The organism is Ectothiorhodospiraceae bacterium BW-2 (assembly GCA_008375315.1).
In the GTDB taxonomy this organism is placed as follows: domain Bacteria; phylum Pseudomonadota; class Gammaproteobacteria; order Thiohalomonadales; family Thiohalomonadaceae; genus BW-2.
Genome location: CP032507.1, coordinates 1,934,043 through 1,991,215 on the forward strand (window position 1 = coordinate 1,934,043; position 57,173 = coordinate 1,991,215).

At 54.1% G+C, this 57,173-nt stretch carries 60 protein-coding genes (2 of these 60 cut by a window edge); 35 read left to right on the forward strand and 25 right to left on the reverse strand.

What is annotated here, in order from left to right; all coding sequences use genetic code 11:
- Together hemW and D5085_09170 are read right to left on the reverse strand one after the other, a co-directional pair.
- A protein-coding gene (hemW, locus tag D5085_09165; protein QEP43273.1) for a radical SAM family heme chaperone HemW crosses the window boundary here: on the reverse strand, positions 1-653 show its 5' portion. 487 nt of this gene lie to the left of the window's left edge; only the first 653 of its 1,140 coding nucleotides appear in the window; its start codon is at positions 651-653; the stop codon falls past the left edge of the window.
- Between the two features lie 374 nt (positions 654-1,027).
- Positions 1,028-1,222, reverse strand: coding sequence for a hypothetical protein (locus D5085_09170; protein QEP43274.1), 195 nt, complete (start codon positions 1,220-1,222; stop codon positions 1,028-1,030).
- Between the two features lie 10 nt (positions 1,223-1,232).
- Between D5085_09170 and D5085_09175 the strand changes: the two genes are divergently transcribed.
- Both D5085_09175 and D5085_09180 read left to right on the forward strand, forming a co-directional pair.
- Positions 1,233-3,500 (forward strand): primosomal protein N', encoded by a 2,268-nt coding sequence (locus tag D5085_09175; protein QEP43275.1) that lies wholly within the window; start codon positions 1,233-1,235, stop codon positions 3,498-3,500.
- A gap of 95 nt (positions 3,501-3,595) precedes the next feature.
- Positions 3,596-4,426 (forward strand): metallophosphoesterase, encoded by an 831-nt coding sequence (locus D5085_09180; GenBank protein QEP43276.1) that lies wholly within the window; start codon positions 3,596-3,598, stop codon positions 4,424-4,426.
- 7 nt (positions 4,427-4,433) lie between these two features.
- Here the strand turns inward: D5085_09180 and D5085_09185 are convergent, their stop codons facing one another.
- On the reverse strand, positions 4,434-5,063 hold the full coding sequence (locus D5085_09185; protein ID QEP43277.1) for a response regulator: 630 nt from the start codon (positions 5,061-5,063) through the stop codon (positions 4,434-4,436).
- A gap of 162 nt (positions 5,064-5,225) precedes the next feature.
- On the opposite strand from D5085_09185, the gene D5085_09190 reads away from it, so the two are divergent.
- Positions 5,226-6,641, forward strand: coding sequence for a cysteine--tRNA ligase (locus D5085_09190; GenBank protein ID QEP43278.1), 1,416 nt, complete (start codon positions 5,226-5,228; stop codon positions 6,639-6,641).
- Between the two features lie 13 nt (positions 6,642-6,654).
- Here D5085_09190 and D5085_09195 read toward each other — a convergent pair whose 3' ends face one another.
- Together D5085_09195 and D5085_09200 are read right to left on the reverse strand one after the other, a co-directional pair.
- Positions 6,655-7,602, reverse strand: a complete 948-nt coding sequence (locus D5085_09195; protein QEP43279.1) for a protein-glutamate O-methyltransferase CheR — start codon at positions 7,600-7,602, stop codon at positions 6,655-6,657.
- On the reverse strand, positions 7,599-8,522 hold the full coding sequence (locus tag D5085_09200) for a chemotaxis signal transduction protein CheV (protein ID QEP43280.1): 924 nt from the start codon (positions 8,520-8,522) through the stop codon (positions 7,599-7,601). The genes D5085_09195 and D5085_09200 overlap by 4 nt, the downstream gene beginning before the upstream one ends.
- 173 nt (positions 8,523-8,695) lie before the next feature.
- Between D5085_09200 and flgA the strand changes: the two genes are divergently transcribed.
- The 4 genes from flgA (at position 8,696) to D5085_09220 (ending at position 11,150) form a co-directional block, all read left to right on the forward strand.
- Complete coding sequence (gene flgA, locus D5085_09205) at positions 8,696-9,424, forward strand: flagella basal body P-ring formation protein FlgA (GenBank protein QEP43281.1); 729 nt, start codon at positions 8,696-8,698, stop codon at positions 9,422-9,424.
- 81 nt (positions 9,425-9,505) lie between these two features.
- On the forward strand, positions 9,506-9,817 hold the full coding sequence (gene flgM / locus D5085_09210) for a flagellar biosynthesis anti-sigma factor FlgM (GenBank protein QEP43282.1): 312 nt from the start codon (positions 9,506-9,508) through the stop codon (positions 9,815-9,817).
- Positions 9,818-9,845: 28 nt separating this feature from the next.
- Positions 9,846-10,322, forward strand: a complete 477-nt coding sequence (locus D5085_09215; protein QEP43283.1) for a hypothetical protein — start codon at positions 9,846-9,848, stop codon at positions 10,320-10,322.
- Between the two features lie 12 nt (positions 10,323-10,334).
- Positions 10,335-11,150 carry a hypothetical protein gene (locus D5085_09220; protein ID QEP43284.1) on the forward strand — a complete coding sequence of 272 codons (816 nt, stop codon included), beginning with the start codon at positions 10,335-10,337 and terminating at the stop codon, positions 11,148-11,150.
- On the opposite strand, the gene D5085_09225 is transcribed toward D5085_09220, so the two are convergent.
- The 12 genes from D5085_09225 to D5085_09280 all read right to left on the reverse strand — a co-directional run bounded on the left by D5085_09225 (position 11,134) and on the right by D5085_09280 (position 21,072).
- Positions 11,134-11,826, reverse strand: a complete 693-nt coding sequence (locus tag D5085_09225; GenBank protein ID QEP43285.1) for an electron transport complex subunit E — start codon at positions 11,824-11,826, stop codon at positions 11,134-11,136. The genes D5085_09220 and D5085_09225 overlap by 17 nt on opposite strands.
- An 8-nt stretch (positions 11,827-11,834) precedes the next feature.
- Positions 11,835-12,446 carry an electron transport complex subunit RsxG gene (rsxG, locus tag D5085_09230; protein QEP45114.1) on the reverse strand — a complete coding sequence of 204 codons (612 nt, stop codon included), beginning with the start codon at positions 12,444-12,446 and terminating at the stop codon, positions 11,835-11,837.
- A 29-nt stretch (positions 12,447-12,475) separates the two neighbouring features.
- Entirely contained in the window at positions 12,476-13,498 is a 1,023-nt protein-coding gene (locus tag D5085_09235) for an RnfABCDGE type electron transport complex subunit D (protein QEP43286.1), read from the reverse strand.
- 4 nt (positions 13,499-13,502) lie between these two features.
- Positions 13,503-15,044 (reverse strand): electron transport complex subunit RsxC, encoded by a 1,542-nt coding sequence (gene rsxC / locus D5085_09240; GenBank protein ID QEP43287.1) that lies wholly within the window; start codon positions 15,042-15,044, stop codon positions 13,503-13,505.
- Positions 15,041-15,613: an electron transport complex subunit RsxB gene (gene rsxB, locus D5085_09245; GenBank protein QEP43288.1), complete on the reverse strand. Its 573-nt coding sequence runs from the start codon at positions 15,611-15,613 to the stop codon at positions 15,041-15,043. The genes rsxC and rsxB overlap by 4 nt, the downstream gene beginning before the upstream one ends.
- Positions 15,613-16,194, reverse strand: coding sequence for an electron transport complex subunit RsxA (gene rsxA, locus D5085_09250; GenBank protein ID QEP43289.1), 582 nt, complete (start codon positions 16,192-16,194; stop codon positions 15,613-15,615). Before rsxA ends, rsxB begins: the two co-directional genes overlap by 1 nt.
- A 133-nt stretch (positions 16,195-16,327) precedes the next feature.
- A complete protein-coding gene (gene flgF / locus D5085_09255) occupies positions 16,328-17,074 on the reverse strand; it encodes a flagellar basal-body rod protein FlgF (GenBank protein ID QEP43290.1) in 747 nt (248 codons plus the stop codon).
- A 61-nt stretch (positions 17,075-17,135) separates the two neighbouring features.
- A complete protein-coding gene (locus D5085_09260; GenBank protein ID QEP43291.1) occupies positions 17,136-18,647 on the reverse strand; it encodes a flagellar hook protein FlgE in 1,512 nt (503 codons plus the stop codon).
- A gap of 61 nt (positions 18,648-18,708) precedes the next feature.
- Entirely contained in the window at positions 18,709-19,404 is a 696-nt protein-coding gene (locus tag D5085_09265; protein ID QEP43292.1) for a flagellar hook assembly protein FlgD, read from the reverse strand.
- Positions 19,405-19,419: 15 nt separating this feature from the next.
- Positions 19,420-19,839 (reverse strand): flagellar basal body rod protein FlgC, encoded by a 420-nt coding sequence (gene flgC / locus D5085_09270; GenBank protein QEP43293.1) that lies wholly within the window; start codon positions 19,837-19,839, stop codon positions 19,420-19,422.
- A gap of 2 nt (positions 19,840-19,841) precedes the next feature.
- Positions 19,842-20,228 carry a flagellar basal body rod protein FlgB gene (gene flgB / locus D5085_09275; protein QEP45115.1) on the reverse strand — a complete coding sequence of 129 codons (387 nt, stop codon included), beginning with the start codon at positions 20,226-20,228 and terminating at the stop codon, positions 19,842-19,844.
- Between the two features lie 253 nt (positions 20,229-20,481).
- On the reverse strand, positions 20,482-21,072 hold the full coding sequence (locus tag D5085_09280; protein ID QEP43294.1) for a sulfoxide reductase heme-binding subunit YedZ: 591 nt from the start codon (positions 21,070-21,072) through the stop codon (positions 20,482-20,484).
- A gap of 74 nt (positions 21,073-21,146) precedes the next feature.
- On the opposite strand from D5085_09280, the gene D5085_09285 reads away from it, so the two are divergent.
- The 3 genes from D5085_09285 to D5085_09295 are packed head-to-tail and all read left to right on the forward strand — an operon-like array spanning position 21,147 to position 25,080.
- Entirely contained in the window at positions 21,147-22,598 is a 1,452-nt protein-coding gene (locus D5085_09285) for a hypothetical protein (GenBank protein QEP43295.1), read from the forward strand.
- A complete protein-coding gene (locus D5085_09290) occupies positions 22,582-24,456 on the forward strand; it encodes an ATP-binding cassette domain-containing protein (GenBank protein QEP43296.1) in 1,875 nt (624 codons plus the stop codon). The genes D5085_09285 and D5085_09290 overlap by 17 nt, the downstream gene beginning before the upstream one ends.
- A gap of 36 nt (positions 24,457-24,492) precedes the next feature.
- Positions 24,493-25,080, forward strand: a complete 588-nt coding sequence (locus tag D5085_09295; protein QEP43297.1) for a Uma2 family endonuclease — start codon at positions 24,493-24,495, stop codon at positions 25,078-25,080.
- On the opposite strand, the gene D5085_09300 is transcribed toward D5085_09295, so the two are convergent.
- Entirely contained in the window at positions 25,068-26,207 is a 1,140-nt protein-coding gene (locus D5085_09300) for a hybrid sensor histidine kinase/response regulator (protein ID QEP43298.1), read from the reverse strand. The two genes, D5085_09295 and D5085_09300, sit on opposite strands and share 13 nt — an antisense overlap.
- Positions 26,208-26,427: 220 nt before the next feature.
- On the opposite strand from D5085_09300, the gene D5085_09305 reads away from it, so the two are divergent.
- Complete coding sequence (locus tag D5085_09305) at positions 26,428-28,269, forward strand: hypothetical protein (protein ID QEP43299.1); 1,842 nt, start codon at positions 26,428-26,430, stop codon at positions 28,267-28,269.
- Here the strand turns inward: D5085_09305 and D5085_09310 are convergent.
- The 3 genes from D5085_09310 to D5085_09320 are packed head-to-tail and all read right to left on the reverse strand — an operon-like array spanning position 28,260 to position 32,140.
- A complete protein-coding gene (locus D5085_09310; GenBank protein ID QEP43300.1) occupies positions 28,260-28,586 on the reverse strand; it encodes a hypothetical protein in 327 nt (108 codons plus the stop codon). The genes D5085_09305 and D5085_09310 overlap by 10 nt on opposite strands.
- Positions 28,587-28,613: 27 nt before the next feature.
- Entirely contained in the window at positions 28,614-31,472 is a 2,859-nt protein-coding gene (locus D5085_09315; GenBank protein ID QEP43301.1) for a bifunctional [glutamate--ammonia ligase]-adenylyl-L-tyrosine phosphorylase/[glutamate--ammonia-ligase] adenylyltransferase, read from the reverse strand.
- Positions 31,457-32,140 (reverse strand): TIGR04211 family SH3 domain-containing protein, encoded by a 684-nt coding sequence (locus D5085_09320; protein ID QEP43302.1) that lies wholly within the window; start codon positions 32,138-32,140, stop codon positions 31,457-31,459. The genes D5085_09315 and D5085_09320 overlap by 16 nt, the downstream gene beginning before the upstream one ends.
- Positions 32,141-32,284: 144 nt before the next feature.
- Here D5085_09320 and D5085_09325 point away from each other — a divergent pair, with 144 nt between their 5' ends.
- Complete coding sequence (locus D5085_09325) at positions 32,285-32,914, forward strand: thiamine phosphate synthase (GenBank protein QEP43303.1); 630 nt, start codon at positions 32,285-32,287, stop codon at positions 32,912-32,914.
- Positions 32,915-32,946: 32 nt separating this feature from the next.
- Complete coding sequence (hemL, locus tag D5085_09330) at positions 32,947-34,236, forward strand: glutamate-1-semialdehyde-2,1-aminomutase (GenBank protein QEP43304.1); 1,290 nt, start codon at positions 32,947-32,949, stop codon at positions 34,234-34,236.
- On the opposite strand, the gene D5085_09335 is transcribed toward hemL, so the two are convergent.
- Together D5085_09335 and secB are read right to left on the reverse strand one after the other, a co-directional pair.
- The gene (locus tag D5085_09335; GenBank protein QEP43305.1) at positions 34,225-35,238 is read right to left on the reverse strand and encodes an NAD(P)-dependent glycerol-3-phosphate dehydrogenase; all 1,014 of its coding nucleotides are present in this window, start codon (positions 35,236-35,238) and stop codon (positions 34,225-34,227) included. The two genes, hemL and D5085_09335, sit on opposite strands and share 12 nt — an antisense overlap.
- A gap of 3 nt (positions 35,239-35,241) precedes the next feature.
- Entirely contained in the window at positions 35,242-35,739 is a 498-nt protein-coding gene (gene secB / locus D5085_09340; protein ID QEP43306.1) for a protein-export chaperone SecB, read from the reverse strand.
- A 184-nt stretch (positions 35,740-35,923) separates the two neighbouring features.
- On the opposite strand from secB, the gene D5085_09345 reads away from it, so the two are divergent.
- Entirely contained in the window at positions 35,924-37,003 is a 1,080-nt protein-coding gene (locus tag D5085_09345; protein QEP43307.1) for a thioredoxin, read from the forward strand.
- A gap of 43 nt (positions 37,004-37,046) precedes the next feature.
- Here D5085_09345 and D5085_09350 read toward each other — a convergent pair whose 3' ends face one another.
- On the reverse strand, positions 37,047-38,762 hold the full coding sequence (locus D5085_09350; protein QEP43308.1) for a potassium transporter KefC: 1,716 nt from the start codon (positions 38,760-38,762) through the stop codon (positions 37,047-37,049).
- 254 nt (positions 38,763-39,016) lie between these two features.
- Between D5085_09350 and D5085_09355 the strand changes: the two genes are divergently transcribed.
- Both D5085_09355 and D5085_09360 read left to right on the forward strand, forming a co-directional pair.
- Complete coding sequence (locus D5085_09355; GenBank protein ID QEP43309.1) at positions 39,017-39,601, forward strand: thioredoxin family protein; 585 nt, start codon at positions 39,017-39,019, stop codon at positions 39,599-39,601.
- 146 nt (positions 39,602-39,747) lie between these two features.
- Entirely contained in the window at positions 39,748-41,796 is a 2,049-nt protein-coding gene (locus D5085_09360) for a methyl-accepting chemotaxis protein (GenBank protein QEP43310.1), read from the forward strand.
- Here the strand turns inward: D5085_09360 and D5085_09365 are convergent.
- Entirely contained in the window at positions 41,793-42,770 is a 978-nt protein-coding gene (locus tag D5085_09365; protein ID QEP45116.1) for an RsmB/NOP family class I SAM-dependent RNA methyltransferase, read from the reverse strand. The genes D5085_09360 and D5085_09365 overlap by 4 nt on opposite strands.
- 20 nt (positions 42,771-42,790) lie before the next feature.
- Between D5085_09365 and D5085_09370 the strand changes: the two genes are divergently transcribed.
- The 19 genes from D5085_09370 to D5085_09460 all read left to right on the forward strand — a co-directional run.
- Positions 42,791-43,258: a CYTH domain-containing protein gene (locus D5085_09370; protein ID QEP43311.1), complete on the forward strand. Its 468-nt coding sequence runs from the start codon at positions 42,791-42,793 to the stop codon at positions 43,256-43,258.
- 11 nt (positions 43,259-43,269) lie between these two features.
- A complete protein-coding gene (locus tag D5085_09375; protein ID QEP43312.1) occupies positions 43,270-43,767 on the forward strand; it encodes a L,D-transpeptidase in 498 nt (165 codons plus the stop codon).
- On the forward strand, positions 43,758-44,777 hold the full coding sequence (locus D5085_09380; GenBank protein QEP43313.1) for a beta-N-acetylhexosaminidase: 1,020 nt from the start codon (positions 43,758-43,760) through the stop codon (positions 44,775-44,777). The genes D5085_09375 and D5085_09380 overlap by 10 nt, the downstream gene beginning before the upstream one ends.
- A 17-nt stretch (positions 44,778-44,794) precedes the next feature.
- The gene (locus D5085_09385) at positions 44,795-45,346 is read left to right on the forward strand and encodes a hypoxanthine-guanine phosphoribosyltransferase (GenBank protein ID QEP43314.1); all 552 of its coding nucleotides are present in this window, start codon (positions 44,795-44,797) and stop codon (positions 45,344-45,346) included.
- Positions 45,347-45,351: 5 nt separating this feature from the next.
- Complete coding sequence (locus tag D5085_09390) at positions 45,352-46,092, forward strand: S-methyl-5'-thioinosine phosphorylase (protein QEP45117.1); 741 nt, start codon at positions 45,352-45,354, stop codon at positions 46,090-46,092.
- A 114-nt stretch (positions 46,093-46,206) separates the two neighbouring features.
- Positions 46,207-46,578 carry a hypothetical protein gene (locus D5085_09395; GenBank protein ID QEP43315.1) on the forward strand — a complete coding sequence of 124 codons (372 nt, stop codon included), beginning with the start codon at positions 46,207-46,209 and terminating at the stop codon, positions 46,576-46,578.
- Between the two features lie 14 nt (positions 46,579-46,592).
- Positions 46,593-47,435 carry a F0F1 ATP synthase subunit A gene (locus D5085_09400; GenBank protein QEP43316.1) on the forward strand — a complete coding sequence of 281 codons (843 nt, stop codon included), beginning with the start codon at positions 46,593-46,595 and terminating at the stop codon, positions 47,433-47,435.
- A 48-nt stretch (positions 47,436-47,483) separates the two neighbouring features.
- The gene (locus D5085_09405; GenBank protein ID QEP43317.1) at positions 47,484-47,717 is read left to right on the forward strand and encodes a F0F1 ATP synthase subunit C; all 234 of its coding nucleotides are present in this window, start codon (positions 47,484-47,486) and stop codon (positions 47,715-47,717) included.
- A gap of 60 nt (positions 47,718-47,777) precedes the next feature.
- Positions 47,778-48,248 (forward strand): F0F1 ATP synthase subunit B, encoded by a 471-nt coding sequence (locus D5085_09410; protein QEP43318.1) that lies wholly within the window; start codon positions 47,778-47,780, stop codon positions 48,246-48,248.
- Between the two features lie 11 nt (positions 48,249-48,259).
- Entirely contained in the window at positions 48,260-48,796 is a 537-nt protein-coding gene (locus D5085_09415; GenBank protein ID QEP43319.1) for a F0F1 ATP synthase subunit delta, read from the forward strand.
- Positions 48,797-48,817: 21 nt separating this feature from the next.
- Positions 48,818-50,359: a F0F1 ATP synthase subunit alpha gene (locus D5085_09420; GenBank protein ID QEP43320.1), complete on the forward strand. Its 1,542-nt coding sequence runs from the start codon at positions 48,818-48,820 to the stop codon at positions 50,357-50,359.
- 15 nt (positions 50,360-50,374) lie between these two features.
- Complete coding sequence (locus D5085_09425) at positions 50,375-51,244, forward strand: F0F1 ATP synthase subunit gamma (protein QEP43321.1); 870 nt, start codon at positions 50,375-50,377, stop codon at positions 51,242-51,244.
- 46 nt (positions 51,245-51,290) lie between these two features.
- On the forward strand, positions 51,291-52,667 hold the full coding sequence (gene atpD / locus D5085_09430) for a F0F1 ATP synthase subunit beta (protein QEP43322.1): 1,377 nt from the start codon (positions 51,291-51,293) through the stop codon (positions 52,665-52,667).
- Positions 52,668-52,706: 39 nt separating this feature from the next.
- Positions 52,707-53,147, forward strand: coding sequence for a F0F1 ATP synthase subunit epsilon (locus tag D5085_09435; protein QEP43323.1), 441 nt, complete (start codon positions 52,707-52,709; stop codon positions 53,145-53,147).
- 91 nt (positions 53,148-53,238) lie between these two features.
- On the forward strand, positions 53,239-53,718 hold the full coding sequence (locus D5085_09440) for an FxsA family protein (protein QEP43324.1): 480 nt from the start codon (positions 53,239-53,241) through the stop codon (positions 53,716-53,718).
- A 145-nt stretch (positions 53,719-53,863) separates the two neighbouring features.
- The gene (locus tag D5085_09445; protein ID QEP43325.1) at positions 53,864-54,151 is read left to right on the forward strand and encodes a co-chaperone GroES; all 288 of its coding nucleotides are present in this window, start codon (positions 53,864-53,866) and stop codon (positions 54,149-54,151) included.
- 72 nt (positions 54,152-54,223) lie between these two features.
- Positions 54,224-55,864: a chaperonin GroEL gene (gene groL / locus D5085_09450; protein QEP43326.1), complete on the forward strand. Its 1,641-nt coding sequence runs from the start codon at positions 54,224-54,226 to the stop codon at positions 55,862-55,864.
- Between the two features lie 255 nt (positions 55,865-56,119).
- Positions 56,120-56,896, forward strand: a complete 777-nt coding sequence (locus tag D5085_09455; GenBank protein ID QEP43327.1) for a hypothetical protein — start codon at positions 56,120-56,122, stop codon at positions 56,894-56,896.
- Positions 56,897-56,931: 35 nt separating this feature from the next.
- Positions 56,932-57,173, forward strand: partial view of a caspase family protein gene (locus tag D5085_09460; protein ID QEP43328.1) — the 5' end (the start) only. It continues 1,753 nt past the right edge of the window; 242 of the gene's 1,995 nt are visible here — the first part of the coding sequence; the start codon lies at positions 56,932-56,934; its stop codon lies off the right edge, out of view.

The following is a 57,173-nucleotide window of genomic DNA, read 5'->3' on the forward strand; positions in this document are numbered from 1 at the left end:
CACTGCTCATCGGGTAGTGGAGGGGGGGTGTGGTAGAAGGGGGTATGCGGCTCCAGCGTGAGTTGATACCATGAGAGGTGCTCCACTTCGCAGGCGATAGCCTGACGCAGATCGGCAAGCGCCTCAGCCGGGCTCTGGTGGGGGAGACCGAACATAAGATCGAGATTAATGCGTTTAAAACCGGCGCGTTTGGCTAGCGCGATGGCCTGATGCGCCTCGGCGGCGCTATGGAGGCGACCTAGCGCCTGTAACTGACGATCATGAAAGCTCTGTACCCCGAGAGAGAGTCGATTAATTCCCAACGCGTAGTAGGCTTGAAAGTAGCGTTGATCGGCGCTGTTTGGGTTCGCCTCCAGTGTCGCCTCGTTGCCAAGGTTCCAACGACCACTCCGTTGTAGCGCCTCCATGATCGGGCGCAGCAGCTTGGGGGGGATAAGTGAGGGGGTGCCACCGCCGATAAATAGCGTCTTAAGCGGGCGCGACTCGCTCAGTGCTAGCTCATCTTTTAGGTCTTGCAGCAATGATGCAAGGTAGCGCGACGGCTCCTCCCCGCGAGTATGGGAGTTAAAATCGCAGTAGGGGCACTTCTGTCGGCACCACGGGTAGTGGAGATAGAGCGACAGCGGTGGCGGAGTGAGGGTCGAGATGTTCATAAGAAAATTTTATCATTTATCGATCACTTTGGGAAAAAAAAGGCCATTTTTAGCTTGACAGCGCGATAGTTATTCACAGGATTAGGAGGGGGAACGGTTGAACAGAGACTTCCCTTCGATAGTTAATAGGAAAGGTGAATTATATTGTTTAACTTATTGTATTTAATTATAAATAACCGCAGTAGTTGTGCTGTTGGAGGCAAAAATAAGAGCTTGACAATCGCTGAAATTACCGTTCTATGGTACAGTGATCCACAAACTTATCCACAGCCTTTGCAGCGCTTGACGAATTAACAAGGGGTTAGCGCCATATTATGGTGAATAGATAACCAAAATAGGGTTGTTTACCAGGTTATTCACAACTGTCAACAGAGTTATGCACAATTTAGGCAAATTTTTATTCCAGATAAGGTTAACTGACTGAAATAGTAACAATTTACCGCTTTCTTTTTTAAGTTGTTGTTTTTTAAGTTAAAAAAAATTATGGCCTCTTTTTTTTGAGCGGTAATATAAATGAAATCAGTAGCTTTTACACGATCGGTCTGTAAATAATGCACAAACTTATCCACAGAAAGGCCGATGTTTTCAAAAGGGGGTACCTTAAGGGGCTTTATAAAGAGGATTAATGAGAGTGTGAGTGATATTAACGACCAGATAACAGTTAGGGTGGCGCTAGAGCTGCCGCTACGGCGTCTGTTTGACTACCGCTTGACTACCGTATTGAGGCCCCCTTTGAGCGCTCGGGTGAGAGTCCCTTTCGGTCGCAGGGAGCTCATTGGCTGGATATGGCAGCTTGAGCCAGAGGATGCGCTGCCGATTAGTCAGCAGCGCAGCGTCATTGCTCTGCTCGATCAGCAGCCACTCTTGCCCTCAAGACTCTATCAGTTACTACAGTGGGGAGCGAACTACTACCACCACCCTCTAGGCGAGGTGATCGCAACGGCGTTACCGCAGAAGATTCGTGCTGGGGGAGCGCTACAACCACAGTCGTTGATGCGGTGGCAGGCTAGTGTCGATTCGGCACAGCCCTATCTTAAACTGTTGCAGCAAGCACCGCTGCAACAGAAGATTTTGACCGCGGCGGTGGCGGCTCCCGAGGGGTTGAGTCGAGAGGAGCTTAAACAGCTCGGGTCGAGCTGGCAGCGAGCGGTAGAGCGGCTACGACAGCTAAAGCTGTTACAGTGTCGTAAGGTGGGTGATCTATCGGGCCACGAGCCGACACTGCAACCACGCGCTCCGAGCTACTCGCTAACAGCCGAGCAGCAGCAGGCGGTAGCGGCGATTAGCGCTCATTGGGATCAATTTCGCTGCTGGCTGCTACAGGGGATCACCGGTAGTGGCAAAACCGAAGTCTATCTACAGTTAATTGAACAGCGCCTACAGGCGGGACGGCAGGTGCTGGTGCTGGTGCCGGAGATCGGGCTCACCCCGCAGCTACTACAGCGCTTTAGCTCCCGCTTAGGGTGTCGCGTGACTAGCTACCATTCGGCCTTGAGTGAGGGGCAGCGCTACACCGCTTGGCGTGCTATCTATCATCAGCAGGCACGGCTGATTGTCGGCACCCGTTCGGCGCTGTTTGCCCCTTTTCAGCAGCTAGGATTGATTATTATCGATGAGGAGCACGACAGCTCCTTTAAGCAGCAAGACCACTGGCGCTATTCGGCGCGAGATGTCGCGATTAAGCGGGCGCAGTTAGAGAGCATACCGATTGTACTCGGCAGCGCGACCCCCTCTATGGAGAGCTGGTACCACGCCGAGGCGGGGCGCTATCAGCGGCTGCGGTTGAGTCAGCGAGCCGGCGCGGGTGAGCTGCCGTCGATTCACCTTATCGATTTGCGCACTGTTCGAGTGCAGCAGGGGTTGAGTGAACCGCTACAGCAGCGTATGGCAGAGCATCTGCAGCGCGGACAGCAGGTGCTGCTCTATCTGAATCGCCGCGGCTATGCGCCGGTGCTGTTCTGCTACCAGTGTCGCTGGAGTGCGATGTGTCACCAGTGCGATAGCCGCATGACGCTCTACCGCCACCATTCGCGCCTGCGCTGCCACCACTGCGGTAGTGAACGAGCAGTTCTCAGCACCTGTCCGGAGTGTCAGCAGCCGCTTCACGCGATAGGGGAGGGGACTGAGCGGCTACATGAGGTGGTTAGCCAACAGTTTGCCGAGGTAGAGATCGTAAGAGTAGATCGCGATACTCTACCAACCGCAGCGCAGCTACAGCAGCAGATGGAGCGGCTACAGCACGGGCAGCGACAGATTATTATCGGCACCCAGCTCATTACTAAAGGGCACCACTTCCCAAACCTAACCCTAGTTGGGGTGATTCATGGCGATCAGGGGCTGTTTAGTCTCGACTTTCGAGCAGCGGAGCGAATGGCGCAGCAGCTACTCCAGGTCGCCGGACGGGCGGGGCGGGAGTGCGAAGCGGGGGAGGTCTATATTCAGACCCACGATCCTAGCCATCCGCTATTTAGACCCTTACGACGACACGACTACGAAGCCTTTTTGCAACAGGAGTTACCGCTTCGGCAGCAGGCAGAGCTCCCTCCCTATACCCACATAGCGCTGATTCGGGCAGAGGCGAAGGAGGCGTCGCAGGCTAGCGCTTTTTTAGAGACGCTGTTAGCCCAGCTAGTGGGTGCCGCCTATCCCGATTTAGACTGTTTTGGCCCAGTCGCAGCACCGCTAAGTCGTCGTCGTGGTTACAGTCGCTGGCAGTTACTGCTACAGAGCCGCCGTCGGGAGACCCTGCACACCCCGCTACTGCAACAGCTACCACTTTGGGAGAGATTACCGCAGGCGCGGCGGGTGCGCTGGTCGATCGATATTGATCCGCTGGATCTCTATTAAAGGATAGAGCGCCCTTTTTATTGGAGATTGCGCTATCGAGCCCATACCATGGCCAAGGGGAGTGGTTATGCAATACTAGGTAGGCAGAGATTAAGATGAAATTGGCGGTCTTTTCCGATGTTCACGGCAATATTGCCGCTTTAGAGGCGGTGATGGCGGATATTATCAACTGGAGAGCCGAGGTGGTGGTTATGAACGGTGATCTGATTAATCGGGGGCCTAATAGCGTCGAGGTCTATCAGCTACTGCGGCGTACGCTTCCTGACTGCTATCTACTACAGGGTAACCACGAGTCGTTTACCCGTTTCTGTCACCATCATCGCCCGAAAAGTGAGATAGACTACGGGGTGAAGCAGTTTACCTACTGGACGGCAACTAAAATGGCACCCTATATAGATGAGATTGCTAGCTGGGGCGAGAGTCTCGACTTAAGCGATCTCGATGGCGGGATGGTCCATATCACCCATGGCTCGCGAATCGGCAATCGGGAGGGGATTACTCCAGAGATGAGCGATGAGGAGCTTGCAAAGAGGGTAGGAGGGGGATCGCAGCTCTTTATCGCCTCGCACACCCATAAACCGCTACAGCGTCGGCTAGATGGCTCTTTGGTGGTCAATACCGGTTCGGTCGGATCGTCGTTTGATCGCGACTATCGTCCATCGTATGGCCGGTTTCTCTTCCGTCAGGGACGGTGGCAGAGCGAGATTCGGCGAGTAGCGTACGATCGTTCGCGAATCTACCGTGACTATGAGAGTAGCGGTTTTTTGGAGGAGGCGGGGCCGTTAGCACAGGTGATGTTGATGGAGCAGAAGTTGTGTCGCGGCTTAATGGGGCCTTGGATGCGACACTATCATGCCGCCGTGATCGAGGGGGAGATGACGCTAGAGGCCTCAGTTAAGGCCCATCTACAGCTGTTTATGGGGTAAATTGGCGTTATACATTGGAGTGGGTGCGGTTATGGTTCACCTCTTTTTGCCACTGTAGCTCGGCGGCTATCCCCCGTAGTTGCTCAAAATTGACCGGTTTTCTTAAAATATGGGTGTCGGGTAGGGTTTGTCGTAGTTGACTAATCTCCCCCTCTTCGGCGCCTGAGACCACAATCACCTTCATATTGTCAAACTCAGGTAGTTTCGCGAGCGTTTGTAGCATCTCAAAGCCATCCATACCGGGCATCATTAGATCGGTAATCATCAGATCAAAAGAGGTCTGACCGAGTCGAACTAGCCCCTCAAAGCCATTCGATGCCGTACTGACGAGAGGGGCAAAGGGCCAGTTAGAGAGCACATCTTGATAGATTTTGAGTAGGATGACATCATCCTCTACCACTAAAATTTGTAGCTGGTTCTCCCTCTGGCTAAGATGACGCTCTTGGGGTTGCTGTAATAGGGTTAGATCAGCATCGGCTAAGAGTCGTTCTACGGAGTGGCGACTGATGCGTCTGTGTCCACCTTGGGTCTTCCATGCCTCAAGCAGCCCACTTTCGCACCATAACTGGGCGGTTCGAACCGAGATCCCCAATAGTTGGGCCGCTTCACGAGTGGTACAATAGCTTCTTTTTACCATAGAACATTCCTTGGTGGGGGTCTGCTGCCTAATTTTCACGCTAAATCATACCCCAATTGTAACTGATAATGGAGAAAAATGATAAATTTAGTTATTTCCTGATAGCTACGCTTCAGGTAGTATGGCCGTTTTTTCCATTAGGCCTACCACGGAGAGTTATCTATGCCGTTTAACCATCAGCTAAGAATAGTCAATAGTCTTAGTCGTCAAAAGGAGCTGTTTGTGCCTCTCGACCCGACTCAAGTCAGGCTCTATGTGTGCGGCATGACGGTGTATGATCTGTGCCACATCGGCCATGCTAGGGTGCTGGTGGTGTTTGATACCATTTTTCGCTATCTACAGCTCATTTATGGCCGCGATGCGGTGCGCTATGTGCGTAATGTGACCGATATTGACGATAAAATTATTCAACGGGCTAAAGAGAACAGCGAGCCATTTGAGCAGTTGACCCAGCGCTATATTGAAGCGATGCACCAAGATAGCCTGCGACTTAGCGTATTACCCCCCACAGAAGAGCCGTTGGCAACGGCGCATATCGCGCCAATTATTGAGATGGTTGCGCAACTGATCGAGAAGGGGCTGGCATATTGTGTCGAGGGGGGCGATGTCTATTACGATGTGAGCCGATTTGCCGCCTACGGCGCACTGTCGGGGAAGAGTCTTGACGATCTTCGCGCCGGTGAGCGGGTGGCGGTCGATGGCGCGAAAGAGGATCCTCTCGACTTTGTGCTCTGGAAACGGGCGAAAGCGGGAGAGCCGAGCTGGGACTCCCCTTGGGGGGCAGGGCGGCCGGGGTGGCATATTGAGTGTTCGGCGATGTCAACCCACGCGCTAGGCGATCACTTTGATATTCATGGCGGGGGGCTCGATTTACAGTTTCCGCACCATGAAAATGAGATCGCTCAATCGTGCGGTAGTCGCGACACCCCCTTTGTTAACTACTGGATTCATAACGGTTTTGTCCGTGTGGATGATGAGAAGATGTCTAAGTCGCTAGGGAACTTCTTTACGATCCGTGAGGTGCTGCAACGCTATCAGGCCGAGGTGGTGCGCTACTTTATTCTAACTAGCCACTACCGTAGCCCGTTGAACTACTCCGATAGCCACCTAGATAATGCCCAGGCAGCGCTAACAACGCTCTATAACGCCCTACGAGGTGTTACGCTAGCGGCGGTAACGCCACAACAGTGCCATACGGCAGCGGCTGAGCGCTTTATGACGGTGATGGATGACGATTTTAATACCCCCGAGGCGCTGGCCATTCTGTTTGAGCTAGCACACCGTGTCAATCGGCTTAAAGCCACCGATCCTGAGGCAGCGGTGGCGGTCGCCTCTGAGCTAAAGGCGCTGGCTGGGCTATTGGGGTTATTGCAACAGCATCCGGATCACTTTTTACAAGGGGGGGGGGATCAGGAGGGGGAGGCAGAGTCGATAGAGCGGCTCATTGAACAGCGACAGCAGGCGCGACAGGCGCGGCAGTGGGGGGAGGCGGACAGAATCCGTGACGAGCTTAAGGCGATGGGGGTTGTACTGGAGGATAGTGCTGCGGGAACCCTCTGGCGACGGGAGAGCAATTAACAGTTAAGCTGCACTACTTTTTGGGGGCGCGGTTTGAGTAGAGAGGTGTCGCCACGCTAGATCGAAGAGGGGGAGGAGGCGGCGGTCTGCTCACTCCCCCGCCTTGCTGACTTGGTGTGGCACTCTGTTCGGCTAGACGGTAGGCAACCCCCTGCGCAAAACGGATCATCTCAAATTTATGGCTATAGGAGCTGGGGGACTCTGAGCCCCCTAAAATGAGGTAACCGCCGGGGTTGAGCACGGCGGCTAACCGATTCAAAATGTCGCCTTTTAGCTCCGAAGAGAAGTAGATCAATACATTGCGACAGAAGATAATGTCAAACCTGCCTAGACTGGCAAAGTTGTTAGCTAGATTCATCTCCCGAAAGGAGACCCGATTTTTAATCTCCGGTTTGACCTCCCAGCCACCACTGCTGTGGTGGAGAAAGAAGCGCTGTAGCCGCTGTTCGCTAATCCCCCGATTGAGTGCAAGCTGGTCGTAGATCCCTTTTTGGGCGGTCGCTAACATTTTAGTAGAGATATCGGTGCCGATTATTTGGATATTGGCCGGTAGTGAGTGGGGACGGGTGGCTAGGTATTCGGCAATAGTCATGCTGATAGAGTAGGACTCCTGCCCTGATGAACTAGCGGCAGACCAGATCCTAAGTGAGGTCGGTTTGCGCTGGCTGATCTCTGGTAGAATCTGCTCTTTCAGTAGCTCAAAGGGGTAGCGATCCCGAAACCAGAGCGTCTCATTGGTGGTCATAGCATCGATAACTTGGGCGCGTAGTTTCGGATTACGGTTAAACTGTAGTTGATCGAGCAGTTGGGCAAAATCTTCAATGCCGTATTCACGCATTAGCCTGCCGAGTCGGCTGGTGACCAGATAGTGCTTGTTATCACCTAGCACAATCCCGCTGGCCTGCTGTAAAAATTGGCGGAATCTATCGTAGAGCTCCGCAGGGAGGCGGGGCTGGGTCATTCTCGGTTTAACACTTCCAGCACAGCATTGGCCAGTTCGGTGGGGTTAAATTTGGAGATAAAGTGATCGGCACCGACCTTTTTGACCAGCGCCTCATTGAAGACGCCACTTAAAGAGGTGTGGAGAATAATATGCAGCGCCGACATATCGGAGCGCTCTTTGACTTGGCGGGTAAAGGTGTAGCCGTCCATCTCTGGCATCTCGACATCGCAAATGACCAGTTGAAAGTGTTGATAGACACTCTCGCCGCTATCGACAATCCCTTTAAGCAGATCAAAGCCCTCACGGCCATTTTTGACCATAGTCGATTCGACTCCGACCTGATCGAGAGTATGTTTAATCTGATTTCTAGCAACACTAGAGTCGTCAACAATAAGCACCTTATGGGCAAACTTTCTCTCCGACTCCTGCCCCTGCTCTATCGTCGCCGCTGCGACTAACTCCTCGACACCGATAATCTCAGATAACACCTTTTCGACATCAATAATCTCAATCAGACGCTTATCGACCTCGGTCACCGCCGTCATGTAGGTGTTGCCCGCCCCTTTAGGAGGGGGTTTAATACTATCCCAATTGAGGTTAACAATGCGTTCGACACCGGCGACCAGAAACCCTTGGGTGTTACGGTTATACTCGGTGATAATGACAAACGAAGAGCTGATATCAAGGCCGGTCGGGTGACCGATCGCCATACTTAGATCGATCACGGTGATGGTCTTGCCGCGCATATTGGCCATGCCGCGAACAGCGTAGTGAGAGTGAGGCACCGTAGTTAGTCTGGGGCACTGAATCACCTCTTTGATCTTAAAGACATTAATCCCGAAATATTGTCTGCCGCCTAGATGGAACAGCAGGAGCTCCATGCGGTTGTGTCCCGCCAGTTGCGTTCGACGATCTACATCGTCCAGTATGCCGGCCATAGTACTCCTCCGGAAAAACAGATTGTAGCTGGTGCTGGGGTTGAAAACGGGTGTAACTATACCCTCAATAGCGGGTCAAGGTATAGCACCGGCGACACTTTTATGGCAAAAATCGTGATGCCGTCGCTGGTTCAGGGCTGGATTTGTGGCGCTAATCGGTTTAGACTGACGCTATGGTGCTTAGCTTAGTACAAATCGGCCTGCTGGGGCTACTGTTGCTCTCTCCTCTTTGGAGCAGTTTTGCTGCGGCTAGTGGTGAGGGAGGCTATCAAGATCACGAAGAGATATTGCAGGGCGTGGAGCAGTACCTATTGAGCGAGGTGGTCGATGAGACGCTAGAGGATCTGCAAGTTAGCGTTGCCGCGCTCGATCAACGCCTAAAGTTATCGCAGTGTGAGTCACCGCTCAATTTTCGTCAGACCCACTCCGGTCGGCGCTACGGACGGGTGTCGGTGCAGGTGCGGTGTGAGGATGGCTTAAAGCCGTGGTCGCTCTATGTGCAGGCGACCATTGCCGCCTATGTTGATGTTGTGGTCGCTGCCAGAGCCCTGCCGCGTGGCCATGTGATTGGACGTGACGATCTGACGCTGCGCCGTACCGAGCTAGATCGCCTCGCCTCAGCGGCGCTGCGCCAGCCGGAGTCGGCGCTCGGTAAGGAGTTAACCCGACAGCTAGCGGTCGATATGCCGTTAACGCTGTCGATGTTAAAGCAGCCGCTGCTGGTCAATCGGGGTGAGCAGGTGGTGATTGTCGCTCAGAGCGGGACACTGTCGGTTAAAATGGCCGGTGTCGCCCTAACCGCTGGAGCCGAGGGCGATACGATACGGGTAAAAAATAGCTCCTCCGGTAAGGAGATAGAGGCGGTGGTGATTGGTGTGGCAACGGTTGAAGTCAGGATGTGACCGAGTAACGATTATGGTGCAGCAGATTAAAGTCTGTCTCAGTGGGGCCGATATGATGAGCATGAACATGAGGAGAGTACCATGCCAATTAATCAAGTAACAGGTTTTCCGGGAACCCAGCTGCAGCGCAGCGATAGCAGTGGTGCGGCCAGGGTGGCTCGTGGTCAGGAGGGCGCTGTACAGAGTGGTGTTGTTGGGGCGGATAAGGTCAGCCTAACCGATACCTCTTTGCGGTTGCGCTCACTGGAGACGGCTCTAGCCGATGTGCCGGTAGTCAATGAGCAGCGGGTTGAATCGATTAAGCAGGCGATTGCCGATGGCAGTTACCAGATCGATGCACGCCAAATCGCCGATAAGCTAGTTCAGTTTGAGCGAGAGATGTACGGTCAGTGAACGCCAGTTTAGAGTGTTATCGAGGAAAATGAGTATGAATCATACCGAGCCGCTACGGCAGCTATGTGCTAACGAGTCGGTTGCTCTTGATTCGCTGTATCAGGTGCTGCAACATGAGCAGCAGGCGGTCGCGGCACGCGATACTGAGCAGATGGATAGCGTGCTAGGGCAGAAGCTCGATCTGTTAGAGCAGCTCCAGCAGCTAGATCAACAGCGACAGCATCTGCTCCAGCGTGCAGGGCTTGAGGATAGTCGCGATAACTTTCGTCAGCTATTGCAGCAGCATGGGCTCGAACTCTCCCTCTGGGAGTCACTTGAACAGCGCTTACGGCAGTGTCATCAATTGCATCAGGTGAATAGTCGGCTGTTAGATCGAAACTATCAGCAGGTGCGAAAGATATTGCAATTAATGGTGGGTGGAGAGCAGGGAGGTCGGGTTGATCTCTACGATCGCCAAGGAACCACTGCGCAAAATCTCACCACCTACACCTCCATTAGAGTTTAACTGTCCACTGTTTTGGCCTCCTCCTCATCGCCATTGCCCCCTAATCGCGATAGCACAGCCGCCCGCAAGCCTGAATTTGAGCAGATAGACTCTTTTCACTATATTCGCATGTTACTCGATAGGCTGCGCGAGGAGCGGCTGTTAGTGACTCTTCGCCTCGGTGAGCAGCGTCAGACGGCCATCTCTACCCTACTTGATCTTGATGTTGAACAGCGTACTTTTGAGATCGATCTCCCCTTTAACTGTCAAACTGGGCACTTAATTAAGCCAGAATCGCCGCTAGAGATTGCGTTGATGGCCCGTCTAAAGGGGACTTCCATTAGCTTTAAAACGACACTACAGGGGCTGATTGAACAGTCGGAGCAGAGCTTTGCCCGCTGTCGCTGCGATATGCCGGCGATGGTGCGCTATTCGCAGCAACGCAATAGCTTTCGTATCGATACCCACGATCTCAACCTGCAGGCTCGACTCTATACCCAAAGCGGGAAAAGTTTTCGGGCACAGCTTATCGATATCTCCAAAGGGGGGATGCGGGCTAGTGTTAATAACCGTATCGCTACCAAGCTGCGTCAGGGTCTGAGCCTCGTTTGTGATCTCAACTTTGAAAATGTGGGTGAACAGGAGCGAGTTCGGGTGACTATTTGTACTATTTTACCGGCCACAGAGGGGGAGCAGGTCTCGGTAGTCGGGTTTAAGTTTGTCGATATGGATGCTAGACAGCAGATGCAGCTCGCCCACCGTATTGCTAGTGTAGAGCGGCTACTGCTGCGGGCACAGAACCACCCAGAGGAGGTGGACGCAGCACATGAAATTAACCCCTCTCGGTAAGAGGGCTGCTGCTAGCGCTAGCTGTACGATTCGATTGAGCCAAGGCCGCATCAATACCATTTTTAGCTGCAATCAGCAGTCCTAGACCGATAAAGGCCCCTGGGGGGAGGATCGCTAGCAGCAGCCCCTGATCAAACTCAAATAGCTGCTGCGTCATCCAGCTAGCCCCCTCACCAAACATTAGCTCTGCATCGGCAAATAGGGTGCCAAAGCCGGCCACCTCTCGCAGCGCTCCAAGCAGTACTAGCGGAAGGGTAAAGCCTATTCCCATCATAAGCCCATCGATTATTGAGGGGCCAAGCGGATTGCGCGAAGCAAACGCCTCGGCTCGTCCCAAAATAGAGCAGTTGGTGACAATGAGTGGAATAAATATCCCCAACACCAGATAGAGTTGGTGGAACCAAGCGTTCATTGCCAGCTCAATGGCGGTGACGAAGGAGGCGATAATAATCACAAAGACCGGAATGCGAATTTCGGCTCGAACCCAGTTACGAACCAGCGAGATAGTAGCGTTGGAGGTGAGCAGCACCAGTGTCGTCGCTAACCCCAGACCTAAGCCATTAATCGCAGTGGAGCTAACAGCCAATAGGGGACAGAGTCCCAAAATCTGCACAAAGGCGACATTATTATCCCACAATCCGTCACGAATAATTTTGCTGTATTGGCTATCGCTCATGATGGCTCTCACTCTGATGAAGTTATTGGTCGAAATAGCGCCTGCCGCTGCTGCTGATAGAAGAGCAGACTGTTTTTAATCGCGTTAACGACCGCACGGGGGGTAATGGTGGCACCGGTAAATTGATCAAACACGCCACCCTCTTTTTTCACCTGCCACAGCGCTTGTGGCGGGTTAGTCAAATTGAGCTGGTTAAAGCCTAAGATCCAATCGGAGCGAGTCGCTTCGATCTTATCGCCAAGCCCCGGCGTCTCTTTGTGGTAGATCACCCGCACCCCAAGCAGATTGCCCTCAATATCGATACCGATGAGCAGGCCGATATCGCCGCTATAGCCATCTGGGGCGACACTCTCAATGACTACTGCGACGGCGCGGCCACTATAGCGGGCACGATAGATCTGTTTCGGCGCCTGATTGCCCAGTAGCGGATCGACCACCTCGATCTTATCTTCAACAATGGCGTTGTCATAGCGCTCGGGGGGGATGATCTGGGTTAGGTTATTGAGGATCGTCTGATACTCATTCTCGGCAATGAGGGGCGCTGTGCTCTCATGTATCGAGCTGACTAGTGAGGTGCCAAGGATAGCAAATAGCCCCAAAATAGTCGCATTAATGAGCATTGTCTGTAACATCGCTTCGCTCTCAGTGACTATTGTCGGCTCGGCTGCCCAAAGACCGGCGGGCGGGTATAGTAGTCGATAGTGGGCGCGGCCATATTCATTAGCAGTACTGCAAACGCCACCCCATCGGGATAACCGCCCCAGGTGCGGATGATAAAGGTAAAGAGTCCCACGCCAGCACCAAAAATTAGCCGACCCCGCTCACTCGTCGCCCCTGAGACTGGATCGGTAGCGATAAAGAAGGCACCTAGCATCGCCCCTCCCCCCAGTAGATGGAAGAGCGGCGAGGCAAAGCGATCACTATCAATAAGATAGAACAGCGATGAGAGCAGAAAGAGGGTGGCTAACATCGCTACCGGCACCTGCCAGCGAATGGTGCCGCGCCAGAGTAGATAGAGTCCTCCTAATAGAATCAGCAGGTTAATCTGTTCGTTAGCGACACCGCCAAAGACTCGAAAGAGCTGGTTGCTATCGAGATTATCGATCGATTGACCAATTGTTAAGCCGCTATGGTAGTTATCGAGTGGGGTGGCGTAGGTGAGGGTATCCATCGGCGCGGCATTAAAGACAATCACGGCGGCCTCAATAAAAGCGATATCGTGCCCAATGTGTGACAGCGGTGCCTGCCACTGGGTTAGCTGTTGCGGAAAGGAGATCAGTAGCGCCACATAGGCGACCATGGCCGGATTAAATGGATTAAACCCTAGGCCACCATAGAGCTGTTTCGCAAGTCCGATAGCGATAATCGCCCCAATGAGGCAGATCCACCAAGGCGAGAGTGGTGGGATAGTTAAAGCGAGTAGAATCGCTGTCACCGCAGCGCTGCCATCGCTAATGGCGGGTAGAATGGGGCGGCGGCGCAGATAGAGCATCGCCGCCTCCACTCCGAGAGAGAAGAGGGTTAACAGCACAATATTAAATAATATCCCCCAATCAAATAGCCACACATGGAGCAAAATGGCCGGAATGAGCGCCCAAATCACCTGCAACATCACCTTTTGGGTGCGGGCAGGGCCGTGCTGATGGGGAGAGCTGATAGGAAGTAGAGACATAGGGTTAGCTATCGGTGTGAGCGGCAGCACTCTTTTTGGCTTTAGCGCGTGCTAATGCCGCCTCAATGAGCGCTTTTTTGTCGCTAGTCTCGCCATCCCCTTTGGAGCTAATGGCGCTTTTTTGTTGTTGATGGCGCACGGCACGCTCCTCTTTTTCGCGCTGTAGCCGGAATTGACGGAATTCGTGCCGTTCGCGGGCGATATCGGCCGCTTTTTTGAGGCGCTCCTGCTCCCAAATCTCGGTTTTGGCGTAGCGGTAGTAGTGGACTAATGGAATTGTCGAGGGGCAGACCCAAGCGCAGCAGCCACACTCAATGCAGTCAAACAGGGCATAATCCTGCACTTTCTCTAGCTCTTTGGCGCGGGCGTGCCAGTAGAGTTGCTGCGGTAACAGGTTGGCCGGACAGACTGTGGCACACTCGCCGCAGCGAATACAGGGCTGATGGTCTGTCGTCGTCGGTTGAGGGGGTCTTACCAGAATGGCATTGGCGGTTTTGGTAATTGGGGTGGCACCGTGGTTGAGTCTTATCCCCATCATCGGCCCGCCCATTATCGTCTCGCCGTGATCCTCCGTTGTGCCGCTAGCGGCCTGAATAAGGCTCTGGACTGAGGCTCCTAGGGGAACGATAAAGTTTTGGGGGTGGCGAATGAGCTCACCGCTCACGGTTACATAGCGGTTAATGAGCGGTCTGCCTTCACGAATAGCGTCATGGACGGCGGTGGCGGTGGCGACATTTTGACACACTACATTGACATCGAGTGGAATGCCGCCCGAAGGAACCTCCTTGCCGGTGAGGGTCTTAATTAACTGCTTTTCGCCTCCGGCGGGGTAGAGGGTCGGTATGGCAACGATCTCAATATCGATCTTGCCGCTTAACTGTAGTGCAGCGGTGAGCGCTTTCATGGCTTCAGGTTTATTATCCTCTATCCCAATCACACAGCGCACTGCGTGTAGTGCATGGCGCATAATGCGGGCGCCGGAGATAATCGCATCGGCTCGTTCTCGCATTAGGCGATCATCGCAGGTAATAAAGGGCTCGCACTCGGCACCGTTAATAATCAGCGTGCCGGTCGCCTGCTTACTAGGGGTGTTTAACTTGATGTGGGTGGGGAAGCCGGCTCCCCCCATACCAACGATACCGGCGCTGTGAATCTTTTGGCGCAGATCAGCGGGGGCCAATTTGAGGTAGCTCTCTACCGGCTGTCGTTCGATCCACTGCTCTGCCCCATCAGGAGTTAGCTCAATCGCCACTTGCGGCTGACCGGAGGGGTGGTTGGTGATCCGAGGGGCGATAGCGAGGATTGTGCCTGAGGTAGGGGCGTGTATCGGGGCGCTGACATAGCCGCTGCTCTCGGCTAGTAGCTGCCCTTTGAGTACCCGCTCTCCCTCTTGTACCACGGGTCGCGCTGGTTGACCGATATGTTGCTGTAGCGGCAGCGTGAGTCGGGTAGGTAGGGGTAGCGGGGTTGCGGGTGTCTGATTCGAGAGCCGTTTAAAGCCCTCTAATTTGATTCCGCCGTGAAACTGCCATAGGGGTTGGCTCATTGGCTAGCTCCTGTGGTGAGTGAGAGGGGCGTGCCGCTTTGGGCCGGTAGGGGCCAGCGCCACCGCTTCAGATCTTGGCTCACTGGAACCATATCGATACACTCAACCGGACAGGGGGGGAGGCAGAGTTCACAGCCGGTGCACTCATCGGCAATCACCGTATGCATCTGTTTGGAGGTACCGACAATAGCATCGACCGGGCAGGCTTTAATACACAGTGTGCAGCCGATACAGATCTGTTCGTCAATGAAGGCGACCCGCCGCTCCTTCGCCTCACCCGCTTCGGGATCGAGCGGTTTCGGATCGACACCGAGTAGATCAGAGAGGGCGATAATGGTGGTCTCTCCGCCGGGAGGGCAGCGGTTAATATCGGCTTCGCCGGCGGCAATCGCCTCAGCGTAGGGGCGGCAACCGGCGTAACTGCACTGACCACACTGGGTTTGAGGCAAGATGGCGTCGATGCGCTCAACGACCGGATCGCTCTCGACTCTAAAGCGAACCGCCGCATAGCCTAAGATCAGCCCAAATAGTAGCGCTAACAGTGCTAGTGTGATAACTGCGGTGGTCATTAGCCCTTAACCAGTCCTGAGAATCCCATAAAGGCCAGTGACATAAAGCCGGCCGTCATCAGGGCAATGGCGGCACCGCGAAAAGGCCGTGGCACATCGGCAACGGCAATACGCTCGCGCATGGCGGCAAAGAGTACCAATACTAGGGTAAAGCCGAGCGCCGCGCCAAAGCCGTAGAGCGCCGATTCGACCAGTCCATGCTGCTGCTGGGTATTTAAGAGGGCGACGCCGAGGACGGCACAGTTAGAGGTAATGAGCGGCAGAAAGATACCGAGCACCTGATAGAGTAACGGGCTGGTTTTATGCACCACCATTTCGGTAAACTGCACCACGACGGCAATGACTAAGATAAAGGCGATGGTGCGCAGATACTCTAGCTCCAGTGGGGCTAAAATATAGTCGTTCACTAGATAGCTACAGAGGGAGGAGAGGGTGAGGACAAAAGTGGTCGCCAGCCCCATGCCCATCGCGGTCTCTAGTTTGCGCGAGACGCCCATAAAGGGGCAGAGGCCAAGAAACTTCACCAATACGAAGTTATTGACCAATATGGTGCTTACCAGAATGAGTGCAAGTTCGCTCACCAACGCTCTCCGGTAAGCTGACAAGCGGCGCGGCTAAATGGATTAGGGGGAGGCATCTACCTTACAATATTTAGGGCTGTGGTTGCTACGGGGGCGGCATTATACCCCCTTAGTTAGAGAAAATCTGCTCTTTTTAAGACATCATGCTCATCAGTTTGGAGAGGGCGCTGTCGTTCTCTTCGGCCTTTTTCATTACCTTCACTTGTAGCTCATACTGACGCTGCAGTTCGATCATTTCAACCATTGAGGCGACCGGATTAACATTACTCCCCTCCAGTTTGCCTAGCTCTAGGCGGATGGTGGCGTCGGCCTCGGCCTCATCGCCCTCTTTAAGGCGCATAAAGCCATCTTCCCCTTTGGTCATGTTGCTATGTTCGGGTTTGACCAGTTTAATGCGATCTAGTATCGCTACAGTATTGGGATCTTCACCGAGGGGGACGATAGAGATCGTGCCATCGGTACCTATCTCCATCTTCTGTACCGGAGGCAAGGTAATCGGGGCACCGCCGTTACCGAGCACTGGGTGGCCATTACCGGTGACTAGTACGCCGGTGCTGGAGATATTGAGGTTGCCCATGCGGGTATAGGCTTCGTTGCCATCAGGGGCCTGTACCGCAATCCACCCTTGGCCATTGATCGCGACATCGAGATCGCGGCCGGTAGCGTTAATCATGCCGGGGGTAAAATCGACCCCGGGGCTTTCGGTCATGGCATAGACCCGTGAGGGGTGTCCTTCACCAAAGACCGGCATGGAGCGAAACTGCTCCAGATCGGCTTTAAAGGCGGGGGTGGAGACATTGGCCAGATTATTGGTATTTATCTCTTGGGCGATCATGGTCTGTTTGGCGCCCGACATGGCTAAAAATAGCATTCTGTCCATCTTATCGCTCCCTAACAGTCAATTTTATGGCTCCCATGCGCTGGCATGGGAGCCGCTACGGTTATCTCAGGTTAATAATGGTCTGAGTAATGGCACTATTGGTCTCTATCGCCTTAGCGTTCGCTTGGAAACTGCGCTGGGCGGTAATCAGTTTGACTAGCTGTTGGGTGAGATCGACATTAGAGCCTTCCAACGCGCCGGCGCGGAAGGAGCCGAAGCTGCCGGTACCGGCTTCACCCACCAGCGGAGGGCCGCTGTCGATCGACTCTGCCCAAGCGGTGTCACCTAACTGCTTTAACCCCTGCTCATTAGGAAAGAGAGCTAGGGCGATTTTGCCTAACGAACTCTGTTGGCCGTTACTATAGTTGGCGCGAATGATGCCTTCGTCGCTAATATCGAGTCCTGATAAGCGACCGGCCGTATAGCCATCTTGAGCCAGTGTGGTGACATTAAAATTAGCCGCAAACTGGGTGGGGGAGTTGTTGTACATATCAAGGCCAATATTTTGAGTGGCACCCTCCCCTAAGTTGGCACCATTTGCGGGGATAGGTGCCGCTACAGTCTGTTCCGTTTGAAGGTTATTATCATAAGAGACATAGGTAGCGATGTTAGCCGGATCGTCAGGAATAATATGAAATTTTGGGGTTGGGTTAAGTATGGTTGTGTCGGCTGTATTGCTACTATTGGCGTTAGCGGTCGCTTCCTGGTCTATCTCACCGTTATTATCAAAAATTAACCGCATAAAGCGGCTGCCGTTCACAGAGTCATCTTGGTTAACCATCTGCATCGGCAATGAGATATTATTGCCATTGGCGTCGGTTGTGTTAAGTACCGGATAGACTTGCCACTGGTTTTGAGGAATCGTACTGCCGACGGTGCCGTTCGCTACTGGATTCCCCCCTGCATCATAGGAGGTGCCATCTTTGACAAAGTAGTAGGTCATCGTATGAACCCCACCCTGTGAGTCATAGATATTAATCGAGGTGGAGGTATTAAATGAGTTGCTGTTGCCGGGAAAAAAGGGGTTGGCAACTGAGTCAATCGGAGTGGCTGTACTGGGCAGGTTAGCACCGAGTTCTATCTCTTTAGTGGAGGTCGGTGTCCCCGCTGTTGACGGAACTTTTAGAGCGATCGTTGATGAGAGTGAAGTCGATTGCACTGACCCATCAGACTCATTTACCGGAAAAGTTTGCAGATACTCGCCGCTGCTATTGGTGACATAGCCCTCAGAATTAACCTGAAACGCACCAGCGCGGGTATAGGAGGGCGTGCCATCGGTTGAGCTGATACCGGGACGGGTCACAAACATCCCTCGCCCACTAATAGCAATATCCATGGTGTTATCGGTAAAGTCGAGATTCCCCTGATTATGCATCTGCTGCACGCCAGCTAAAAGAACCCCACTACCAATCGCGGTAGAGCTACTACCAAACGCAGAGGTCGCATAGACATCAGCAAACTGCACCCGCGACTCTTTAAAACCGGTGGTACTGGCGTTAGCCACATTGTTACTAACAACGGCTAACTCAGATGAAGCGACACTGAGGCCGCTTAACGCTGTATTAAATGACATGATTCTCTCTCCTGTTGTTTGAGCATCAAAAATAGATAGTTAATAAAAATAAAAACAAAAATTACTGTCGTACCTGACGAATATCGGCAAACGAGACCTCACCAATGCCACTGACATCAAAGGCCATTTTGCTGCCACCTGCGCCGAGGGAGAGGCTTTTTACGGTTCCCTCAATAAAGGTCTCAAAGCCGGTATTGGTTCCGCCAGCTAACCCTTCGGCCTTCATTTGATAGACTCCGGGAGGCATGGTCTCACCCTCATCATTAGTACCATCCCAACTAAAATCGACCATCCCCTCGCCCTGTATCCCTAAATCGAGCCTCTTAACCGGCTGACCACTCGCATCGCTAATCGAAACGGTCAATTTACCGACCGATTGGGGTAGCTCCACCGAGCCGTTCAGTGGGCCATTGGCGGTCAATTCGCCCTGATTACCCTGCACTAGGGCGTGTTTACCCACCATAGAGGCGGCCATGAGCGACTGATTAGAGTAGAGCGATTCGGCTAAACCGGAGAAGGAGCTATTGAGATCACCTATCCCTTTTACCGAGCTGAACTGGGCCATCTGCCCCAAAAACTCCCCATTCTCCATCGGCGCCATCGGATCTTGATTTTTGAGCTGGGTGGTCATCAGGGTGAGAAAATCCTCCTGCATTAAATCGGCTGATGACTCATCGGTTTGACTCTGCTCTGTCTGTCGCTCGGTACGCAGACCGAGTGACTGGTAGAGTTTGGTGGTATCTTCAACGGCATTCATGACATATTACCTCTGTTATTGCTGACCGAGACGAAGTATTGCCTGTGCGAGTCGCTTGGCAGTATTCATGACTTCGATATTGGTTTGGTAGGAGCGAGAGGCGGAGATCATATTCGCCATCTCCTCTACGGTATTGACATTGGGCATAAAGATATACCCCTTCTCATTGGCTTGGGGGTGGTTGGGGGCGTATTTGCGCTGTAGCGGCGCATCGCTCTCTACAATCCCCTCTACGCTCACTTTGACTGAGGCCTGTTTGCCCTCTTGAGCCTCATCTAACATCGCTTTAAAGACTGGCTGACGGGCACGGTAGGTCTCATCGATACTGCTGCTGACGCTGTTAGCATTGGCCAGATTACTGGCGGTCGTGTTCATACGAATCGTCTGCGCCTCTAGGGCGCTGCCCGATACATCAAATACGCGAAACATTGACATAATTATTGCCCCTTCAGTGCCTGTTTCAGTTTACGAATTTTACCATTTAGAAAATCGATGGTCGCCTGATAGCGTAAGTTGTTTTCGGCGAGCTTCGCTTTCTCCTCATGCGCGGTGACGGTATTGCCATCGATGGATGGCTGGCTAGGTACCCGATACTGCGGGGTTATCGCGATACCGCCGAGCGAGTGGCTGCCGATATGGCCCGAGCGGCTGGTCGCTAGCCCTAATGTGTTAGCGTTGGGTTGTTGCTGGTGGTAGCTGCGCAGGATGTCACGAAAATCGACATCCCGTGCTTTATAATTGGGGGTATCCGCATTGGCTAGGTTGGAGGCGAGTAGCTCCATACGGTAGCTACGCACTCTAAGTGCCTGCTCATGCAGCCCCATGGTCTGTTCCAAACTTGGCATAACGCTCAACTCCTCTCGTTCTGTTCAATTCAGCTTGCTTCGGGTTATGCTTTTATTGTGCCTATTTTTTTTAAATCTTTATAAATCATTTGTTTATTGTTTGGTTTTATCATGGCTGTGGCTCCGGCAGGTGAGAGAGTCAAACTTTTGACGCGGCGATTGAACTGGCTGACCCCCTAAGTGAAACCGAAAATGGGCGTTGTGGCTGTGATCTAGGTCAAAAAATGGTAGTTTAGCTGCGTAGTGCATACAGGAGCCGCTCCCCTAACAGTAGCGCCAGTAGCAGCGCATAGAGCATCGGGTAGAGCATATCGGCGCGGGTGAGGAGTAGATAGTGAGCGACACCTAGTAGGGCGGCGAGGTAGATAAGCCGATGCAGCCCCTGCCAGTAGTGACCGAGACGCTTAATGGCGCTACGATGAGAGGTGAGCGCCAAGGGCAGCAGTAGCAGTAGCGAGATCATGCCTAGGGTGATATAGGGGCGTTTAACGATATCTTCGACGATGGCCTGCCAGTCAAAAAATTGCTCTAAAATAGTATAGGCCAGCAGATGCAGTAGCAGATAGAAGAAGGCGTAGAGCCCCACCCGGCGCCGATAGCGGGCTAACCCCCGCCAGCCGAGACGGCGACGGCAGGGGGTGATGGCCAGTGTGATTAGCAGTAGATTGAGCCCCCAGGTGCCGAGGTAGTGCAGGGTGTACTCAATCGGATTGACGCCGAGGTTGTGGCTGAGTGCGAGCCCTAATAGATAGAGCAGGGGGGCGATCCCCCCTAGCCAGAGGAGGGAGCTGATGATGAGGGGCTGGGCTAATCGGTTAATCATCTACAGTTAGAGGTGGGGTGTGGATGGGGGAGCGGGTTATACTATCAGGTAATGGAGCAGAGTGAGGATCAATAATGGTACGAATGATCGCAATGGTAGCCCTAATCTTGGCGGGTGTCGCTCAGGCGGCTGTGGCCCTGCCTGAACTAGGCGACTCCGCTTCGGCACTCTTAGGGCAGCCGCAGCAGCGGGCGCTAGGTCGCGCACTCTATCTGCGACTGCAACAGAGTAACCGTCTGCTAGAGGACCCACAAGTTGAGCTCTATATGCAGCGCCTTGGCGAGCGTCTTTTGGCGGCAAAGGGGGGGAGAGCGGCGTTTGATTACCGCTTTTTTGTGGTCGATAGTGACCAAATTAACGCGTTTGCCATTTTGGGGGGCTTTATCGGTTTTCATAGTCGCCTGATTTTGGCGAGTGATAACGAGAGTGAGTTGGCCTCGGTGATGGCGCACGAGCTGACCCATATTAGTCAAAACCATCTGCTACGGGCGGCAGAGCGAAGTCAGCGCGATCAGCTACCGATTACGGCGGCGATTTTAGCGGCGATTCTGCTCGGTGAGAGCCATCCGGAGGGGGCGCAGGCGGTGATCACTTCGGCGCTAGCGAGTGGAGAGCAGAATCAGCTTAGCTATAGTCGGCTGCATGAGCACGAGGCCGATAGGATAGGGATTGAGATGCTGCAGCAGGCAGGCTTTGATCCTGGCGCGATGGCGAGCTTTTTTGGCAAGCTGCAGAACGCTAGCCGCTTCTATGCTGCGGCCCCAGAGTTTCTCTCTACCCACCCGATTACCGAACAGCGTATCGGCGATGCCCTCAATCGAGCGGCGCTCTATCCTGCCGTCGAGGTGGCGGATAGTCGCGCCTATGCCGCTACTCGCGCTAGAGTGAGTGTCTTAACCCATAAGGCGCTGCCGCAACGACTGCGTGAACTGGAGGCGCTGGCGCAGCCTACCCTGTGGCAGCGTTACGAGCAGGCGTTGGCCTACCTACAGCTACAGCAGCCCCAGTTGGCACGGCAGCTACTCTACTCGATGCTCGACGCAGCCGCTGAGGTGCCGGAGTGGATGCTGCTGTTAGCGGAGGCGGAAGCGGCGATGGGGGAGAGTCTCTTAGCTCGACAACGCTACAGCGAGCTGCTACAGCTCTACCCTGAGTCGTGGTCGATACGCTATAGCGCCGCCCGTTTTGAGCTGCAACAGCAGCAGCTGCAGCAGGCGCGGGAGTTATTGCAACCGCTGCTGCATCAGCGTCTGTTGCCGCAGCGACTCTATCGGCTGCTAGCCCGTATCGAGGCGGCCGATGGTCGCCCCGGGCAGATGTATCTAGCTCGTGCCCAAGCGGCCCTAGCGGCGGAGGAGCGGCAGCTAGCGCTGAGAGAGTTAATCCATGCGAAAGAGGCTGCCGGGGAGAATTTTTATCTACAGAGCCGAATTGAGGCCTATCTGCAGCAGCTAGAGTTGTCGCAGAGGGGTGAGCCAACGGGGAGCGCGGCGAGGGGGGGCGATCGCAGTGATACGACTGACTGATGTGAGCCTCTATCGGGGCGATAAATTACTCTTTGAGGCGGCGACAGTGACGATTCATCCGCAGCAAAAGGTCGGCATTAGCGGTCATAACGGCTGTGGTAAATCCTCTCTACTCGCCCTGCTACGACGGGAGCTACTACCACAGAGCGGTGAGGTTGAACTCCCCCCGTCCTGGCAGGTGGCAACCGTTAAGCAGGAGACGCCGGCGCTGGACTATCGCGCACTCGACTATGTGTTGCAGGGGGATAGAGAGCTATCGCAACTACAGCGTCAGTTGCAACAGGCCGAGCAGCAGAATCGGGGCGAGGCGATAGCGGCGCTCCATGCGCAACTAGAGGCGATTGGGGGCTATAGCGCCACCACTCGTGCCGAGAAGCTGTTAGCTGGGCTCGGCTTCTCGCCGGCGATGATGCAGCAGCCGGTTGCAACGCTGTCGGGGGGGTGGCGAGTGCGGCTCAATCTAGCTCAAGCGCTGTTTCAGCCGTTTGATCTGCTACTGCTCGATGAGCCGACCAACCATCTCGATCTCGATGCCACCCTCTGGTTACAGCAGTGGTTGCAGCGGTTAGATAGAACGGTGGTGCTCATTTCGCATGATCGCGATGTTCTTGATGGCGTGGTGGGGCAGATTATCCACTTCGAGCAGCAGACGCTACGCCTCTATCGGGGTAACTATAGCGATTTTGAGCAGCAGCGAGCGGAACAGCAGCGGCTACAGCAGCTCGCCTACAGTCGGCAACAGCAGCAGCGCCAGCGTCTGCAGCGCTATATTGATCGCTTTCGTGCCAGTGCGACGCGGGCGACGCAGGCGCAGAGTCGCATAAAGCAGCTCCAGCGGATGGAGCAGCTACTGCCGGCTTACGCCGATTCGCCGTTTCAGTTCAGCTTTGCCGATCCCGATAAGCTCCCCTCACCGCTGCTACAGTTACGAGAGGCTAAGATCGGCTATGTTGCCGCCGAGCCGCTAGTGAGTGTGGCGCAGCTAGTGATCAATCCGGGGGATAGGCTGGCGCTACTTGGAAAAAATGGCTGTGGTAAATCGACCCTACTCCAAGCGCTAGCCGGCGGTAAAACGCTGCTGCAAGGGGAGTATCAAACCGCTGCCGATTGCGCTATTGGTTATTTTGCCCAGCATCAGCTACAGCAGCTCGATGTGGCAGCGACCCCTCTGCGCCATCTACAGCGGTTAGCGCCGCGGGTCGATGAGCTGCGGCTACGCAACTTTTTGGGCGGTTTCGGTTTTAGTGGCGAGATGGCGCTAACCGAGGTGGAGCGCTTTTCGGGGGGGGAGCGCAGTCGGCTAGTCTTGGCGATGCTGGTGTGGCAGCGCCCAAATCTGCTGCTGCTCGATGAGCCGACCAACCATCTCGATCTCGATATGCGCCAAGCGCTGAGCTGGGCGCTACAGCAGTTTGAGGGGGCGATGGTGGTGGTCTCGCATGATCGCCACCTGTTGCGCAGTGTGGTCGATGTGTACTACTCGATTGAGGGGGGGAGAGTGTGCCAATTTGACGGCACCTTGGCCGAGTATGAGCGGCAACTGTGGCAAAAAACCGGCAAAGAGGCGAGCAGTGACGGTGAGAGTCGGCGCCAGCAGCGCCAGCAGGCGGCGCAAAAACGGCAGCAGCGCCAGCCATTGACTAAAGCGCTGTTGCAGACCGAAAAAGAGTTAGCTAAGTGGCAGCGGCAGTTAACGCAGCTACACCACGCCTTGAGCGATGCGACCCTCTATGAGGGGGAGAGCCGAACTCGGTTACTGCCGCTACTGGCCGAGGAGGGGGAGATAAAGCAGCAGCTCGAACAGCTAGAGTTGCGCTGGTTAGAGCAGAGTGAGGCGCTGGAGCAGTTGGATGAGTGAGGGCTATCGGTTCGAAATAGAGAGGAGGTAGAGACAATGGGCTATGCACTAAAGCAGACCTACATTGAGTTTGAGACGTATTTGCAGGGCGAAGTGGAGAGTCAGTGGCGTCACGAATATGTCGCCGGACATATCTATGCCATGGCGGGGGCGAGTGAGACCCACAATACCTTGGTTGCGGAACTCTTTACGGCGATTCATGGCGCGATGCCGCAGCGCTGTCGGGCTTGGGCTGCCGACATGAAACTGCGTATCGATCTGGCCGACGAGCACTACAGCTACTACCCCGACATTATGGCCGCCTGTAGTGACAATCGCACCGATCCCTATACCCGTACCGATCCGGTGCTGCTAGTCGAGGTGCTATCGCCTTCCACCGAACGGATCGATTTGAGTGAGAAGCGCGAACACTACTGCACCATTGCCACGCTACAAGAGTATCTTATTGTCCACAGCGATCGACCGCAGCTACAGCTCTATCGCCGCAGTAACGGCTGGCGCGAAGAGGTGCTCTATCGGGAACAGACCCTGACTCTCCTCTCAGTCGGATTATCTATGTCGGTGGAGGCGATCTATCGGCGGGTGCGCCAGGAGGTGGGGCTGGAGCTCCCCTACAGCTTGTGATGGGCCGCTGGCAGGGTGATATGGATATGGGTAAGGTCGCGGCTATCATCAACCTCTAGGGCGATGGTGCCTGCCATCGCCCGTACTGAGAGGGCAGCCGAATAGGTACCGAGCCCGGTGCCGCTGCGTTTACCGTGGGTGACCATCTTTTCGAAAAATTTAGCCCGAATCGGTGACGGTACGGCACCGGAGTTGCTGAGGGTGATGGCGTGGCTGGGGTGGGCTGGGGTGGCAGGTTTTAGATCGATGGTGAGGGTGGAGTTATCGGGCGCGGCCTCAAAGGCGTTGCGAATGAGATTGCTAAAGAGATTGTGTAGTAGGAGCTCATCGCCTTTGATATCAAAGCGGAATTGATCCTGTTCAAGCACTTGACCGTTGTGGCAGATGAGCGCCCTAATTTTGCGGTAGCGAATGAGAGTCTTTGACTCTTGCAGCACCTTATCTAGCAGCGGTAGCAGCGGAATCGATTTCGCCTCTAGGTGGTAGGTGCCCTGTTCGATTTTCAAAATATCGAGTGAAATATCGATAAGTTGCAGCATCTGTTGGGCAGAGCTCTCCATCGCTTGCAGAAAAAGTTGGGATTTCTCAGATAGCTGTGGCTCATGGCGGGTGATTAGGCGCGGATAGTGGAGCAGGATATTGAGGGGGCCTTTGAGATCGTGACGGTTAATGCTCTCTACTATCTCTCGCATGAGAATATTTTGCTCTAAGGTGGTGTTGAGCTGCTGTAGTTTGGTGATGAGGCGAGCCTTTTCGAGATGGGTGGCGATGCGAGCTTTTAAGATATCGCCACTAAATGGCTTGGTTATAAAGTCAACTGCCCCTAGCTGCAGGCCGCACGCCTCATCATTGATCGAGCTTAGCGCGGTGAGAAAGATGATCGGAATATGACAGGTTATCGGGTTCTGCTTTAGCTGTTCACAGACGACATAGCCATCTTTACCAGGCATCATAACATCGAGCAAAATTAGATCCGGTTGCGATTTAGCGGCAATCGCTAAGCCGATATCCCCATTGATGGCGACTAGTACCTGATAGAGTGGCGAGAGAATCTCCCCAGTTAGATCGAGGTTTTCAGGGGTATCATCTACGATCAATATCTTCGGCTTATGTGGTGTGGTGCTCATGCTGACCAATTTAGGGGAGTAGTGTTGGCTGACTGGAGTAAATGGTCTTGATTGTACTGTGTTATTGGCCCTATTGCACCCTTTTCTTTTGTCCGCTGTGGGGTGCGAAAAATTCAACTTTATTGGCGCGGCTGTCGATAGGGTAGGTATCTACTTTCATGTCAAACCAAAGCATGGAATAATCGACCGAATCCGACAGAGCCAGAGCAGAGGTAGCAAGGTGAGCGAAGAGAAAGACCCGAACAGTTCGACAGAGCAGACAGATCATTTAGATGATGAGTTACTGGATGATTTTGATGATCTACTCCCCGCTGATGACGAGAGCGATGATCTCGACTCGCTATTAGAGGGGTTAGAGGAGCAGGTCGGAGCGCTGCAGAGCGATAGTGGCGCTGCAACGGCGGCTGAGGGTGATCGTGAAGAGGATGAGTTTGATCTAGACGATTTAGAGGGGCTAGATGGGCTAGATAACGATGAAGAGGAGAGTCTCGCACTAGAGCCGTTAACCGAGTCGGAACAGATCGTTTCAGAGGAGGCGTGGCCAGAGCCTGAGGATGGCGAGCTGACTGAGAGTGAACTCGACTCCCTGTTCACCGACAACGATCCTCAAGGTGAGGCCGATGAGCTAGACGATCTCGATCTGCTAGAGGAGGAGATGGCAGAGCTCAACACACCGCTTGATGAGCCGGAGGAGAGCTTAGATGATCTATTAGGGCAAGAGGATGACGAGGCGGGACTAGACGATTTCGATGAGGGGGGCGATGATGATCTCGACGCCCTATTTAATGAGAGTAGTGACGAGATGGCCCTTGATGAACCGATAGCGGATGAGAGTGACTCGTTAGAGGAGATAGACTCTCTGTTCGATGGCGATACGGAGCGAAGTGGCGAAGAGCGCTCAATGACGGAGGAGGAGTCGCTTGATGATGTGGGCGATTTAGGTGATTTGGATGATCTAGATGATCTAAGGGGTGAGCTAGAGCCGCTAGTTGACACCTCAGAGGGGGATGAGGCCTTAGACGAACTGGACGATTTTGATGAGGGTATTGAGATAGAGGGAGAGGGCGATGAGCTCGACTCTCTGCTAGATGATGATGATCTCGATATTGATGATGACGATCTTGACCTCTCAGCCGGTCTCGACTCGCTCGATGGGGGAGATAGCGGTGATCTACTCGATGATCTGATTGACGACTCGTTTGATGATGGAGCGATGGTGGCCGCTGCCGCTACCGCAGGTGCCGCCGCAGCTGCGATAGCGGCGATGCCAGATAAGGAGGCTGAGAGCACCGAGAGAGAGTCGGCTGACAAGGGGAGTCAAGAGAAGGCAAAGACAAAGACAAAGACAAAGACAGATGGCAGTGAGGTAAAACCGGTGACGAAACTACAACTAGCAATCATTGCCGCAGGCATTGTGCTTAGCCTGTTAATGGGGGGCTTTGCCTTTATCTACGCGGCGGGAGTTAGTGGCGATTTGACCGCCGCAAGAGATCGTATTGAGGAGCTGAAGGGGGAGCTAGAGGCGAGTTATGATCGCGACATTCCGGCCGTGGTGGAGAACCGCTCTAATATGATACTGCTCGATAAGCGGGTCAATGCGCTAGCTAAAGCGTTAGAGGAGATGAAAACCTACCGCGAGAGCACCAATCAGGAGTTAACCGGACTCTACCAGCGTTACGATGAGCTCTCGCTAGTACTGACCGACCAGCAGAAGGAGCAGCAGCGATTAATGGAGCGGCAGCGGGCGGCGGAGGCGAAGCGGCGCGATACCGAGTCTAAAGTGCGGCAGATTGAGGAGAAAGAGCAGAAGCGCAAACAGGATATGCCTTGGGTGATCAATTTAAGCTCTATGTCCTCATCGGCCGCCGCTGAGGAGGCGCGTAAAAAGCTGCTGCAAGCCGGCATCACCAATACCGAAGTCAATCCGGTGCAGGTGCGTGGCCGAACCTACTACCGGGTTCAGATAACAGGTTTCAAAACCCGTGATGAGGCGCGGCTCTATGCGCTTACTCTTCCCGATATGACGGAGTTTGATAACGCTTGGGTGGGGAACTATGAGTAGTGCCGCTGCTGAAACTCAAAGGTGAGCTGAGTGAGGCGATTTTGAATGGCATCCTCAAATCGTTCCAAATCGCCCTTAATGAGCTGCTGTAGGTACTGAGCCGCTTGGCTCTGGCTTAACAGCTTACGGCCGATCTTATACTGTAGCTCCGGTAGCGACTTGTCGTATCGGGGCGTAATCTGCCACTGTAGCCACGCGGTTTCGGTCTGATTAAACGCCTCGGATGCGAAGCGGCAGAAATTTTCGATGTGATCCTGACCCTCAGGGCCAAGACATCCCGGCTCTACCCGGAAGAGAATAGTGAGTGTGGTTGACATGGAAAAGGTTACTTCAAAGTGATAGGGTTAGGGTTGTAATTGTTGCTGCCATTGGCGGCTCACCTCCTCTCTTTCAGCGCTAAACTCTCCGTTGGCCACCACCGCCTGCTGCTGCTGTAGCGCGTTGCGATGGGCGCGGGCACGGTAGCGCCGATAGATATCGATGAGCGCACTGCTGTCAGCCACGGTTAAGAGACCAGCGGCGGTGAGCTGCTCTAGCGAGCGGATATTATCACTAAACTGAGTCAGTTCGGGGACGCAGCTAGCGTGACGCAGAATGAGGTACTGCACTATGAACTCAATATCGGTGATGCCGCCGACCCCCTGTTTTAGATCAAAGTCGCTCTCGCTATCTTTAGCGAGCGCTTGGCGCATCTTCTGCCGCATCGTCAGCACGGCTTGGCGCAGTGGGGACTCCTGTCGCGGTTGGGTTAATATTTGGTGGCGTAGCTGGTTAAACTGCGCCTTAATTTGCGCATCTCCGGCGACAAAACGGGCGCGAACTAGCGCCTGGTGCTCCCAAGTCCAAGCATCTTTATGCAGATAGTCACGGTAAGCGCTGAGTGAGTTGACCATTAACCCCGAGGCACCGTTAGGTCGGAGTCGGGTGTCGATCTCATAGAGCACGCCGCCGAAGGTGCGAGTGGTGAGCAGGCTGATAAGGCGCTGGGCGGCTCTAGCATACCAAGTGGAGACATCCAGCGGCTTTTCGCCAACGGTGACGGTAGCGCCACTTCGATGGAGAAAGACCAGATCGAGATCGGAGCCGTAGCCGAGTTCGATACCGCCAAATTTACCGTAGGCGATCACACCGAAGCCGTGGCTTTGAGTCATATCTTGCGGCAGACCGTGGCGCTGAGTGAGTCGCGCTACCGCTAGCTCGACGGCGCTGTTAACTAGCGCTTCGGCGATATCGGTCAGGTAGTCGCTCACCTGCATTAGCGGGATCGCCTCCATAATATCGGCCGCAGCGACCCGTAATAGATTGGTCTGCTTAAAGCGTCGTAGCTCCTCTAACTGCATCTCCTCATCTTCAACGCTATTGAGGCGGGTGTGGAGTTCGTTAATTAGGGCGTGGCGCTGTAGGGGTTCGTAGAGTAGCCGTGGGTCGAGTAGGCTATCCATTAACTGCGGGTAGGTGGCTACTGTGGTCGCAATCCAGGGGCTGGCGTGGCAGAGTTTAACTAGCTGCGATAGCGCTAGCGGATTCTCGACGAGCAGGGCTAGATAGGTGCTGCGGCGCACTATCTGTTGCAGAATCTCCAGCAGCCGCTTGAGGGTATGATCGGGGGAGGCCGTTTCGGCGACGGCACCGAGTAGGAGCGGCATTAACTGGTTAAGCCGCTGTTGTGCCCTATTTTGTAGCTGTATGACCGCTCGGCTCTGCTGCCACTGGCGTAGCAGCCGTAGCGACTCTTCGCTGTGGTGGTAGCCGGCGGCGGCCATCTGCGCTAGGGCGGTATCGTTATCGCCACTATCGCGCCAGAGAGAGTGCCACGGGTGGTCGGCTCGGTGCTCCTCTGGCGGTTGGGTTTCACTTTGGGGGGCGGCAAAGACCTGTTCAAAATTTTGATGTACCCGACGCATGCGGCGCTGCAGTTCGGCATAGAAGCTCTCCCAACTCTCAAAACTCATCGACCAAGCGAGTCGCTGTTGCCCCGCTTCCTCTTTTGGGAGGAGATGCGTTTGGCGATCGTCATACTCTTGCAGCCGATTTTCGACCTGACGCAGAAAGATATAGTCGTTAGTGAGATAGGTGGCGACATAGTCGGGCAGGATATTAAAGCCGCGCAGCACCTCCAGTACCGATAGAATGCGTCGGGTCTGTAGCGCCGGTTCGCGTCCGCCGCGAATGAGCTGAAACGCCTGACCGATAAACTCGATCTCACGAATGCCGCCAGCCCCTAGTTTGACATTACGATCAGCCCCCTTTTTATGCACCTCGGCGGCGATCATCGCCTTCATCTCTCGTAGTGACTCAAAGGCACCGAAGTCGATATATTTGCGGTAGATAAAGGGGTGAATTCGGGCCATGAGCTCCTCGCCGACTGGACCTTTAGGGCTCAGGACTCTCGCTTTAAGCATGGCATAGCGCTCCCACTCCCGACCGTGGCTCTGATAGTAGTGCTCCATGGCGTCAAACGAGAGGACTAGCGGGCCGGCATCACCAAAGGGACGCAGCCGCATATCGACCCGATAGACAAACCCCTCTGCAGTCTGCTTGGCTAGCGCCTGAATCAGCTTCTGTCCGAGTTTGATAAAGTACTCTTGGTGTGTGAGAGCGCGTCGTCCAAAGACGGTTTCGCCCTCTTCGGGGTAGGCGAAGATAAGATCGATATCAGAGGAGAAGTTAAGCTCTCCGGCACCTAACTTGCCCATGCCGATAATGACCATCGATAGGGGTTGAGAGTCGCTGCCCAACGGGGTACCCCATTGGGGCCGGAGGGAGTTATCGAGCCACTGTTGGGCCGCTGTGACGATAATATCGGCCAGATCGGAGGTCTGCTGCATCGTTTCGTTGAGACCGGCGCGGTGGCTTAAATCGCGCCAGGCGAGGCGTACCATCTGCCGTTGGCGAAAACGGCGTAGCTGCTGCTGTAGTTCCGCTTCGTTCTGTACCGGTAAGAGCAGGCTGGTTAAACGGTTAGCGCTATCCTCATAGCTGCCGCTTTGGAGCAGATCACCGCTTTCGAGTAGCTCGGCTAACAGACCGGGAGTTCGCGCGAGCGAGCGGGCGACAAACTGACTGCATCCGAGTACGGCTAACGCCTCGGTGGTGAGCTGGTGCTGCGCTAGTGCGTTTAAATCGACGCTATGAAGCTGTGCTAGCGCCGCTTCGGCCTCTGGTTGGAGCAGCGGGGGGAGGGTCACTAGAGGCGATCCCAGCTACTGCGGCGACGAAGGCGTAGGTGGGGCAGAATGAGCCCTAGCAGAATCCCGCCGACCAGTACCCCGGCACCGATTAGAAACCAGCGCTGTTGCGACTGTTTTTGTAGTTGGCTGTTTTGTTGCAAAAGCTGTTCACGATTGCTGCTCAGTTGATCGACCTGCTGCTGTAGCTGCTGCCGCTCCCGTTCGATGCGAACGGCATTGGCGGCGGTCTGCTCTATGCGCTGTAGCTCATCGGTCGCTTGGCGGTGCTGCTGCTGTAGCTGCTGATGCTGCTGCTGTAGCTGAGCGTAGTCGCCCTGTAGCTCGGCGAGGCGGGACTGTAACTTGTTGGGGGAGGCCTGTAGCTCCTCAATGCGCTCTCGCATCGATTGTAGCTGTGAACGGGCGCTCGGTTCACGCTGTAGTTGGCGGGTAAGAATATACCCCTCTCTGCCGTTAATGCGGACTCGGCTGTAGCCGCTGTCGCTATTTTGACTTAGCACTTCAACCGCCGTGCCGCTAGGGAGCATGCGTAAAATTTTATTACGGGTGCTCTCGCCGCTGCGAAGAGTTACCTCAATTTGGTCGGTGATATAGTGGGTTTCGGCGACTAGCGCGGGGGCTGGCAGTAGCATGAGCGTTAGTAGCAGGGCGAATATCGGAGTTGGAAATTGTCGAGTCATAAAAAATTACACTGTCAGAGGGGGGGTAAATCGGTACAATAGTTGGCCACTTGTTTCGAGCGAGTCGAAGAGCCAAGAGCCAAGTTTAAATGGCCTTTGACCTAAGCTCAATCGCCAAATGACTTTATTTTAGCCGATTCGATGATGCAACAGCCGGTTCACACCCTTTTTGGCCTCTATGCCGTTACCGATAGCCACCTCTGTCAGGGGCGGCTAGTGAGTGCCGTCTCTGCCGCGATTGAGGGGGGAGCGACTGTGGTGCAGTATCGTGATAAGAGTGGCGATAGTCAGCGGCGCTTGCAGGAGGCAACCGCTCTGCGCCAGCTCTGCGCTGCACGGGGCGTTTTGCTGCTGATAAATGACGATATTGAGCTGGCGCGACAGGTCGCTGCCGATGGGGTTCATTTAGGGCAGGAGGATAGTGCGCTAACTCTGGCGCGGCAGCGGCTGGGGGAGAGGGCCATTATCGGTATCTCTTGCTATAACCGTCTTGAGCTGGCGCAGCAGGCTATCGCCTCTGGTGCCGACTATGTCGCTTTTGGTCGATTTTTTAACTCTAGTATCAAACCTAGAGCGGTCGAGGCCCCTATTGAGTTACTGCGACAGGCGAGGCGGCGCTTTAGCACGCCTATCGTGGCGATTGGCGGAATTACCGCTGATAACGCCCCGCAGCTACGAGAGGCGGGGGCCGATGCGGTGGCGGTTATTAGCGATCTGTTTGCCTATCACGATGTGAAAGCGCGAGCAGTGCGCTTTCGCCCCCTTTTTAGTTAGATTTCTTTAAACAACCGATTGTGGAGAGATATATGAGTCAAAACAGCGAACTCTTTGCCCGAGCACAACAGCATATTCCTGGCGGGGTGAACTCACCGGTACGCGCCTTTCGCAGTGTCGGTGGCGAGCCGATATTTTTTAGCCGCGGGGAGGGGGCCTGGTTGTGGGATGTGGCGGGGAGGCGTTATATCGACTATGTCGGTTCGTGGGGGCCGATGGTGGCAGGACATGCTCACCCCAAAGTGGTGGCGGCGGTACAGAGCGCTGCTGCTAGGGGGCTCTCTTTTGGAGCGCCAACCACGCTGGAGACCGAGATGGCGGAAAAGTTGTGCCAGCTCGTCCCCTCAATGGAGCTAGTGCGAATGGTTAATTCTGGAACAGAGGCGACGATGAGTGCGATTCGGCTCGCTCGGGGGGCGACTGGTCGGGATAAAATTGTCAAATTTGAGGGGTGCTACCACGGCCACTCCGACTCGCTGCTAGTGAAGGCGGGCTCTGGGGCGTTAACCTTGGGGGTGCCGAGCTCGCCGGGGGTGCCGGCGGCGCTGGCAGAATCGACGCTAACGCTCACCTTTAACGATCTTCAGTCGGTTGAGCGCTGCTTTGCCGAACTAGGTGAGCAGATTGCCGGTCTGATTGTCGAACCTGTCGCTGGTAATATGAACTGTATTTTGCCTGAGGCTGGCTTTTTGGAAACTCTGCGCAAGCTTTGTGATCAGTATGGCACTGTCTTGATCTTTGATGAGGTGATGACCGGTTTTCGGGTGGCGCTAGGTGGGGCGCAGCAGCGCTATGGGGTCACTCCCGATTTGACCACTCTGGGCAAAGTGGTCGGTGGCGGAATGCCGGTCGGAGCCTTTGGAGGTAAACGCGAGCTGATGGAGCATATCTCGCCTTTAGGGCCGGTCTATCAGGCAGGTACCCTCTCAGGTAATCCGGTGGCGATGGCAGCTGGATTGGCAACACTGGAGTTGGTCTCTGAAGAGGGGTTCTATGAGGCGCTAGCGCAGCGGGTGGCTCGACTCACCGATGGGCTCAAACAGGTGGCCGAGGAGGCGGGTATCGCTTTGAGTTTCAATCGTGTCGGGGGGATGTTTGGGCTCTTTTTTACCGAGTTAGCCCAAGTTAGTCGCTACGATGAGGTGGTCAATCGGTGTGATGGCGAACGCTTTAACCGCTTTTTCCATGCCATGTTAGCGCAGGGGATCTATTTAGCACCGTCGGCGTTTGAGGCCGGATTTCTCTCCTCAGCCCATAGCGATGAGGATCTACAGCAGACGATTGACGCCGCGGCTAAGGCGATGGCGCAGCTAACTAGATAGGGGAACGGTCTCTGTATCGTACTCTCGTTTAACAGAGCGTCCGAGCAGCTCCTCCACCGCCTGCTGCGGGGGGTGGTTATGGTAGAGTACCCGATAGACCTGTTCGGCAATCGGCATCTCAATTTGGTAACGGTTGGCCAGTCGCACCACCTCCGGTGCGCTGGTAACCCCTTCGACCGCCTGACCGATAGTGGCGATCACTTGGTGCAGTGGCTCGCCCCGACCTAGCCCGAGGCCGACGCGACGATTGCGGGAGTGGTTATCGGTGCAGGTCAGTAGTAGATCGCCTAAGCCGGCTAGCCCCATCAGTGTCTCGGTTTTTGCCCCCATCGCCTGACCTAGGCGGTTAATTTCGTGTAGTCCCCGAGTAATTAGCGCTGCACGGGTATTGGCACCAAAGTCGAGCCCATCGGCGATACCTGCGGCCACGGCAAGGACATTTTTGCAGGCTCCGCCTAGCTCGACGCCGATGAGATCGTCACTCGCGTAGGCACGAAAGCGGGGGGTGTGGAGCTGCTCTAGCCACCACTGACCTAGCTCAGGTCGATTAGCGGCCACGGTGACGGCGGCGGGGAGCCCTGCCGCCACTTCGGTAGCAAAGGTGGGGCCGGAGATGACCGCAGAGCCGTAGGCTATGCCCAACTCCTCTTCGATAATCTGGTGCAGTAGTTTGCCGCTCTGCTGCTCAAACCCTTTGGTGGCCCAAGCGAGACGGGTCTCTCTTAGCTGCGGCTGTAGCTCTTTAACGGTGGCGCGAAAGGCGTGGCTCGGTACTGCAATTAAGATCGCATCGGCGTCGGGATAGCTCTTCCCGCCTATCGGTATGACGCCCTCGGCAAGGGGGGTATCGGGCAGATAGCGCCGGTTATAGCGCTCAGTTGCCATCTGCGCCATGGTGGCCGGATCGCGTCCCCAGAGCCAGACAGTGTGTCCTGCTCTAGCGAGATGGATCGCGAGCGCACTACCCCAGCTACCGGCACCGATGACTAACAGTGAGGACAAAACTTAGCCCTCGCTGCTCTGGCCCTGAGGGTCTGGCTGCTGTTGCTGTTGCCGCTGTAAGTGTTGGGCGTAGAGGGCGTCAAAATTGACCGGCGCTAATAGTAGCTGTGGAAAGCTGCCACGGTTGACCAGATCACTAACCGTCTCTCGTACGTATGGGAAGAGGATATTGGGGCAGAAGCTGTGTAGCATGTGCGCCATCTCACTCTCATTGAAGCCGCTGATGGTAAAGATACCCCCCTGCTGCACCTCGGCGAGATAGGCGGTCTTCTCACCTAGTTTGGCGGTGACGGTGACATGGAGCACTACCTCAAAAATCGCCTCACCGAGCGGATGCGACTGTGAGCCGAGATCGACATTAACCTCCGGTTGCCACTTTTCGGTAAAGACAGTGGGGGTATTGGGGGTCTCAAACGAGACATCTTTAACATAGATGCGCTGAATGGCAAACTGTTGCCCTCCGTTGGAAGCGGGCTGGGGGGTGGCGTTCTCTTCGCTCATAATCCTCTCGTCTAGTTGGGTTTAAGGGTAACTTGGGCCGCTATTGTAACGGTTACTGCCGCAGTGGGGAACAGGATTTGCGTTTGATGCCGGCCACGACTTAACAAAATGGGCAGGTTGGTGGTATCTTCAGCGATACTCAGAATTTAAGAGCGATTAACAGCGAGGCGAGAGGAGAGAGGAAGTGGTTAGAGAGTCTTGGCGGTGCGTTGCCGCAGCCTTTGGGCTAGTTGGGTTCATGGTAGTGGGTCTGGTGGCGGCCTCGAACGAGGCGCTAGAGAGTGACGATTTTGACTTTGCGCCCGCTTTTTATGACAGACCGGTCGATACGGGTATGCTCTATCCCCCTTGGTTTAGACTCTCTTTTCTCGATCTAAAAGGGGATCTACAGGAGGCGTTAGCGGGGGGGCGAGAGGGGTTGGCGCTCTACTTTAGCCAAAAAAATTGCCCCTACTGTGAAGCGATGGTGAAGAATAACTTTGCGCAGTCGGAGATTGAGCACTATGCACGGCGCCATTTCGATTTTATTAGTATCGATATTCACGGTAGTCGTTCGGTCACCCCCTTTAGCGGCGAGGAGGTTAGCGAAAAAGAGCTGGCGCAGCACTATGGGGTCGATTTTACCCCGACGATACTCTTTTTTGACCGTCGTGGTGAGCTAATCTATCGTTTGAACGGCTACCATCCCCCCTATCAATTTCTTAGCGTGTTGGAGTATGTGGCCGATCGCCACTATCTGAATGAGTCGCTGAGCCACTATATGGGTCGGGGCGAGGTGGCGCGGCTCTTTGCCGAGGGGGAGATGGCCGAGGAGCCCTTCTTTATGGCTCCCCCCTACGCCTTAGCGCGGCATCAGGTGGCGGCGCAGCGGCCGCTGGTGGTCTTTTTTGAGCGGCCGGTGTGTCACGCTTGCGATATTCTCCACAGCCAGCCGCTACAGCACGGGGCGATTCAGCGGCTGCTGCGCCGCTTCGATGTGGTGCAGTTAAATCGGTTTGATGGCCAGACTCCCGTACTCACCCCATCGGGTGAACGCACCACGGCGCGTGAGTGGGCCGATAGTCTGGATATCTTCTACACCCCGACGCTTATCTTCTATGATCAGCAGGGGGAAGAGGTGATGCGTATCGATTCGGTTATCGGTTTTCTACGCCTGCGTAGTGTGCTCGACTATGTTTTAAGCGGAGTCTATCGGCGCGGTATCTCGTTTCAGGAGTACCGCATGGTATTGTGGAATGAGTTTACTACCAACGAGAGCAATTAACAGCCAACGCAGCGAGTAACCTCTGCTCCCCGTGAGCGGCCAATCAGATCGTATTAATCTGCTTATGGTAGGTGGTGCGGAAGTTGATTAACACCTCATCGACCTGCTCGGACTCAATCCCCGCACCCTGTAGCGCGTAGCGGGTCAGCTCTAATGAGGCCTCGATATTCTCCGATACCGCAGCGGTTGCGCCTAAACGGCGCAGCGTTTTGCAGTCGATGAGGCTATGGCCGCGGGCGTAGATAAGACACTCTGGATTAATTCGTCGCAGCGATCGCACCAGCGCCTGCGTCGTTTCGGGATTATTTAGCGTTAATATGAAGATGGTGGCGTACTCTGCACCGGCCGATTTGAGCACCTCCGGTTTGCCTACATCGCCAAAATAGACCGGTTGACTACGAGCTCGTTCTGCCTGGACTAGTTCGGCGTCGGCATCGAGAGCGACATAGGGTTGGTTCATGGAGGCGAGGATCTCGCCGATACGGTGACCGACCCGACCATAGCCGGCAATGACCACCGGTGGGGTAGCATCAGCCGTTTGGGTATCATCGTTAGCGCTATTGAGGGTTAGAGCCGCCTGATGAGCTGTGGAGGAGGGGGAGGGGTTGAGGCGTAGCACTTGCTGCACGCCGTAGAAGAGTAGCGGGGTGATAAGCATACTGAGCAGCACTATTAGCAGCAGATATTGAAAGGTAATTTCGCTAAAGAGTGCCGCCTGTTGTGCGAGGGAGAAGAGCACCAGCGCAAACTCCCCCCCCTGCGCTAAAATAAGCGCAATGGCCATGCTATTACGACGACCACAGCCAAATAGCAGCGCTAGCGGTAGCAGCACGGCGATTTTTATCAATAGTAGCACTAATAACAGCATTAGCGCTGTACCCGGAGTGGAGAAGAGTAGCTGTAGATTGAGCGACATCCCCATCGACATAAAGAAGAGCCCTAGCAATAGACCGCGGAAGGGGTGGATCTCGGCTAATACCTGATGGCGGTAGTCGGAGCCGGAGATAAGCAGACCGGCGATAAAGGCCCCCATCGCCATCGACATACCGAGATGCTCGGTTAAAAGGGCGGTTCCCAGCACCAGTACCACCGCTGAGGCGGTAAAGATATCATCATTTTTGATCTTAGCGATGTAGTTAAACAGTGGGTTGAGCAGATTTTTCCCCAGCAGGATCACCAGCACCAAAATTAATATCGACTTAAACATCGCTAGGCTAACATTAGTACCGATACTCATCTCCGGCATCGCCAAGAGCGGCACTAAGGCGAGTAGGGGCACCACCGCCAGATCTTGCATCAATAAAATAGAGAAGGAGCTGCGACCATAGGAGCTAGTCAGTTGGCGATTTTCAGAGAGTAGCTGTAGCACAAACGCGGTTGACGATAGCGCCAATACCGGCCCGACTAGGATAGCGGCTCGTAATGAGAGGCCAAAAATATAGTACCCTACCAAGCTGATAAGGGTACCACTTAGGATAATTTGCAAAGAACCTAGTCCGAATACTAGACGGCGCATCATCCATAAGCGGGAGGGTTTAAGCTCAATGCCGATGACAAAGAGCAGAAAAACTACCCCAATTTCGGCCAGATGGGCTATCTCATCGATATGGCTAATTAAGCCTAGTCCCGAAGGGCCGACCAACACCCCCGCGAGCAGAAAGCCTGGCACCACCCCAAAACGCAGTAGCTGAAACAGTGGGACGGCCACCACGGCACCTAGTAGCATAAAGACAATATCGTTCAAGTAAGATGAGAGCATGTGTCTGTCATAGAGGCGGATTTAGTTAATAAGTTACTCGGCTCAGTCCGCTATGTTATAGCAAAAAATGGCCCGCAATACCCGAAAAAAATCGCCCTTTCGATCCGAAGAGCCATCACGCCACCAGACCTGCTAGTTTTAATCGTTCGTAACGGCCTACCCCTACCATGCCAGATAGGCTAAACTAGGGCCGTGGCAGTTTGCGTATAACTCTATATCCCCTTTTTACCTCTAAACAGGAGACTTTACCTACGATGGCTAGAACCCCCTCAACGATGCTCGCTTTAGGCACCATAGCGCCAGCGTTCACCCTTTTAGAACCGAAAAGTGGCCGCGCTGTCAGCTTGAGTGACTATGTTGGCAAGCCGATTTTAATCGCATTTATCTGTAATCACTGCCCGTTTGTGAAGCTAATTGGAGCAAAAATGGCTGAAGTGACGGCGCAGATGGCAACCCAGGGCGTTGCGACCGTGGCGATTAACAGTAACGATGTCGCCAACTACCCCGATGATAGCCCTGAAAAGATGGTGGAGTGTGTGGCCGAGTATGGCTTTGAGTTCCCCTATCTCTATGACGAGAGCCAAGCGGTAGCCAAAGCCTATTGCGCCGCCTGTACTCCCGACTTTTTTCTGTTTGATACCGAGCATAAGCTCTTCTATCGGGGGCAGTTCGATAGTGCAAGACCCGGTAATGGCGTTGAGGTCAGTGGCGAGGATATGCTAAAGGCTGTCGAGGCGCTACTAAAGGGGGGTGAGGTGGCGGAACAGCGGCCGAGTCTAGGTTGTAATATTAAGTGGAAACCGGGGGAGGCACCGGACTATTTTACTATTTTAAAATAGATTAATTTAATTATATCCAATAGTTTTATTTGCTGAATATTATATTTCTGTATCATAATCCTCCCAATATAGTGGTGATTTTAATTACCGTCAGATAGATAGAGACAACTCGTGATCAATATAGATCGGCGAGAGGGAGGGAGGAGATGATAGGTTGGTTAAATCGTATTTCAATTAGCCGTAAGCTGTGGCTGGCGGGTCTGTTGATGATTACGCTCGGAGCGGTTGGTGGTGCGGTGGCGCTGCTACAGCTACTGGGAGTACAGCAGAATATCGACAAAATTGTGCAGCAGAGTCAGCCGGCAGCCTTTTTGGCTAATCGGGTGGAACGCGATGTGGTGGCGAGTGGGGCCTATGTGGGGTTCTATATTCTTAGCCAAGAGTCGCACTATCAACAGAGCTATCGCGACTCGATAGCGGCCGCTAATGGCGGTTTAGAGCGGCTGCGTACCTCGGCGACCGAGAAGCCAGAGGTGGCGCGTTACGCTCGTCAAGCCGCCGATACCCTACAGCAGATAGATAACCTTAACCGGCAGCTCATGGCGATTGCGGTCGATCCGGAGCAGAATATTCCCGGCTACGCTCTTGCACAAGAGCGGATCTCGCCGGTATTGATGAATAATATCTCCAGACTCTCGAATTTAATGCTGGAGGTCGAAGCGCCCGAAGTCGATGCGCTCTATGCCGATGAGATGCTGTTTTACCACCAGACGATGCACCGCGTCGCCACGCTGCGCAGTCTGTGGTATCAGACAGCGCTGGAGGTTCGCGCCTATCTGACTTTTCGTCTGTCGGAGAATGAGCAGAATATAGCGACGCTAATGGCGTCGATTGACGAGCTACAGCAGCAGCTACTACAGGATGAGGCGATTCTGTTTGAGACCGAGGAGGTACTGTCGCATATTGATGGCACCATGGCGCAGCTACAACAGGGCTTTGAGCAGCTATTTAAGCTGCACGGCAGCGAGGGGTGGCGGCGTGATTTGAACCTCATGCGAGAGCAGGTGATTCCGCTACAACAGCAGCTACTGCAGTCGATTGGCGGGCTGACCGAGACCGAAAAGCGGCTTATCGACGAGGAGAGTCAAGCACTAATCGAGACTATTGATACCCTAGTCCATTTGGTGATTAACGCGCTGATCGCCGGCGTGGTCGTGCTACTACTCATTATCGCCTCTATGAACCGCATGATTACCTATCGTTTAGGAGGAGCGATCGAGGCGATGCGCTCGGTGGCGCAGCAGGGGAATCTAACGCAACGCCTAAATGAGGGGGGGAATGATGAGGTGACGCAGCTTTCGCTCGCGTTTAATCAGTTTATGGATAAGATTCAGGGAGTGGTGAGTCGGGTGATCGAGTCGTCTAACTCGTTAGCGCGGGAGTCGGAGAAGATGAACCGCATCACCGCGAAGGTACAGGAGCGGGCTCGGGTGCAGCTATCTGATGTGGCGGAGATCTCGCAACAGATAAACGATATGACCGGCTTATCGGATCAGGTCTCTAGCCACGCCAATTCGGCCGCTGCTGCGGCTGAACAGGCTAACGCCGATGCCCATGAGGGGCAGAGTGTGGTGCGGCAGGTGGTCAGCTCGATCCACTCGTTAGCTACAACGGTACAGAACAGCACCGCCCTCATTCGCAATTTAGGCAGTGATAGTCGCGATATTGGTGATGTCGTATCGGTGATTCGGGGTATCTCGGAGCAGACCAATCTGCTCGCCCTTAATGCGGCTATTGAAGCGGCGCGTGCCGGAGAGCATGGACGCGGTTTTGCCGTTGTGGCCGATGAGGTGCGTACTCTATCGAATCGCATTCATGCCGAGACCGATCAGATTCAGCAGAAAATAGAGCGGCTACAACGGGTCACCGAAGAGGCCGTTACGGCGATGAATCAAGGTGCCGAGCGTTCGGAGCAGAGTGTCGATAGGGCCGCTAAATCGGGAGAGGCGCTCGATGCGATCACCTCATCGGTGGCGACCATTAGCCAGATGAACCATAGCATTGCCGAGTTGACCGATGCCCAAAATCGTAGCTGCGATAAGGTGCGTGAGCGGGTGGTCTCGGTGAGTGAGCTAGCTCGGCAGGCGTTCGATGCGGCGACTGAGTCGCTTGCGACCAGTCAGGAATTTGCCATGATGGCGGCACAGCTTAAAGAGCTGGTGCAGCAGTTCGTTGATAGTCGAAAGTCGAGCTAAGTTGCCTGTTTAACCATTTTGGCCAGATAGAAGCCGTGCCACCTCTCATCGGGTAGAATGCGGCGGCTAAGGGTGAGTGGCTGCGGCAAGGATTTACCGCGCCACTCAGTGAGCCCCGGCTGGGTGGGGGCGAGCCCCTCTAGCTCGTCGATGGCGACCAGTGCCATCTGTGGCCGTCGCTGCAACGCATAGTTGACTACCAGCTCATTCTCCTCCGGCGCAAAGGCGCAGGTCGAGTAGAGCAGCTCCCCGCCCGGCTTGAGGGCGTCGATGGCCGAGAGCAGTAGCCGCCGCTGTTTGCGAGCCGTTTCGGCAATCTTATTTAAGCTCCAGTGGTGCCAGCTTGAGGGGGTATGGGTATTGAAGCGGCTCTCAGAGGAGCAGGGGGCATCGAGGAGCACACGGTCAAATCGATTCGGGACTTTGTGGCCGATGGTGCGGCCATCGTGGGGAAAGCAGCGACAGCCGCTCACCCCTAGCCGCGCCAAGTTGGCCTGTAGCCGAAAATAGCGCTTTTTTACCGGCTCTACGGCGGCCAGTTCGCCCCGATTTTGCATGAGTGCGGCGATAAGTGAGGTCTTACCGCCAGGGGCGGCGGCTAGATCGAGAATAGCCTCATCAGGCTGCGGGTTGAGCGCTATCACGGCCATGATACTAGAGAGGCTCTGCGGATAGAGGGCACCACTCTCGGTGAGTGGATGGTGCATAAGCGGTTGCCGGTAGTCTGCGTCTATCACAAAGCAGTGGTGAGGCAGTCGCGGTAGAGGGTAGGGCTGAAGTGGCCACGACAGTTGTTGTAGGGTGGCTAGGGTGATCTCAACGGGTTGGCGCAGCGGATTGAGGCGTAGAGTCATTTGGCGCTGCAACGAAAAGGTATCAATAACCCGCTCAAACTCGGTCGCTGGTATAATCTGCTGTAGCCGCTGATAAAATGGGTGGGGTAATGGACAGGTTGAGCTGGTTATCGTTGTCATAGTTAAGAGAGGTAGAGTTGATGGCAAAAGAGATTGAACGCAAATTTTTGGTACTCTCCCCCGCTTGGCGGGAGGAGGCCGATGCGGGGACTCCATATCGGCAAGGATATCTGATTGGTGCCGAAAAAGCATCGGTTAGAGTGCGAATTGAGGGAGATCGAGCCAATTTAAATATTAAGAGCAAGACGCTAACGATTGAGCGGCAGGAGTTCGAATATCCCATCCCCCTAGCTGAGGCCGAGGAGCTGCTCGATACCCTCTGTGAGCAGCCGCAAATTAGCAAGCGACGCTATCGAGTTGCCGTGGGGCAGCATGAGTGGGAGATCGACGAGTTCGAGGGCGAGAATGCCGGCCTGATTGTGGCCGAAATTGAGCTAAAAAGTGTCGATGAGCCGTTTGAGCTGCCGGACTGGGCGGGGGAGGAGGTGTCGGACGATCCCCGTTACTACAATGTCCAGCTAGTCAAACACCCCTATTGCCAGTGGTAAGCTGAGCTAAGATGGCTGAGTGTGAGCTGCGTATCGATCTGGCGACACAGCAGCTAGGGCTATGGCAGCGGCAGAGGCTGCTGCAGAGCTATAGCGTCTCGACCGCTATTAAGGGAGCCGGGGAGCTACAAGGTAGTGGCGCTACCCCCCGTGGGGTTCACTCGATTCGAGCTAAAATTGGGGCTGGATTGGCACCTAATAGCGTGCTGGTCGGACGGCGGCCGACGGGGGAGATCTATAGCGAACAGCTACGGCAGCGCTATCCGCGGCGCGACTGGATTTTAAGCCGAATTTTGTGGCTCTGCGGCTGCGAGAGGGGCAAAAATCGGGGCGGCTGTGTCGATACGATGCGCCGCTATATCTATATTCACGGTACTCCTGATAGCGAACCTATGGGGATCCCAGCCTCGCATGGCTGTATCCGTATGCGCAATCACGATATCATTGAGCTATTTGACCGAGTCGCCGTATCGACTCGGGTGATCATTGAGGAGAGGGCGTGTCTTTAGGTGTGGTGATGATCGATCTGCAAGGTGAGTCGATCACCGCAGAGGAGCGGCAGCGACTACTCCACCCCCATGTGGGAGGGGTGATTCTCTTTAGCCGCAATTTTGGCTCGGTGGCGCAGCTACAGGCGTTGGTCAGTGAGCTGCACCAGCTACGGCGACCGCCGCTACTGGTTGCCGTGGATCACGAAGGGGGGCGGGTGCAGCGGTTTCGGGAGGGGTTTACCGCACTACCTGCCGCTGGCGCTATCGGCGCAATTTTTGCCCATGATAGGCCTAGAGCCAGAGAGCTAGCTGAGGCATCGGGGTGGGTGATGGCGGCTGAGCTGCGTAGCTGTGGGATCGACTTTAGCTTTACGCCGGTGCTCGATATCGACTATGGCTGTAGCCGCGTGATTGGGGATCGCGCCTTCCATTCGACCGCTGAGGGGGTTAGCGATCTGGCGCTGCACTATATGCACGGCATCAAACAGGCGGGAATGGCGGCTATCGGCAAACACTTTCCCGGCCATGGTGGCGTCGAGGCCGACTCCCACCATGCGCTGCCGATCGACTCTCGTGACTGGGAGACGATCCTCTACCACGACCTACGCCCCTTTAAACGCCTTATCGATAACGGCCTAGATGGCGTGATGCCGGCGCATGTTCTCTATGTGGCGATCGATAGCCAGCCGGCCGGCTTCTCCCGCTTCTGGTTACAGCAGGTGTTGCGGCAGCAGTTCGCCTTTAGTGGCGCTATCTTTAGTGATGATCTATCAATGGAGGGGGCGCGGGAGGCCGGCTCAATGATCGAGCGGGCGCAATTGGCGCTTAAGGCGGGGTGTGATATGGTGCTAGTCTGTAATCGACCGCACGAGGTGGAGTCGCTGCTACAGCAGCTCCCTCCCCAACTCGATCCATTACAGCAGGCGCACCGAGTGCGACTTCACGGCAGGGGCAGGTTTACCTTAAAACAGTTACACTATCACCAGAGGTGGCAGCGAGCCGTGGAGTCGTTGCAGGGGTTGATTTGAGTTTAGGAGCACTATTAATGACCGATCTTGCCCACATCTATCGCGTCTATCAGCGGGCAGAGCTGCTCTACGATAGACCACAGGTGGAGCTAGCGCTGCGGCAGCTAGCCGAGCAGATTAACCGCCAGTTGGCCGAGACCAACCCGTTGGTCTTAACCGTCTTAAATGGCGGGACGATTGCGGCGGGTATTCTCCTCCCCTACCTTAACTTTCCCCTAGAGTGCGACTACATTCACGCTAGCCGCTACCGAGGCGAGACAACGGGGGGGGAGCGCCTACACTGGTATGCTAGGCCGCAGACTCCGCTGCGGGGGCGAACGGTGCTGCTGGTTGATGATATTCTCGATCAGGGAGATACCCTAGCTGCGCTCATCGACTACTGCCAGAGCGAGGGGGCGGCGGCGGTCTATAGCGCGGTGATGGCGCGTAAAAATATCGCCACACCGCAGCGGGGGCGGGCCGATTTTATCGCCCTAGAGCTACCAGATCGCTATCTATTCGGCATGGGGCTCGACTATAAGGGCTACTGGCGCAATGCAGCGGGTATCTTTGCGGTGGAGGGGATTTAGTGGCCATTGAACAACGATTCGCCCTGATAGGGGGCACTGGTTTAACGGCGTTACCGGGGTTGGAGATCGTGGCACAACACGATCTGATAAGTCGCTACGGTGCCCCTTCGGCCAAGATTAGCGTTGGAGTGGGACTAGGGCGAGAGCTCCTCTTTCTCCCGCGTCATGGCGAAAATCACTCTATCCCGCCGCATAAAATCAACTATCGGGCCAATATCGATCTGCTGCGCCAGCTCGAAGTGACACATATTGTGGCGGTTAATGCGGTCGGGGGGATTCGAGCCGACTTAGCCCCGGCATCGCTAGTGCTGCCATCGCAGATTATCGACTATAGCTGGGGACGGGAGCATACTTTCCATGACGGCCCCCCCGATCCTGTGGCCCATATCGACTTTAGCGCCCCCTATAGCGAGCCGCTACGACAGCAGTTACTGCAAGCGGCCAGTCGCGGTAACATTAAGCTGATTGAAGGAGGGGTCTATGGGGTGACCCAAGGGCCAAGGTTAGAGAGCTGCGCCGAAATAGTGCGCCTAGAGCGCGATGGTTGCGATATGGTGGGGATGACCGCAATGCCCGAGGCGGCGCTGGCTAAAGAGGCGGGCATTGACTATGTCACCGTGGCGATTGTGGCTAACTGGGCGGCGGGTAAACAGGGGGCCGATCTGACGATGGGCGCCATAGAAGCTGCCATTGCAACAGCAACGGGTGAGCTGCAACAATTGTTGACCGAATGGCTAAAGTATTAATTATTTCTAATATAATTTTTTTTTATTCGGATATATGCGTTGACCTGATGCCATCGAACGCATATACTTGCCGCCGTCATTCGGGTGCAGTTGGTGCACCGAGTGTCTGAATGGATGGGTAGTTCAATACAGTCGGGCAGCTCTCCCCCTAAATGGGGCAGTCAACTGTTGTGGCAGCTACTGGTCACCCTTATCGGGACAACTCTATTTGCCTTTCAGGGGCTGGAGCATCTCTTCGCCGCACTCTATGGCGGTGGAGTCGCTATGGTGGTGACCTTGTGGCTTTGGCGCTGTGAAATCGGTAGCCGTTCTCAGCTTGAGCGTTCACAACTGCTTCGCTTAATGGTGCGCTGCTCTCTTGAGAGAGCTGTTTTAGCAGGGTCGCTGTTTGCTGTTGCAATGGGCCTCTTGAATCTGGCAGCTCTACCGCTGCTGGTGCTGTTTGCAGTGTGCCAGCTACCCGTTTTTGTGGCAGGAATGAGATAGACGAATTAAAGATAATGGCTGGCGAAATACACACATCTTCCGACTATATCAAACACCATCTGCAGAATCTGACCTTTGGGCAGCATCCTGATGGGAGCTGGGGCATCGCCCACTCTGCTCAAGAGGCTGCCGAGATGGGGTTTTGGGCAATTCACTTAGATACGATGTTCTTTTCGCTGCTACTTGGCAGCCTTATGATGTGGCTGTTTCATCGGGCGGCCAAAAAGGCCTCAAAAGAGGTGCCGACCGGTTTTCAAAATTTTGCCGAAATGATGGTTGAGTTTATCGATAATAGTGTTCGAGGCTCGTTTAGCGCTAAAAACGATCTGGTTGCCCCCTTGGCGTTGACTATCTTTGGCTGGATCTTTTTGATGAATTTAATGGATTTGGTGCCGGTCGATTTTATACCTATGCTAGCGATGGCGATCGGTATCCCCTACACCAAAGTGGTCTCAACCACCGATCCTAACGCCACCTTTGGCATGGCGCTCGCGGTCTTTGCACTAGTGCTCTACTATAGCGTGAAGGTCAAGGGGGTTGGTGGCTTTGTCGGCGAGTTGACCCTGCAACCCTTTGGTAAGTGGGCACTACCGGTTAATCTGTTTCTTGAAGGGGTGACACTGATCTCCAAGCCGATCTCTCTGGCGCTACGACTATTTGGTAATATGTATGCCGGTGAGATGATCTTTATCTTGATTGCAATCATGTATAGCGCAGGTTGGCTCTTGGCCGGTTTTGGCGGGCTATTGCAGATTGGTTGGGCGATTTTTCATATCCTGATTATTACCCTTCAGGCATTTATCTTCATGACCCTGACTATCGTCTATCTCGATATGGCGCATCAGGAACATCACTAAATTTTATATTTTACTTTACTTTTATAGACTATCTAGCAGGAGACCAAAATGGAGCAAGCGTTACTCTATATCGCCGGTGCATTAATGATGGGTTTGGGAGCACTAGGTGCCGCTGTAGGTATCGGTATTCTCGGCGGCCGTTTTCTGGAAGGGGCAGCCCGCCAGCCTGAACTGATTCCGATGTTAAGAACCCAGTTTTTTATCGTCATGGGACTAGTTGACGCGGTGCCGATGATTGCGGTGGGGTTGGCCATGTATGTTCTGTTCGCCGTAGCAGGTTAAGGGGTTGACGGGAGAGAACCGCTTCACAGAGACGAAATCCCGATACGGTGAGGTAAGACGATGAATATTAATGCAACATTGATAGGACAGGCAGTAGCGTTCTTCATTTTTGTCTGGTTCTGCATGAGGTATGTATGGCCGCCGCTGATTGAGGCGCTAAATGAGCGCAAGCAGTCGATTGCCGATGGCCTAGCCGCTGCGGAGCGTGGTCGCCACGAACACGAGTTGGCGGAGCGTCGAGCCACTGAGATTATTCGTGATGCGAAAGAGGAGGCGGCCAATATCATCGCATTAGGGCAGAAACGCCATAATGAGATTGTCGATGAGGCCTCAGCTGCAGCAAAGCAGGAGGCGGAGAATATTAAGGCAGCCGCCCAGAGTGAGGTGGAGCAGGAGCGGAATCGGGCTCGTGAGCAGTTGCGTCGGCAGGTTGCCGAACTAGCACTGATGGCGGCAGGTAAGATTCTCGAAAAAGAGATCGATGCCGCAGCGCACGAGAAGATTCTAAGGGATGTCGCGACTAAAATCTGAGGCAAATGTAGATGGCTGAAAGCAGAACAATTGCCAGACCCTATGCTGTTGCGGCCTTTGAGTTGGCCAAAGAGCAGGAGTTGATCTCCCGAGTTGGTGATGAGCTTGAACTGGTTGCGGTGGTTGCCGCCGACACAACAGCGGCACTCTTTCTGTTCAATCCTCAAATTGAGCAGGGTAACAAGGTTGAGCTGTTTGAGAAAATTGCAACCGAACCGTTAACTACCATTAGTTTGAATTTGCTGCGGATTATGACCAAAAACGGTCGCTTGGCAGTGTTGGGTGAGGTAGCGAAAATCTATCAGGAGATGAGAGCCATAGCCGAGCGAAAAGTTGAGGCTGAGGTCATCTCTGCTGTTGAACTAACCGAAGTGGTGCGTCAAATGATTGTTGAGGCGCTAGAGAGTCGGCTAGGAAGCAGTGTGACCCTAAACTGTCGTGTCGATGAGTCTCTTTTAGGCGGTACCATCATTCGCACAGGGGATAGGGTGATTGACGGTTCGATCGCGGGCAAACTGCAACGAATGACTCACTCGCTGCTGCGGTGAGGCATATAGAGGAAAAATTTTATGCAACTGAATCCATCAGAAATTAGTGATCTGATTAAGCAGCGTATTACCGAGTTTTCTGGTGATACTGAAGCAAAAACTGAAGGCACCGTGGTCAGTCTGACCGATGGTATTGCCCGAGTTCATGGTCTCTCTAGTGCAATGCAGGGGGAGATGCTGGAGTTCCCCGGTAATATTTTCGGTATGGCACTGAACCTTGAACGCGATTCAGTCGGTGTGGTTATTCTAGGTGAGTATGGCTCTATCTCTGAAGGCGACAAGGTCAGATGTACCGGTCGCATTATGGAGGTGCCGGTCGGTGAAGAGCTACTCGGACGAGTCGTGGACGCGCTCGGACACCCGATTGATGGTCGGGGTGAGTTAGGAACCCGCCAGAGCTCTCCGGTTGAGAAGATTGCCCCTGGGGTCTTGTGGCGCAAGTCGGTCGATCAGCCACTGCAGAGCGGGTTGAAGTCGATTGACGCAATGGTGCCTGTCGGTCGAGGACAGCGGGAGCTGATTATCGGTGATCGCCAGACAGGCAAGACTGCGGTGGCTCTTGATACCATTATCAATCAAAAAGGGACTGGGGTTAAGTGTATCTATGTCGCTGTGGGGCAGAAGGCCTCCTCCGTAGCCAATGTGGTACGCAAGTTAGAAGAGCACGGCGCGATGGATCATACTATCGTGGTTGCTGCAACGGCGGCTAACTCTGCGGCAGAGCAGTTTATCGCCCCCTATGCAGGGTGTGCTATGGGCGAATACTTTCGTGATCGAGGCGAAGATGCGCTGATTGTTTACGATGACCTGACAAAACAGGCATGGGCCTATCGTCAAGTCTCGCTACTGCTGCGCCGCCCCCCCGGTCGCGAAGCCTATCCGGGGGATGTCTTCTATCTCCACTCCCGCCTACTAGAACGGGCGGCGCGAGTCAATGCCGACTATGTTGAGAAGGAGACTCATGGAGCGGTTAAGGGTAAGACCGGCTCTTTAACTGCGCTGCCGATTATTGAGACCCAAGCGGGTGATGTCTCGGCCTTCGTTCCGACCAATGTTATCTCAATTACCGATGGCCAGATATTTCTGGAGTCAGATCTGTTTAATGCCGGCATTCGTCCGGCGATTAATGCGGGTCTATCGGTATCGCGGGTTGGGGGAGCGGCCCAGACTAAAATCATCAAAAAGCTCGGTGGTGGCGTGCGGCTCGATCTAGCTCAGTATCGTGAACTGGCGGCGTTTGCCCAGTTTGCCTCTGATCTAGATGAATCGACTCGGAAGCAGATTGAGCGGGGTCGTCGAGTCACCGAATTAATGAAGCAGTCGCAATATGCGCCGATGAGTGTGGCGCAGATGGCGCTATCACTCTTTGCCGCTAATCAGGGCTATCTCGACGATGTCGATGTGACTAAGGTAGTCGATTTTGAGAGTGCGCTGCAAAACTATGTGAAGTCGGAGCATGCCGAACTGCTAGAGCGGGTGAATAGTGAACCGGTCTATGATGAGGCGATAGAGAACGACTTTAGCAAGGTGATCGAGCAGTTTAAGGCCTCGCACACTTGGTAGGCAGGAGTTCGATTCATGGCAAGTGGTAAAGAGATTCGCGGGCAGATAAAGAGTGTGCAAGGCACACAAAAGATCACCCGTGCAATGGAGATGGTGGCGGCATCAAAGATGCGCAAAGCGCAAGATCGAATGAACGCAACTCGACCCTATGCTGAAAATATTGTTCGAGTGGTCAGCCATCTAGCACACGCCCATCCCGAATATAGCCACCCCTTTATGCATCAAAGGGAGGTCAAGCGTGTCGGTATCATCGTAGTAACGACTGATCGTGGGCTCTGTGGTGGACTCAACATCAATCTGTTTAAACAGGTTGTTTCGGCCATGCAGCAGTGGCAGCAGCAGGGCGTTGAGATCGATATCTGCGCGATTGGACAAAAGGCGAAAGGGTTCTTTTGTCGGCTGCGCAGTCATGTGGTTGCCGAACAGAGCCACCTAGGGGATGCCCCGAAGATGGAGCAGCTACTCGGCCCTGCCAAAGTGATGCTCGATAAGTTTAGTCGAGGTGAGATAGACGAGCTGCACCTCTGTTATAACCGTTTTGTCAATACCATGACCCAGTCACCGCAGCTAGATAGGCTGCTGCCGATATCGTTAGGTGACGGTAAAAAGAGCAAAGAGCTGCGTTATCACTGGGACTATATCTATGAGCCCGATCCGAAAGATGTGTTGGGGGATCTGATGACTCGCTATGTCGAGTCACTCATCTATCATGGGGTAGTCGAGAATCTTGCTTGCGAAATGGCAGCTCGAATGGTGGCGATGAAAGCGGCGACCGATAATGCCGGTAATCTGATTAGTGAGCTGCAGTTAGCCTATAACAAGGCGCGTCAGGCGGCGATTACCCAAGAGTTATCGGAGATTGTCAGTGGTGCGGCTGCGGTTTAACTGTCGTTGTAGAATTTATGTTTAGTGAACAGATGGGGAACTGCTAATGAGTTCTGGAAAGATCGTGCAAATAATCGGGGCTGTGGTCGATGTGCAGTTTCCGCGTGATGCGTTACCAAAAATTTATGATGCGCTCAAAGTAACAGAGGTTGACTTAACCCTTGAGGTACAGCAGCAGATGGGGGATGGGGTTGTACGCACCATCGCCATGGGCTCTACCGATGGCCTGCGTCGGGAGATGGAGAGCGTCAATACCGGTAGTCCGATTTCGGTTCCGGTAGGACAGGAGACCTTAGGCCGGATTATGGATGTCCTCGGTAATCCTGTCGATGAGGCCGGCCCGATCGGTGAGAAGCTACGGATGCCAATCCACCGCTCACCACCGAGCTACGCCGACCAATCCTCGGCGATTGAGATTCTTGAGACCGGCATTAAAGTCATCGACTTAGTCATGCCGATCGCTAAGGGGGGCAAAATTGGGCTCTTTGGGGGAGCCGGTGTCGGTAAGACCGTTACCCTCATGGAGCTAATTCGTAACATTGCGGTTGAGCATAGCGGCTTCTCCGTCTTTGCCGGAGTGGGAGAGCGGACTCGTGAAGGGAACGACTTCTACCACGAAATGAGCGAAGGGGGGGTACTCGATAAGGTCGCCTTGGTCTATGGCCAGATGAACGAGCCTCCCGGTAACCGCCTGCGTGTGGCGCTAACTGGGTTGACCATGGCCGAATATTTTCGTGATGAGGGGCGAGATGTATTGATGTTTATCGATAACATCTACCGCTATACCCTAGCGGGAACCGAAGTCTCGGCTCTATTAGGGCGGATGCCCTCTGCGGTAGGGTACCAGCCGACGCTAGCTGAGGAGATGGGGGTACTACAGGAGCGGATTACCTCGACCCGAACCGGCTCAATTACCTCATTTCAAGCGGTCTATGTGCCGGCTGATGACTTGACCGATCCCTCCCCCGCAACCACCTTCGCCCACCTTGATGCCACCTTGGTGCTATCACGGCAGATTGCCGAGCTAGGTATCTATCCGGCGGTCGATCCGCTCGACTCGACCTCTCGTATTCTCGACCCGCTAGTGGTGGGTGAGGAGCACTATAGCGTGGCCCGAAAGGTGCAGTCGATTTTGCAGCGCTATAAAGAGCTACGAGACATTATCGCCATTTTGGGTATGGATGAGCTCTCCGAAGAGGATAAGCTAACGGTGGCTAGAGCGCGTAAACTGCAGCGCTTTTTGTCGCAACCCTTCTTTGTGGCCGAAGTCTTTACTGGTGCTCCGGGGAAATACTCCTCTTTGAGTGAGACCATTGCCGGCTTTAAATCTATCTGTGAAGGTGACTATGATCATCTACCAGAGCAGGCCTTCTATATGGTCGGCTCTATTGATGAGGCGGTCGAAAAGGCCAAATCACTCTAATGGATCTGTCTAGATAATAACGGTTCGAGGAGATCTGCGATGGGCATGACAATGCATGTGCATATTGCGAGTGTGGAGGAGGAGATATTCTCTGGCACAGTTGAGCAGGTGCACGCCCCAGGTGAGATGGGTGAGCTGGGGATCTTTCCCCGCCATACCCAACTACTTACCCGCATCAAGCCAGGAGAGGTGAGAGTTCACAAAGAGGGGGGAGGGATTGAGAGTTTCTTTGTCTCAGGGGGGATTCTTGAAGTTCAGCCCCATGTCGTAACGCTATTAGCAGACACAGCTCTGCGGGCTAGAGATGTCGATGAGGCGGAGGCTCGGGCAGCGATGGAGCGAGCGAGCAAGCTGCTCGAAGAGCGGAGCAAACATCCTCAAATTGAGCTAGCTCAAGCTCAAGCTGAACTGGCTGAGGCCTCGGCAAAAATTCAGATTTCAAAAAATCTGCGCGAGAAGCTGCGCGGGAATCGCACCTAATCTAAATCCTGTTAGACTGACATTGAGACAAAAAGGCCAGAGCTCTGGCCTTTTGTCGTTTTAAATTCGGAAAAATTATCTAATTAATACTATGAAACTACTAATCTTTTTGCTATTTCCCGCGCTAGAGATCTACCTATTTATTGTGGTAGGCGAGGCGATTGGGGCATTAAATACGGTACTCCTTATCTTTGCGACCCTCATTTTGGGCTTTGTGATCATGTCAGTCAAGGGGAGAGGGAGCGTTGAGAAATGGAAGCAGCAACTTAGAGAGGGGGCAATAACACAACCTGTGGTGCTGTTTGATGCCCTCTATGCCGCTGTTTCTGGAGTGCTATTGATTATTCCCGGCTTTATCTCCGATACGATCGGCCTGCTGCTACTGTTAAGGCCGATTCGGACCGCGCTACTACGACAGCTACTATCATTGGTGATGGTGCCGTATGCTCAAGTCTTTTCAGCGAATACCTCGACGACTGACCCCTTAAGCCCTCACCCCTCAGTCTCAAAGGACTCTCACAGCCCCTCGAAAGGGCGTACGATTGAGGGCGACTACAAGCACGACGATTAGGGCGTAAAAATTTTTCTTTGTCGCCCTTGACTCTCCCTACTGCGGCTCTATTATTAGCACTCAAGCAGCGTGAGTGCTAACAAACTTACCTGCTAGCGATATTTTGTAACCCGTAATCACTTTTTGTTTAAGGAGAGGCTTATCTATGAATATTCGTCCGCTTCATGATCGGATTTTAGTCCGTCGCATGGAAGAAGAGACAATGACCGCAGGGGGAATTGTCTTGCCCGGTTCAGCAGCAGAAAAACCGAATCGTGGTGAGGTGCTTGCTGTTGGTAAAGGCAAAATTCTCGAAGGGGGTGAGGTTCGTCCTATGGATGTTAAAGTCGGCGATCAGGTGCTGTTTGGCCAATACTCCGGTAGTGCGGTGAAGGTCGAAGGCGAAGAGCTGCTGATGATGCGCGAAGAGGATGTCATGGGAGTTATTGAGTAGTTGTAACTCACGACTCAGTAACGACGATTGACGCTAAGAACTGAACCAACCATTTAAGAGGATTATTGAAAGATGAGCGCAAAAGAGGTCAAATTTTCTACTGAAGCCCGTCAGCAGATGCTGGTAGGGGTCAACACACTCGCCAATGCGGTTAAGGTCACTCTCGGCCCTAAAGGTCGTAATGTGGTGCTAGAGAAGAGCTTTGGTGCCCCGACCATCACTAAAGATGGGGTATCGGTTGCTAAAGAGATCGAACTGGAGAACAAGTTCGAGAACATGGGAGCCCAGATGGTGAAGGAGGTCTCATCACAAACTTCTGATATCGCTGGTGATGGTACCACCACAGCCACCGTTCTGGCTCAAGCGATTATTCGTGAAGGGATGAAGGCGGTCACCGCTGGCATGAATCCTATGGATCTGAAGCGCGGTATCGACAAAGCCCTCATTGCCGCAGTAGAAGAGCTGCGCGGTATGTCAAAACCCTGTAACGATAACAGATCGATCGCTCAAGTTGGTACTATCTCAGCCAACTCCGATAACGCCATCGGCGATATTATCGCTAAGGCGATGGATAAGGTCGGTAAAGAGGGGGTTATTACCGTTGAAGATGGCTCAGGTCTCGATAATGAGCTTGATGTGGTCGAGGGGATGCAGTTTGATCGAGGCTACCTCTCCCCCTACTTTGTCAACAATCAGCAGACGATGGCTGCAGAGTTAGAGTCGCCCTTTATTCTGCTGCACGACAAGAAGATCTCCAATATTCGTGAGCTGCTGCCGGTACTCGAAGGGGTTGCTAAATCGGGTAAGCCGCTGCTAATTATCGCCGAAGATGTTGAGGGTGAAGCCCTTGCCACTTTAGTGGTTAACTCAATGCGCGGTATTGTGAAAGTCGCTGCTGTTAAAGCCCCTGGTTTTGGGGATCGTCGCAAGGCAATGCTGCAAGATATCGCTATTTTGACCGGTGGTCAGGTCATCTCTGAAGAGGTCGGCCTCTCCCTAGAGAAGGCGTCACTCGAAGATCTCGGTACCGCCAAGAAAGTCGTCATTACCAAAGAGACCACCACCATTGTCGATGGTGCCGGTTCTAGCGACGACATTGAGGCTCGCGTAGGTCAAATTCGTGCCCAAATCGAAGAGTCCACCTCCGATTACGATAAAGAGAAGCTGCAAGAGCGTGTCGCTAAGCTCGCCGGTGGCGTTGCGGTGATTAAAGTCGGTGCCGCGACCGAAGTCGAGATGAAAGAGAAGAAGGCTCGTGTAGAGGATGCGCTACACGCCACTCGTGCTGCCGTTGAAGAGGGCGTTGTTCCCGGCGGTGGTGTCGCTCTAGTTCGTGCGATGGCTGCTGTGAGCAAGGTTGCTGGCGATAACCATGATCAGGATATGGGCGTTAAGATCATGCTGCGTTCCATGGAGGAGCCGCTGCGCCAAATCGTGGCCAATGCCGGTGATGAGCCCTCTGTGGTTCTAAACAATGTTCGTGATGGCGAAGGTAACTACGGTTATAACGCTGCTAACGGTGAGTATGGTGACATGATCGAAATGGGTATTCTTGACCCAACTAAAGTGACCCGCTCAGCGCTACAAAATGCAGCGTCCGTTGCCGGTCTAATGATTACCACCGAAGCGATGGTAGCCGAGCTGCCAAAGGATGAGTCGCCTGCTCCAGGTGGCGGTGGTATGGGAGACATGGGTGGCATGGGGATGATGTAATCCCGCTTAACCTAGCCCCTTTAAAAGCTTAGAGCCCCGCACTGCGGGGCTTTTTTGATCAATACGAGTCCATCGATTCGCCTTGGTTGGCCGGATAAAATCCCCTATACTTCAGACCATGGCTCACATCCACGACAGTGCCCCCAACCCGACCGCCAGCAGGTGAACCCGTTGCCAATAGCACTTCTCATTTCCCTACTACTCCTTTCTCCCTTACTTCTGGGGCAAACTGTTCAATATCGGGCAGAGGCAACCGTGCTTGTTGCCAACATCACCCCCGAGGCGGCCAAAATCCGCGCTCGGGAAGATGCCTACGCCGACATTATTGCTCAGGGTGCCGGTGTCAAAGTGAACAAAGAGGTCTTGATCGTCAACGGTCAACTGGTCAGCTTTCAGCGCACCCGTCATCTGAATGCCCGGGTGGTCAATGGCCAGTGTGACTACCAAAACGGACAAAACAGTAGCGGACAGCTCACCATCTCTGCCCGCTGTCAGGGGGAGGTGATGCGCTACGGCAGCCTAGGCCCTGCGATGACAGCACAACTGAATCGTTTACCCGCTAACGCCAAACAGTGCCGGCAGCAACAGGTAAACCAACCGACCCCCCTGTTCAAACTGCGTAGTGATGAGAAGTTCTGCCTACAGATAACGACTGCCGAAACGATCTATATCAGCGTCTATGCGCAATACAATAATGAGCAGGGTGAGCTGCGCTTTAACCGCCTCTGGCCAACGGCTAGCAGTCAGCAAAGCGTGATAGAGATAACCCCCAAACAGATGTGGCTCTCGCCGGTGATTGCCAGCGCACCGCTTCCGGGGCAGAGTGAATCGCTGGAGAGTCTGCTGATTCTTGCCTCTAGCCGTAAAGAGCTACTCACCACAACAGGCGGTAACATTGGCAACAGCGCCCTGAGCAGTGCCAGTCAAAGCCTGTCGGCACAACAGTTTGACCAACTGCTACAGCAAACCGACAGTCATCGTCTTACGCTGCGCCAACTGCCATTTTGGGTGGAAAGTGCTATCATGAAATAGAACTACCCGTTAACCCTCACCATGACGAGCGTACTATGAAAAAACTCATCCGCCACCTGTCACTGATAACTCTGCCGTTAGCGTTGCCCGTTTATGCTGACTGTACCTTGCAGGGCGACCCAGATAGCCCCATCCGCCAGTGGCAGACGCAAGCTAATAGCTGCCGTGATAGTGCTGTCGCTGCCACCAACGCCATCATCGAACAACTCAACCGAGGCGACACACCACAAGCAGAGCAGGCGCTGCAACAGGCGCTACGCCAGCACCCCCGTTTTGT

Coding starts and splice junctions, on each gene's coding strand:
- D5085_09200 (QEP43280.1), bottom strand. CDS start 8,522: ATGGCCGGCATACTGGACGATGTAGATCGTCGAACGCAACTGGCGGGA.
- D5085_09435 (QEP43323.1), top strand. CDS start 52,707: ATGGGCATGACAATGCATGTGCATATTGCGAGTGTGGAGGAGGAGATA.
- atpD (QEP43322.1), top strand. CDS start 51,291: ATGAGTTCTGGAAAGATCGTGCAAATAATCGGGGCTGTGGTCGATGTG.
- flgC (QEP43293.1), bottom strand. CDS start 19,839: ATGTCAATGTTTCGCGTATTTGATGTATCGGGCAGCGCCCTAGAGGCG.
- D5085_09180 (QEP43276.1), top strand. CDS start 3,596: ATGAAATTGGCGGTCTTTTCCGATGTTCACGGCAATATTGCCGCTTTA.
- D5085_09285 (QEP43295.1), top strand. CDS start 21,147: ATGGTACGAATGATCGCAATGGTAGCCCTAATCTTGGCGGGTGTCGCT.
- rsxG (QEP45114.1), bottom strand. CDS start 12,446: ATGCTCATTAATGCGACTATTTTGGGGCTATTTGCTATCCTTGGCACC.
- D5085_09185 (QEP43277.1), bottom strand. CDS start 5,063: ATGGTAAAAAGAAGCTATTGTACCACTCGTGAAGCGGCCCAACTATTG.
- D5085_09400 (QEP43316.1), top strand. CDS start 46,593: ATGGCTGGCGAAATACACACATCTTCCGACTATATCAAACACCATCTG.
- D5085_09215 (QEP43283.1), top strand. CDS start 9,846: ATGAGTATGAATCATACCGAGCCGCTACGGCAGCTATGTGCTAACGAG.
- D5085_09375 (QEP43312.1), top strand. CDS start 43,270: ATGGCTGAGTGTGAGCTGCGTATCGATCTGGCGACACAGCAGCTAGGG.
- D5085_09445 (QEP43325.1), top strand. CDS start 53,864: ATGAATATTCGTCCGCTTCATGATCGGATTTTAGTCCGTCGCATGGAA.
- D5085_09295 (QEP43297.1), top strand. CDS start 24,493: ATGGGCTATGCACTAAAGCAGACCTACATTGAGTTTGAGACGTATTTG.
- hemL (QEP43304.1), top strand. CDS start 32,947: ATGAGTCAAAACAGCGAACTCTTTGCCCGAGCACAACAGCATATTCCT.
- D5085_09365 (QEP45116.1), bottom strand. CDS start 42,770: ATGACAACGATAACCAGCTCAACCTGTCCATTACCCCACCCATTTTAT.
- rsxB (QEP43288.1), bottom strand. CDS start 15,613: ATGACCACCGCAGTTATCACACTAGCACTGTTAGCGCTACTATTTGGG.
- flgA (QEP43281.1), top strand. CDS start 8,696: ATGGTGCTTAGCTTAGTACAAATCGGCCTGCTGGGGCTACTGTTGCTC.
- D5085_09385 (QEP43314.1), top strand. CDS start 44,795: ATGACCGATCTTGCCCACATCTATCGCGTCTATCAGCGGGCAGAGCTG.
- D5085_09405 (QEP43317.1), top strand. CDS start 47,484: ATGGAGCAAGCGTTACTCTATATCGCCGGTGCATTAATGATGGGTTTG.
- D5085_09355 (QEP43309.1), top strand. CDS start 39,017: ATGGCTAGAACCCCCTCAACGATGCTCGCTTTAGGCACCATAGCGCCA.
- D5085_09425 (QEP43321.1), top strand. CDS start 50,375: ATGGCAAGTGGTAAAGAGATTCGCGGGCAGATAAAGAGTGTGCAAGGC.
- D5085_09370 (QEP43311.1), top strand. CDS start 42,791: ATGGCAAAAGAGATTGAACGCAAATTTTTGGTACTCTCCCCCGCTTGG.
- flgM (QEP43282.1), top strand. CDS start 9,506: ATGCCAATTAATCAAGTAACAGGTTTTCCGGGAACCCAGCTGCAGCGC.
- rsxC (QEP43287.1), bottom strand. CDS start 15,044: ATGAGCCAACCCCTATGGCAGTTTCACGGCGGAATCAAATTAGAGGGC.
- D5085_09310 (QEP43300.1), bottom strand. CDS start 28,586: ATGTCAACCACACTCACTATTCTCTTCCGGGTAGAGCCGGGATGTCTT.
- D5085_09235 (QEP43286.1), bottom strand. CDS start 13,498: ATGTCTCTACTTCCTATCAGCTCTCCCCATCAGCACGGCCCTGCCCGC.
- D5085_09420 (QEP43320.1), top strand. CDS start 48,818: ATGCAACTGAATCCATCAGAAATTAGTGATCTGATTAAGCAGCGTATT.
- D5085_09175 (QEP43275.1), top strand. CDS start 1,233: ATGTTTTCAAAAGGGGGTACCTTAAGGGGCTTTATAAAGAGGATTAAT.
- secB (QEP43306.1), bottom strand. CDS start 35,739: ATGAGCGAAGAGAACGCCACCCCCCAGCCCGCTTCCAACGGAGGGCAA.
- D5085_09280 (QEP43294.1), bottom strand. CDS start 21,072: ATGATTAACCGATTAGCCCAGCCCCTCATCATCAGCTCCCTCCTCTGG.
- D5085_09415 (QEP43319.1), top strand. CDS start 48,260: ATGGCTGAAAGCAGAACAATTGCCAGACCCTATGCTGTTGCGGCCTTT.
- flgB (QEP45115.1), bottom strand. CDS start 20,228: ATGGGGCTGCATGAGCAGGCACTTAGAGTGCGTAGCTACCGTATGGAG.
- D5085_09395 (QEP43315.1), top strand. CDS start 46,207: ATGGGTAGTTCAATACAGTCGGGCAGCTCTCCCCCTAAATGGGGCAGT.
- D5085_09225 (QEP43285.1), bottom strand. CDS start 11,826: ATGAGCGATAGCCAATACAGCAAAATTATTCGTGACGGATTGTGGGAT.
- D5085_09195 (QEP43279.1), bottom strand. CDS start 7,602: ATGACCCAGCCCCGCCTCCCTGCGGAGCTCTACGATAGATTCCGCCAA.
- D5085_09360 (QEP43310.1), top strand. CDS start 39,748: ATGATAGGTTGGTTAAATCGTATTTCAATTAGCCGTAAGCTGTGGCTG.
- D5085_09410 (QEP43318.1), top strand. CDS start 47,778: ATGAATATTAATGCAACATTGATAGGACAGGCAGTAGCGTTCTTCATT.
- D5085_09325 (QEP43303.1), top strand. CDS start 32,285: ATGCAACAGCCGGTTCACACCCTTTTTGGCCTCTATGCCGTTACCGAT.
- D5085_09300 (QEP43298.1), bottom strand. CDS start 26,207: ATGAGCACCACACCACATAAGCCGAAGATATTGATCGTAGATGATACC.
- D5085_09350 (QEP43308.1), bottom strand. CDS start 38,762: ATGCTCTCATCTTACTTGAACGATATTGTCTTTATGCTACTAGGTGCC.
- D5085_09265 (QEP43292.1), bottom strand. CDS start 19,404: ATGAATGCCGTTGAAGATACCACCAAACTCTACCAGTCACTCGGTCTG.
- D5085_09260 (QEP43291.1), bottom strand. CDS start 18,647: ATGTCATTTAATACAGCGTTAAGCGGCCTCAGTGTCGCTTCATCTGAG.
- D5085_09190 (QEP43278.1), top strand. CDS start 5,226: ATGCCGTTTAACCATCAGCTAAGAATAGTCAATAGTCTTAGTCGTCAA.
- groL (QEP43326.1), top strand. CDS start 54,224: ATGAGCGCAAAAGAGGTCAAATTTTCTACTGAAGCCCGTCAGCAGATG.
- D5085_09440 (QEP43324.1), top strand. CDS start 53,239: ATGAAACTACTAATCTTTTTGCTATTTCCCGCGCTAGAGATCTACCTA.
- flgF (QEP43290.1), bottom strand. CDS start 17,074: ATGGACAGAATGCTATTTTTAGCCATGTCGGGCGCCAAACAGACCATG.
- D5085_09320 (QEP43302.1), bottom strand. CDS start 32,140: ATGACTCGACAATTTCCAACTCCGATATTCGCCCTGCTACTAACGCTC.